Raw genomic sequence first — 57,671 nt, 5'->3', positions numbered from 1 at the left:
CTGCAGTGCGAAGCACATCACTGTCGAGCGCCGGACAGTCGGTGCCGATCAGCAGCACCGGCAGGCCGGTGTCGAGCCCGCGCGACGCCGCACGTGCCATTCTGGCCCCAAGATCGCCGTCGCCCTGCCCGGACCATTGCAACTCGGGTGGCAGGTTCAGTTCGCGCCAGGCCGGGTCTGCGGCCGAGGGGGCCGCACACAGTTCCACCGGTCCGAGTCCGGCGCGCAGCGCGTTGCTGACGGTGTGCACCAGCATGCGCTGCGCAAGCCGCGATGCCCCGTCGGCGCCGAGCGCGGGAATGAGCCGGGTCTTGGCGTAGCCTGCGACGGGCGCCTTGGCAAAGATGATGATGCGGGTCGGTTTCATCGTCTTCATGTCACCTTCAGCCGTGACGCCAGGCCTGGTAACGTCCCACCCACCCGAGCGCCGCCCGGGCAAGCAACGGGAATACCCCAAGCAGGGCGAACGAGGCCAGCAGGCCGGGCGAGACAATGCCGCCAAGACCGTCGATGCGGGCAAGCTGGGTGCCGGCGTTCACATACACCAGCGTGCCCGCGAGCATGCCGAGCTGGCTCACCCAGTAGAAGGTGGCGGCGCGGATCGGTGTCAGCCCCATCAGCAGGTTGATCAGGAAGAACGGGAACACCGGCACCAGACGCAAGGTGAACAGGTAGAAGGCGCCATCCTTGCGCACCCCCTCGTTGAGCGCCTTGAGGCGGTCGCCGAAGCGTGCCTGCACGGTCTCGCGCAACACGTAGCGCGAGGCAAGAAACGCCAGCGTGGCGCCGATGGTCGATGCAAAGGACACCAGCACCATGCCCCACAGCAATCCGAAGAGCGCCCCGCCGGCCAGCGTCATGATGACCGCACCAGGCAGCGACAGCGCGGTGACCACGATGTAGATGCCCAGATACGCCAGCCCGAGCAGGATCGGCGACGCGTCGCGCAGCGCGGTCAGGCGGTCCATGCCGGCCTTGAGCCCGTCCAGCGTGAGCAGCTGCTGCAGGTCGAAAACGAAGAACAGCACGACCAGCAGTGCCGCGGCGAGGACGAGAGCGATCTTCTTCATTGTCATCAGGCCTGAAGTGCGCCGCCACAACTGCTGCCCTGGCCGGCGGTGCAGCCATAGCAGTGGTCCGCCACCCGTACCGGATCGCCGGCGGGGTTGGTCTTGAGCAGGTCGCGCAGATGCGGACGCGCGGGCATCGAGGCGCCGGGCAGGGCGAGCCCCAGTTGCTGATTGAAATCGCAGTCGTACAGATAGCCCTGCCAGTCGACACTGACCAGGCTGCGGCACATCACGCCGGCAAGGTTGTCCTCCTTGTAGTTCGTCTTCAGCAGCTTCATGTAGGTGTTGAACTGCCCCTTCGAGATCAGCATCGAGCCGAAGCGCTGAATCGGCATGTTGGCCAGCGCATAGAGTTCATTGAAGACGATGCCGAAATGGTTGAACAGCTCGCGCTTGTAGTCGGCCTGCAGCCTGACCTGGTCGGGGGGCAGCGACGGGCCCTGGGGGTTGTAGACAAGGTTCAGCACCAGCCCGGTGCCGGGTTTGCCGTAACCCAGCGCATTGAGCGTTTGCAGGGCGGCGATGCTCTTGTCGAAGGTACCCTTGCCGCGCTGCTTGTCGACATTCTCCAGCGAATAACAGGGCAGGGAGGCAACCACCTCCACCTGCTGCTCGGCGAGGAACTGGCCGAGATCTTCGTGGCCGGGTTCAAACAGGATGGTCAGGTTGCAGCGATCGATCACCTTCACGCCCTGTGCCCGCGCCGAACGGACCACTTCGCGGAAGGCCGGATGCAGTTCGGGTGCGCCGCCGGTGAGGTCGATGGTCTCGATGCGGCGTGCCTCGATGACCTGGGTGACGAGCGCGAGATTTGCGGCGTCCATCATCTCGGTACGGTTGGGGCCGGCATTGACATGGCAGTGCAGACAGGTCTGGTTGCAGCGATAGCCCAGATTGACCTGCAGCGTGGTCAGCCGGTCGCGGCGCAGAGCGGGGAAGGCGGTGGCCTGGAGCAGGGGCAGGGTGGCGTGCATGGATGTCCTTGTGTCGTGAATTGCGGCGACCGTTCGCGTGATCGCCCTGTGCACGCTTGGTCGAATGTGGCGGGTGAGACCTTACATCGGCGCAACAGTTTCAGCGCGCTCCGTGCGCATCCGATTGCACGCCGGCCGGTTTGTCAGGGCGCCCGGAGCGTGACGCCAAGCGGAGCGTTTGCGGAATTCCCGAGAAGACGCCTGTAAGAAAGCTGCCGTTGGTCGCGACGAAGGCTGCAACACGTCGGACGATCTGTTTCGTGTGTTCCTGCTTCACTCATGACCCGCATTTTCTCCAAAGGAGATTCACCATGTCGCAATCCACCACCGCCCGCTACGCCACCGCCGCCGCCATGGCGCTTGCCCTGAGTGCCGCCCTCTCGATTGCCGCCACCCCGGCTGCGGCGCAATCGATGGACAAGGAGAAGTGCTTTGGCGTCTCCCTCAAGGGCAAGAATGATTGTGCGGCCGGGCCGGGCACAACCTGCGCCGGCACCTCCAGGATCGACTACCAGGGCAACGCCTGGTCGCTGGTCCCCAAGGGCACCTGCGACAAGACCGCCTCGCCGACCTCGCCGACAGGTTTCGGTCAGCTCGAAGCCTTCAAGGAAAAGAAGGCCTGATCGGGCCGGATTGAATCGGAGGCGCACATGACATTCACGCTCAACCCTGCCCTGCAGTCCGCAGCTTGCGCCTCCGCATCCAGCCTGCCCGCGCGGGCAGGGCTGGGGCTCAAGCCGGCTCATTTCGAACACGTGCTGAGGACGCAACCGGACGTCGGCTTCTTCGAAGTTCATGCCGAGAACTTCATGGTGCCCGGTGGCCCGCTGCATCATTACCTGGGACGCATCCGCGAGCACTATCCGCTGTCGCTGCACGGTGTGGGGCTCTCGATCGGTGCCGGGTCGGCGCTCGATGCCGGCCATCTCGACGCACTGGCCGGGCTGATCACACGCTACCAACCGCAGTCCTTCTCCGAACACCTGGCGTGGTCCAGCCACGGCGACGCCTTCCTCAACGATCTGCTGCCCCTGCCGTACACCGCTGCCACGCTCGACCGCGTGTGCGCGCATGTCGATCAGGTGCAGGCACGCCTCGGCTTGCGCATGCTGCTCGAAAACCCGGCAACCTATGTCGAGTTCGAAGCCTCGAGCATGAGCGAGACCGAATTCATCTCCGAAGTGGTTCGCCGTACCGGTTGCGGTCTCCTGCTCGACGTAAACAACATCCACGTGTCCTGCATCAACCATGGACGTGATTCACGGACCTACCTGCGTGCCCTGCCGCTCGATCAGGTGGGCGAGATTCACCTTGCGGGTTTCGCAACGCAGATGGACGGTGCCGGCGACCCCCTGCTCATAGACAGTCATGGTGCGCCGGTGGCCGAGGCCGTCTGGGCGCTTTACGCCGATGCGCTTGCGCTGACCGGCGCGGTTGCCACGCTGCTCGAGCGCGACAACGATCTGCCGGCATTCGAAGTCCTGCTTGCCGAGGCAGCGCGCGCCGGGCGGATGCTTGCAAGCCTGCCGCAGCCGGCGGCGACCCGTGTCGCTGAAGGGGCGCAGGCATGAGCGCCGCGATCAGTTCGGTACAGACCGATTCGATGCAGGCCGATTTCGCCTGCGCGCTGCTCGATCCGGCGCAGGACTTGCCGGGCGGGCTGTGCACCTGGAACGGCTCCGATCCGGCGCGGCGGTTCGCCGTCTATCGCAACAATGTCGTGGTGTCGCTGGTCGATGCGCTGGCCGAAACCTTTCCGGTATGCAGCGCACTGGTGGGCGAGGTCTTCTTCCGCGCAATGGCACGGGCCTTCGTTGCCGAGCGGCCACCGCAGTCACGCGTGCTGGCCTTTTACGGTCGTGATTTTCCGGCCTTTGTCGAAGACTTTCCGCCAGCCGCATCCGTGCCCTATCTCGCCGATGTGGCCCGGCTCGAGATGTTGCGCCTCGAAGCCTGCCATGCGGCCGATGTCGAAGCGCTGCCTGCAGAAGCGATTGCCGGGGTGCTCGCTGCCCCCGAACAGTTACCCGTGCTGCGGATTCATGCGCACCCCTCGGTTGCCGTACTGAATTCGCGCTATGCGGTGCATTCCCTGTGGGCGGCACATCAGGGCGAGGGCGAGCTTGAAGCAGTGGACCCGATGCTGGCGCAGGCGGTCATGGTGCTGCGTGTCGGGCTCGATGTGCACAGTATTGCGCTGACGACTGGCGTTGGCGTCTTCATCGAACACTTCGTACAGGGGGCCGAACTGGCTGTCGCGCAACAGGCGGCAGCGGCGTGCGACCCCGATTTCGATCTCGTCGCTGCGCTGGGCACCTTGCTGCACTGGCAGATCATCACTGCACTCCGCACAGGAGATGACGACCATGAACACACATACTGACTCCGTAACGCACCTGCCCGCCGCCGGTGAACCGGCCCTGCTGCAACTCGTCCGGCGCAGTATCGGACTGATGGGGCGGATTCCGCCCTCGCTGATTGCCTTTGTCGGGCGCTTCTCGATCGCCGCGGTGTTCTGGAAATCCGGCCAGACCAAGGTCGAAGGCATGGCCATCGACCTGATCAACGGCGACTTCAGTCTTGGTGTGCCGACGCTGTCCGATACCGCGCTCTACCTGTTCCAGGAGGAGTACCGTCTGCCGCTGATTCCGCCCGAGCTGGCCGCGCCGATGGCCGCCTTCGCCGAGCACCTGTTCCCGATCCTGATCCTGTTCGGGCTGATGACGAGGTTCTCGGCGCTCGCGCTGCTGATCATGACGCTGACCATCCAGATCTTCGTCTATCCCGACGCCTATCCGACCCATGGCGTGTGGGCCGCCGTATTGCTGTACCTGATCGCGAAAGGTCCGGGCAGGATCTCCATCGATCACTGGATCGCACGCCGCTACCGTGCAGACTGAGCGCCCGCTGCGCCGGCCGGGCGTACCCGGCCTTACGCGGCCAGCACGATTTCCGGCAACGCAGAGAGATCCCCGATCATGCCGTCGGGCATCGATGGCAGGCACTCGGGGGGCTGCCTGAAACGGTTGCACCACATCACCCGATAACCGAAAGCCTTCGCCGAAAACGCATCCCAGCTGTTGGACGAGATGAAGCAGCTGCGCTCCGCTGCAACGCCGAGATGCTTTTCGGGCAAGGCGTAGACGCTCGGATGCGGCTTGAAAACGCCGACTTCCTCGACCGATATGACCGCATCGAAGAATGCGCTCAGGCCGGCGTGTTCGACGGCTGCCGACAACATCGCGGGTGAGCCGTTGGACAGGATGGCGAGGCGCATGCCGCTGGTCTTGAGCCGTTGCAGGGTTTCGCTCACTTCCGGGTAGGCCGGAATGCTCATGTAGCAGGCCATGAGCTGGACCTTGAGGTCGGCGCGATCCAGGTTGAAGCTCGACAACGCAAAGTTGAGTGCTTCCCCGGTGACCTGCCAGAAATCCGCGTGGTGACCGGCGAGACTGCGCAGCCAGGTGTACTGGAGCTGCTTTGCACGCCACAGATCGAGCACGTCCTTTGCCTTGTCGCCCAGTGCGGTTTCAGCGCCACGGGCGACGCTGGAGACGTCGAACAGGGTTCCATAAGCATCGAAGATGCAGGCTTCGACGCCATCCAGTCTGATTGTTCTCATGGTCTCTCTTCTCCGTGCCTGGGGTTGGCAAGTGCTGTTCTGGCGATGCTCAGGGGCTTGCGGCCATCATTTCCTCGACGGGTGCGCGTGCGGCAGCGCTTTGAATCACGCGTGAGATGAGGTCGGTGTCGGCCTCGGGTTCAAGCGCGGCAGGATTGCCCTTGCGCCCGGTCGGCACCGCGTGGGGACGACCGTCGTCGCCTTTCTCGAGGTGGTACTCACCACCGCAGGAGCGGCAGTACACGTCTTCTCCCGCTTGTGCTTCGCGCCTCACCACGAGGGTGGGACCGCACATCATGCAGTTCTGCAGCGGAATGCCCTCGTCGCTGTGTCCGGCGATGTGGTCGAGCAGGCCGCCTTCGCCGAGGGTGATGAACTGCTCGCCCAGTTCGCGATCGAACTGGGTGCCGAGGCGGCCGCGGATGATGTCGAGCGCCTGCGCAATCGGCATGCCCTTGCGATACGGGCGGCTGCTGGTCATGGCATCGAACGCGTCGCACACGCCTACGAGACGGCCGTCGAGCGGGATCGCATCGCCCGCCAGACCATGCGGATAGCCACGGCCGTCCGGTGTCTCGTGGTGATGCAGCACCGCGGGGCGCACCAGGGCTGCCAGCGGATGGCCTGCGAGCATGCGCGCGCCGACATCGGGATGGGTCTTGATGATGGCGTATTCGTCGTCCGTGAGCTTGTCCGCCTTGCGCAGGATGGCGTCCGGAATGCCGATCTTTCCCAGGTCGTGCAGGAAGCCGCCAATCTCGATGCGGGCCAGCGCGCCACCGCTGATGCCCGCTGCTTCAGCCAGCAGGGCCGAGTAGCGCGATACGCGCCAGAGATGGCCGCCGGTGTAGGGGTCACGTGCCTCGACAACCCAGGCCATGACCAGCAGGCTGGCCAGAATCTGCGCCGACTTGTCGTCCGCAGCCTTGCGTCGAGGATTGAAATAGTCGAACAGACTCATGCGCGCTACTCCCTGATGTGCTTCCCCAGCCACTGTAACATCGGCGGAGAGGCCCGCGCTGTGGTCCGCATGCGTGCGGGTTTGCGTACCCTGGTGGCGTTGAAGCCGGCGTCGCGGAGCTGTTTCGCGAGCGCCGCCAGTGCCTGCGATGCGTCGGGTGGAATTCCGCCCACGGCCATGAAGGCCTTGCGACTGACAAACAGCGGTGCTGCGGCCTCGCGTTCGGCGTGCCGGCCGGTGATGGCATCCGGCAGGCTGGCCAGCAGGCGTCGCCACGGTGTGCCGCTCAGGCGCAGGTCGATGCGGCCCCACTCGCAGCCGTCGTCTTGCATGGCCTGGTCGATCAGCTGGTCGGCGAAGGCGGGCAGCACGATGCCGGCTCCGGCCAGCAGCAGGACTTCGGCGCTGGCGAATGCGGCGGCGACGTTGAACTGCCGGGCAGGCGGCCCCGGCACCGTGATTGCCCGCCCGGCGTGACGGCGGGCGACCGCCAGGGTGTCGTCGGTGCTGCCGCCGTCGACTGCAATCACCTCCACCCCGCAGCGGCGCAAGGGCGCGAGCAGGCGCAGCTGCGCATAGGCTCGCATCGCCTCGTTCAGCACCGGGACGATGATCGACAGCCGTGGTACGGCGCTGTCGTTTGCGCTTGGCGGGGCAGGCGTATCCGGCATGCTGGTGTGGCGCCTCAGGCCGCGCCTTCGTAGCCGCGCGCCGGGCGACGGCTGAAGGCCAGCGGCAGCAGGAAGCCGGTCATGCACAAGCCCAGACCATAGAGGTTGGTACCCAGCAGCAGCGCGTACTTGCCGTCGCCAATCGCCCAGCCCGGCGGGATTGCGCCGACCGCCAGCAAGGTGCCCAGGATCATGCCGGTCCAGAAGCTGAGGTGGAAGGACAGCGGCGAATAGCCCACCCAGCGCGAAAACAGGAACACCGGCGCCAGACCGATGACCATGGTGCCGCTGATCGTGGTGGCTTTCAGGATGTCTGTGCCGGCGATCATCGGCAGGTTGCCGATCAGCGCAAACACCACCATCGCAATCGCGCCCGCCAGCACCGGTCGCAGCAGCTTCGAGCGTCCGGCCAGCAGCGGCAGGTCATGCGCGACCGAGCGTGCGAGCGAGGTGAAGGTCGAGTCCAGCGTCGATGCCGCCGAGGAGATCATCACCACCGCCATGGCAAAGAAGCCCGCCACGCCGAGTACCCGCGCCACATCGGCCGGCACGTTGCCGCTCACGGGCATGCCTTCGAGGCGCGCATGCACGCCCACCAGGCTGAAGGCCACGATGGCGAGAAAGCCGAGCACGCCGGCCACGATGAAGGCGCGCAGCATGGTCTTCTCGCGGGTGACAAAGGCGCGGTCGGTCAGCACCGGGTCATGGAAGGGGTAGGACAGCACCTGCAGCACCGCCACCAGCAGCAGGTCGACGCCCGACCCGAGCGCAAACTCGCCTTCGGTGAGCAGGGCCACTGGCCCGTGGGTCGGCACGACCCACAGCAGGGTCAGGCCGAGAAAGAGCACGAACACCACCGCCTGGATGACGTCGGTGAAGATCGAGCTGCGCAACCCGCCCTTCAGACTGTAGAACAGCACCGACGCAGTGAACAGCAGCGCTGCCGCAATGAAGGCGCCCGAGCCCGCGTCGCCGTAATAGCCGCCGACCACTGCGGTATTGCTCCACACTTCGTTGAACAGCCGCACCAGAATGGCCGCCGAAAACGCCAGCCCCGCGCCGCGGCCGTATTTCGCGATCAGGAAGGACACCATGCCGGTCGCCCCTTCGCGGGTGCGCAGACGATAGATGATCCAGCCGGCCACCGGGATCGACAGCCAGTAAGCGGCATAGGCCAGCCCGCCGACAATGCCGTAGGCCGCGCCCAGGTTGGCTGCATTGGTGACCGATTTGGCAAAAACCCAGCTGATGAACACGCTCATCATCAGCGCCCATTCCGAAGCCGGCCTGCCGGCATCGTCCGCACCGTGAAAGAAGCCGGCCTCGTCCCGTGCGCGCGGCGAGATCCAGTACATCACCAGCCCGAAGACGACCAGGAAGGACCAGAAGAAGACACCCTGAAGCTCGGTCATGGTGCTCATGCGTCGCCCCTCTGCGAGGTGGCAGTCGCGTTGGCGCGATGTGGCGGATTGTCGGCAAGCAGGGCGCAGGTGCGCTTGCGCGGCGGGGTCGAGTCGGGATGCTGCATGAGGGGCTCCACAAACGGATCGTTTGCGTTTGGTCGCGCGAGCCGGGCAAATCCTTACGGGGTGCCCAATGGACAAAATCAAAGGCCATCTAAGAGGCAATCAAAGGGGTCAGACAAAATCAAAGGGGTCAGAGTCGTTTGAAATTTTCAAACGACTCTGACCCCTTTGATTTTTCATTCGTTGCCGGCGGATCAGCCGGCGCGCCTGCGTGCTCGTTCGTGGCTCGCAGCGCTGTAACTGGACACGCAGTAGGGCACCAGATAGTTCAGGAATACATGAAACCAGGAGACGGCTTCCCCTGAGATGAGGGGGGTGCCCTGGTTGATCAGGTTCAGGATGGTGCCCACAACGAGGGCGACGCGCAGCGCGTTGCGCACGATCGCGGGTGAGAGGGCGAGGCGGAGGACTTCGGACATGTTGGGTCTATGGTTCAGGCGGTATGGGGGAATGCTCAGGTCTTGCGCTCGGCGCTGGCCGGCGTGGCAGCGCTGATGGCGCGGCCGGGCAGGGCGAAGCGATTCATGAAGCGGCGGTCGATGCGATCCTTCCAGCGCCACACCCAGGCGCCTTCGGCCGACCAGCGGCCCCAGGATGCGATCGCATGCCGAGGTCCGGTGGCAAGCAGATACAGGGAGCGACGGCGCGGCTGGTAGGTTTGCACTTCGCCGCCTTCGATCGTTGCCAGCAGGTTGCGGGCGAGGACCGGACCCGCGTGCACCGCGTGCACACCCGAGCGCGCCATGCGCACATCCGTGCGTGCGCACGTATCTCCAGCGGCAAAGACGTCGGCATGGGACAGGCTGCGGTGGTGGGCATCCACAAGGATGTAGCCGCGCGCGTCAAGCTTGAGGCCGCAGTGCACCAGCCAACCCAGCGGCCGCGCGCCGGTCGTGGCAATCACTTTGTCTGCCGGTAGTTGCGTGCCATCGGCAAGCACCAGTCCGGCTTCGCTGGCGCGGGCACGCGCGCGATGGATCCCGATGCCTGCCTCGTCGAGACTTTGCTGTGCGCGCTTGACGACGCCCGCCGCATGGCCGGGAAGCAGCCCCGTCTCCGAGATGACCAGGTCGATCCGTGCCGTGCCACCAGCCTCACGCAATCGGTGGCTTGCCGCGAGCGCGATCTCCACCCCCGCTGCGCCGCCACCGATCACGCTCATGCGGAAGCCCGGCGTCTTAAGTGCGGTGGCCATGAGCAGCGGCCACTGCACGAAGAAATCATCCAGCGGCTTCACCGGGAGCAGGCGCTCGCCCAGCGCGGCGAGATCCGAGGTGTCGGTTTCGCTGCCGACGTCGAGCGAGAGCAGGCTGTAGTCCATCGTGCTGCCATCGTCGAGGTGCAGGCGGTGCTGATCTGCGTCCATGCCGGTGACGCGTCCGACGACCAGACGCACACCGGCAGCCTCGGCCAGCGGGCGCAGGTCGATGCGGCACTCATCCAGCGTGTAGTGCCCGGCAATCCAGCCCGGCAGCATGCCGGAATAGTTCTGGAAGGGAGCGGGTGTGATCAGCGTGGTCGCAAGGCCGGCAGGTTTGCGTTGAGCAAGCATCTCCAGCACAGACAGATGTGCATGTCCGCCGCCGGCAAGAACGAGGTGTTTTGCAGCCTGGGTCATGAAGTTTTCAGGGGTCGAGTCATTGGGCTTGGTCGCCGCCGGGCGCGAATTCATTACACCAGACTATGAACCCGCTTTTCAGGTTGCGTTCAGCGATGCTGCAGCGCCTGCTCGATGAAGTTGCGTGGCACGCGGGGCTTGGGCACCTTGTCGTCAAACCACTGGCGTACCCCGGTATCCAGCCCGATGCCGTGCATGTAGTTGTACAGCGCCTTGTTCAGCGCCTTGCCCAGCGCATCGTGGTCCACGCCGGTGGGGTCGATGAAGCCGATGTCATTCTTGGCAAAGTTGCCTGGCGGCAGCGGCTCGAGGCGCACGCCGTATTCCGCCGGGTTCATGCCCACCGGCGAATGCACGGTACAGGCGAAGCGGTGGAAAAAGCCGGACTGGATGCAGCCCGCCTCGAACAGCTGGCGCACGTATTCGAGCGCATCCACCGTGTCGTGCACCGTCTGCGTCGGAAAGCCGTACATCAGGTAGGCATGCACCAGCACACCAGCCTCGGCGAAAGCATGGGTGACGCGCGCCACCTGATCGACCGACACGCCTTTTTTCATCAGCGTGAGCAGGCGGTCGGAGGCCACTTCCAGCCCGCCTGAAATCGCGATGCAGCCGCTGTCGGCCAGCAGCTGGCACAGCTCGGGGGTGAAGGACTTCTCGAAGCGGATATTGCCCCACCACGAGATCGACACGCCACGCCGCAACAGCTCTTCGGCGAGCGCACGCAAGGCCTTGGGCGGCGCGGCTTCGTCGACGAAGTGAAAGCCGGTCTGGCCGGTCTCGGCGATGATGGCTTCGATGCGGTCAACCAGGGTGGCGGCCGACGCACCGTCGTAGCGCGAGATGTAATCCAGGCTGACGTCGCAGAAGCTGCACTTCTTCCAGTAGCAGCCGTGAGCCACGGTGAGCTTGTTCCAGCGTCCGTCCGACCACAGCCTGTGCATCGGGTTGAGCATGTCGAGCAGCGACAGGTAACGGTTGAGCGGCAGTCCGTCCCAGGTCGGCGTGCCGACTTCGGCAAAGGGTACGTCGGGCTCGACCAGGTTGATGTAGCGCACGGCGCCGCTGTCGGCATCGCGCACGAAGGTGCGTACCAGGCGCTGCTGCGAACGCTTGCCGCGCAGGTGGTCGAGCAGCGCCAGCAGCGGGCGTTCGCCGTCGTCCAGGGTGACGTAGTCGAAATAGTCGAACACGCGTGGCTCGCCCAGCTCGCGCAGTTCGGTATTCACATAGCCGCCGCCGAGCACGGTGACGATGGCCGGGTTGTGCGCCTTGACCGACTGCGCGATGCGGAAGGCCGCATACACCGCGCCGGGGAAGGGCACAGACACCAGCACCACCTGCGGCGCGTGGCGCGACAGGGCGTCGAGCGTGAGTGCGTGCAGGGTGTCGTCGACCAGGTTCGGTCTTGCGGCCAGTGCCCGCGCCAGCGGCTCGAAGGTGGGCTGGCTCAGGGCCAGCGACTCGGCGTAGCGGACGAACTCGAAGCGCGGATCGACCGCCTCGCGCAGCACGTCGGCCAGATCGTTGAGATAGAGCGTGGCCAGGTGACGGGCGCGGTCGTGCACGCCGAGTGCGCCGAAAGCCCAGCCCAGCGGGTCGCCGCCGTCCGGGTCGACATAGGCGTCGAGCGTGTCGAAGCGCGGCCCTTCGGGCAGAAACGCACCGCTGCCGATGCGGTGGGCAAGCGTCGAGTCGCGCCCCTGCAGGAAGGCGAGCGTGGGTTCTATGGTTTTCTGGTAGCGCTCGAAGTGCTCAAGGAAGCATTCGACGCTCTCGCTGCGACGCCGCACCGGCAGTGCTTCGGCATGGGCTCGGATCGCGCTCAGCCCATCGCGCGAGAACAGCTTCAGCACCAGTGCCAGGGCAAGGTCTTCCTGTACCGCATCGACGCCGCGCGAGCGCAGAAAGCCGGTGAGGTAGGCGGTGGACGGGTAGGGCGTGTTCAACTGCGTCATTGGCGGAATGACGGAGAGCACGCGCAGCGGGGTATCGGACATCGGGAACGGACTTCTGATCAGGATCAGTTGCTGTTCTACCACGAACCGGACTATTTGGTGCCGAACCGCGCGTGCGCCCAACCCCGTGGGTGGATTGGTGGGAGAATGAAAGAGGCTTTCTCATTACCCTGTGTGTACAAGGTCTCCGGATGGCGCAAGGCGCCCAGCCGGGACCACTGGATATCGTTTCAATGCCTATCAATTACTCGAGGCGTCTAACCGGTCGCAGCCGGTCTGCGAAGAGCAATCGCCATCTCGGCGTCACGCTTGCCTTTGTGGCGGGCGCCACCAACGCGGGTGCATTTCTCGCCGTACAGCAGTACACCTCGCACATGACCGGGATCGTTTCGTCGATGGCCGACAACGTCGCCCTGGGGCGCTTCGATCTGGTGCTGGCCGGCCTGGGCGGCCTGCTGTCCTTCATTGCCGGCGCGGCGTGTACCGCCATCATGATCAATTTCTCGCGTCGGCAGCGACTGCACAGCGTATACGCCATGCCACTGTTGCTGGAGGCGATGCTGCTGCTGTGTTTTGGTCTTCTGGGTGCGCGCCTGTCGGCGATCGAGGGCTTCTTCGTACCGATGACCATCATGCTGCTGTGCTTCATCATGGGGCTGCAGAATGCGGTCGTGACCAAGATGTCCAACTCCGTGATCCGGACTACGCACATTACCGGCATGGTGACCGATATCGGGATCGAACTCGGCAAGCTTGCGTACTGGAACAGCCACAAGCACGATGCGGTTCAGGCGGTCAGGGCTGACCGCGATCGCCTCGTACTGCTGTCGCTGCTGACGCTGTCCTTTTTCGCCGGCGGGCTCTTCGGGGCCTTCGGATTCAAGCATCTTGGGTATTCCCTCACGGTGCCGCTTGCTCTGGCACTGGTATTGCTGGCGAGCATCCCGGCGCTGGACGATCTGCGTGTTTTCGCGCGGCGTTTGCTGCGCCCCTGATGTCGTGTAACGAGCTTTTCCCTTGAGTGCCGGAAGGAACAGTAAGGAGGAACAATGAGCTACTCATATGAATCCATCGATGCACTGTTCGAGTGGGCGCCAGAGGGGGCGCTGGCGCTCGTGAAGCAGGAGATCAGTCAGCTTGTCAGGCGTGACAAGGCAGTGCTCGCAGATGCGTTCTACGACTACATGATGCAGGACCCCAATGCCTCGCCCTTTTTGTCGGTGAAGGCCGTCGAGGCCCGCCTCAAGCCGGGACTGCAGAAATGGCTTGAAAGGCTGCTGTGTCATGACTCGGAGGCCGAACTTCAGGCCGTACTTGCGATGCAGCGCCATGTCGGTGAGGTGCATGCCCGTGCCGAGATTCCGCTGCAGCTGGTTGCTCGAGGCATGCGTTTGCTCAAGCGCGAGATCTGTTCGCGCATCGTGGCCGGCAGGCTCGGTCGCAGCGAAACCCTTCTCGCCATCATGCGGGTCACTCATCTGATCGATGTTGCGTTCGAGGAGATGAGCGCCGCCTTCGAGCATTCGCACGAGCACGAAGTCCGCACTGACGAGGCCTACAGGATGTCGGCTGGCAGCGGCGATCTGCTGCTTGAGCGGGAGAGGCAGACGAGTGCATTGCTCGACTGGGAAAGCCGTCTGTTTCGCGCGATGGCAATGGGTCTGTCACTCGAAGGGGGCACGTCCCTGACCAGTTCGGCGTTCGGACTGTGGCTCAATCACAAGGCCGCCCTGATTTTCGACAATACGCGGGAGCTGCCCCTGATCGCGGAGTGTGTTGCCCGCGTAGACAACGCAATTTTTCCCGAAGCCGTTTTTGCCCGAAAGAAGGCGCCGGTCCCCGATGATGTTCGTGCGCTGATCAAGGCTGTCACGAGCGAAGTCGAGCAGATCCGGTTTCTGCTCGCCTCGATGTTTGAGCGCCTGACCGATCTTGAGGTTGGCCGTGATGTGCTGACGCAGTTGTTCAACCGTCGCTTCCTGCCCACGATCATGAAGCGCGAGATTGAACTCAGCCGACGCAAGGGCACGGCGTTCTGCGTGCTTTTGCTCGACATCGATCTGTTCAAGCAGGTGAATGACCGGTTCGGGCACGAGTCCGGCGACAGGGTGCTGCAGAACGTGGCGGGCGTGCTGGTTGGGCAGGTTCGGGCCAGTGATTTCGTCTTTCGTTATGGTGGCGAGGAGTTTCTGATCCTGCTGGCCGAGGTGGATCACATCAAGGCGTGTTCCGTAGCAGAGAAGATACGACGCCGCATCGAGGCGAGCGTGACGCCGCTGACCGACGACCAGAGCGTCAGCGTTACGGCCAGCATTGGTGTTGCGGCACATGACGGTCACCCCGACTTCCAGCACCTGGTTGATCGCGCCGACAAGGCGCTCTATCAGGCCAAAGCCGCGGGCCGCAATTGCACGGTGCTTGCCGAGTCTTGAAGGCCGATTGCACGCGGCGCCGCGGAGCTCGCGGAGGGGAGGCCGGGAAGAAGGTTTTCTCTGCGCGCTCCGCGGCGCCGCGTGATCCAAAAAACGAGCAGTCGGTCTTGAGCATTGTCGTGGAGCATGCGATATACGGAAGGCTTTTCTGTTTTCGATGATGTCAAATGCATTAATCGGTGGAGGCTGCGTTTGCAAGCTGATCCTGGGTGTGATCGGGGTTTTGCGCTTGAAACGCAGAACTATTCAGTTTTTTAGATGTATGCGAGGATAAATTTTCCGTTCAATTGGGTTTGTTGGAAATTTTGTTCTAGGTCCTTCTGTTTTTTGGCGAAAAGCAGAAATTTCATTCCTTTCCTGAACCGGTACGCTTTGGACTCGCCCACAAGGCGTCCAGGTGGTCTGCGTTTTCGGCCTTCCCCCAACCACGGGGTGGTGTCGATCCTGGCAGGCCGATGAACGAACCGTTCAGGAAATACATATGTCCGGAATCATTGCCCGCTCTGGCTCGGGCTACGCTGCCGGCCCGCAGCTTGCCGCGCTCCCGCTGATACTCATCGCCCCAGCCCTGTTCGCTGCCAACATGGTTGTCGCCCGCTGGGCGGAAAGCGTTGGTATTCCCCCCGTCTTTCTCGCCTTTGGTCGCTGGGTGCTGGCCCTCGCGATCCTGATGCCGTTCATCGCGCCCCGGCTGTGGCGGTCGCGTCAGGTGCTGATTGCCAACGCCCCCCGCGTGCTGCTGCTCGGCGCCCTCGGCATGGGCGTTGCGGTCGGCCCGCAATATATCGGCGCGGTGCACACCAGTGCCACCAACGTGGCGCTCATCATCTCCGCCTGTCCGGCGCTGGTCGCCCTGATCGAGGCCATCGTGTGGCGTGTGCCGGTGGGTACGCAGCGCGCCGTGGGCATGTCGCTGGCGATCTGGGGTGTGCTCCTCGTCCTCTCGCGTGGCGACATCGAGGCGCTCGGCAGCCTCTCCTTCGGTCGCGGCGATCTGTGGGTGGTGCTGGCTGCGTGCGGTTGGGCGGGTTACACCGTGCTGGCCCGCCGTCGCCCCCTCCCGGAACTGCCTGCCGAGGTGCGCCTTGGCGCACTGATGATCGGCGGTATCGTCGCCCTCGCGCCGTTTGCCGCGTTTGAAACGCTTGCTTTGCAGTCCCCCGATTTTGGTCGCTGGGAGCTCTATTTCGCGCTTGTCTTCCTCGCCCTTGTGCCCGGATTGGGTGCCTACCTGTGCTACGACCGCCTGGTTGCGATGAGTGGCCCCGCGGGCGCAAGCATTTCACTCTACCTGGTGCCGATGTACGCCGTGCTTGCCGCCTGGCCGCTGCTGGGTGAAGTGCCGCAGGCCTTCCACATCGGCGGCTTCGCCCTCATCCTGGGTGGGGTGGTGCTGTCGGGGATGCGTCAGCGTATCGGCCGGACCGGCGCAATGAGTCGCTGAAAAGGATCGCTTCAGGCGCGAGATACGCAATAATCCGGGGCTCAGAAGAATTACTCCGGAGACTTGAGTGAAGACCGTCAGCATTTTTGGCACAAATCTGGAATTTGTCCGCCTGCCTTCGGCGCATCCGCGCGACGACGTGCCCGCCATGGTGTTTCTGCACGAAGGCCTCGGCTCCGTGTCGATGTGGCGCGATTTCCCGCAAAAGGTGGCCGACGCGACCGGTTGCGAGGCGATCGTCTACTCGCGCGTCGGTTACGGCCGCTCCGATCCGGCGACGCGGCAGCGCGAAGTGACTTACCTTCACGAAGAGGGGCTGGCCATGCTGCCCGCATTCGTCGACGCACTTGGACTTGAGCAGCCCTTCCTGTTCGGCCATTCGGATGGCGGCTCCATCGCGCTGCTGTGCGCGGGCGGCACCGATGTATCCCCGTCCGGCGTCATCGTGGTGGCGCCGCACGTCTTCGTCGAAGACGTCACCATTGAAGGCATTCGCCAGGCGCGGACCATCTGGGACACCACCGACCTGCCTGCCAAGCTCGCCAAATATCATAACGATGCTGACACGGTATTCCGTAGCTGGCAGGACATCTGGCTGAATCCGGATTTCCGCGACTGGAATATCGAGGACATCCTGCCTGCCATCACCGCGCCCGTCCTCGCGATCCAGGGTGAAGACGACGAGTACGCCACCATGGAGCAGATCGACCGCATTGCGGCAGGCGCGAACGACGTGGACCTGGTCAAGCTGGCCGACTGCCGCCATTCACCGCACAAGGACCAACCGCAAGCCGTCATCGAAGCCGTCGCCGCCTTCGTCGAGCGCGTCCTCGATTGAACAAATCAAAGGGGTCAGAGTCGTTTGAAAATTTCAAACGACTCTGACCCCTTTGGTTTTCCTTTGGTTTTTCTTCTCCTTCCAAAGAGCTATTTTCAAGTGAGCAATAATCTCGTATTGTTGCATCAAAGGAATTTTATGTTCTTATAGATAATTCCTAAGGAATGATGCCGATGCTCGTCAATGTAGGATCACGCCGCGGCCCCAATCGCCCGCCACTCCCTGAATCCGCCCGCGCTGCGGCGCAGGCTGCGCTTGCGGGCGAGACGCCGCAGAGCGAACGGTTGATCGAGTATCTGCACCGTCTGCAGGATGCGCACGGGGCGCTGTTCGCAGACCACCTCGCGGCACTGGCCGAGGCGATGAAGCTGGCGCGCGCCGAGGTGTACGAGGTCGCGACCTTCTATCATCACTTCGACGTTGTGGCCGAGGGCGATTCAGCGCCGGCTGCGCTCACCGTGCGGGTGTGCGATTCGCTGACCTGTGCGATGCACGGCGGCGAAGAACTGGCTGTGAAGCTTGAAGGCCGGGTTGGCGCCGATGTGCGGATACAGCGCGTACCCTGCGTCGGGCGTTGCGACTGCGCGCCGGTGGCGGTCGTGGGGCAGAACCCCGTTCATCAGGCGAGTGCGGACAAGGTGATGGCCGTGGTGGACGCCGATGATCGCGTCGAGCACGCGCCTGACATCATCGATTTCGACGCCTACCGCGCAGCGGGTGGCTACCACCTCTATGAAACGATGCGTAGCGGCGAGCACGACGTCGCCGAAGTCCTCGGCGTACTCGACACCGCCATCCTGCGGGGGCTGGGCGGCGCGGGATTTCCGGCTGCGCGCAAATGGCGCACGGTGATGGCGCAGCCGGCACCGCGCAACATGGCGGTCAATATCGACGAGGGCGAGCCCGGCACCTTCAAGGATCGCCACTACCTCGGGCGCGATCCGCACCGTTTCATCGAAGGCATGCTGATAGCAGCCCGCGTGGTCGGCATCGCCGCGATCTGGATCTACATCCGCGACGAATACCCCGCCTTGCGCAAAATGCTCATCACCGAACTCGACAAGGTGCGCGCAGCCTGGCCTGACCTGCCGCCGATCGAGGTGCGCCGGGGCGCGGGCGCCTACATCTGCGGCGAAGAGTCGGCGATGATCGAATCCATCGAAGGCAAGCGCGGCATGCCGCGGCTGCGCCCGCCCTATGTGGCCGAAGTGGGTCTCTTCGGACGTCCCACGCTGGTGCACAACCCGGAAACCCTGTGGTGGGTGCGCGACATCGTCGACACCAGCCTGGTGCAGGGCTACGACTGGCTGGAAAAGCGCGGTCGCAACGGCCGTCAGGGCCTGCGCAGCTTCTCGGTCAGCGGTCGGGTGGCCAAGCCCGGCGTGATCGTGACTGATGCCGGCATCACCTTGCGCCAGCTCATCGACGAGCACTGCGGTGGCATGGCGCCGGGGCACGAACTCTACGGCTATTTCCCCGGCGGCGCCTCGGGCGGCATGCTGCCGGCGAGCCTGGCCGATGTGCCGCTCGACTTCGACACCCTCGCGCCCTACGGCTGCTTCATCGGCTCGGCTGCCATCGTCGTGTTCTCGCAGCATGACAAGGCGCGTGCGCTGGCCGAGAACGCCATGCACTTCTTCGCCCACGAATCCTGCGGCCAATGCACGCCGTGCCGCGTTGGCACCGCCAAGGCCGCCGGCCTGATGGCCGCGAAGACGTGGGATGCGCCGCTCCTCGACGAACTCGGCAGCGCGATGATGGACGCCTCGATCTGTGGCCTCGGCCAGGCCGCGCCCAACCCGGTGCGCTCGGTGCTGCGCTATTTCCCGCATGAGGTGGGTGCCACGCCAGCCGATGCGCGCGCAGGGGAGGGCGCAGCATGACGACCTTCACCACTGGGACCCTCGCCACCGACACCATCGCCTTCGAGCTCGACGGCCAGACCGTCGAGGCAGCGCCCGGCGAAACCATCCTGCTCGCCGCCCGCCGTGCCGGCGTCGATATCCCGCACCTGTGCTACACCGACGGACTGCGTGCCGACGGCAACTGCCGCGCCTGCGTGGTCGAGATCGACGGCGAGCGCGTGCTCGCCCCGTCGTGCTGCCGCGCACCCAAACCCGGCATGAAGGTCAAGGCCGAGAGCGAGCGCGCCCGCGCCTCGCAACGCATGGTGCTCGAACTGCTGCGTGCCGATGTCGCACCCGAAACCGAGAAAGCCGACTCCGAACTTGCCCACTGGTGCGACCAACTCGGCGTCACCGCCAGCCGCTTTGCCCCGCGCGAACAACCCGCGACCGACACCAGCCACCCCGGCATCGCCGTCAATCTGGCCGCCTGCATCCAGTGCAACCGCTGCGTACGTGCCTGCCGCGAAGAGCAGGTCAACGACGTCATCGGCTACGCCCACCGGGGCGACGCCTCGAAGATCGTGTTCGACCTCGATGTCGCCATGGGCAGCTCCACCTGCGTCGGCTGCGGTGAATGCGTGCAGGCCTGTCCGACCGGGGCGCTGCTACCGGCCACGGTCAGCGCTAGCACAGCGCAGACCGCAGCCGCACCGCAATCGCCGCGCTTCGTCCCCACGCGCAAGGTCGATTCGCTGTGCCCGTTCTGCGGTGTCGGCTGCCAGCTCACCTACCATGTGGCGGGCGAGGGCGCCGCGCAGAAGATCGTCTTTGCCGAAGGTCGCGACGGCCCCGCCAACGCCGGCCGGCTGTGCGTGAAGGGCCGCTACGGTTTCACCTACAGCCGCAACCGCGAGCGCCTCACCGTACCGCTGATCCGCAAGCCCGGCATCCCCAAGGGCGTGAATCTCGACCCCGCCAACCCGCTCGCCGCCTTCCGCGAAGCCAGTTGGGAAGAAGCGCTCGACTTCGCCGCCGTAGGGCTCGCCCGCATCAAGCGCGCGCACGGCCCGCACGCGCTGGCCGGCTTCGGCTCGGCCAAGGGCAGCAACGAAGAGGCCTACCTGTTCCAGAAGCTGGTGCGTACCGGCTTTGGCACCCACAACGTCGACCACTGCACCCGGCTGTGTCACGCCTCATCGGTGGCGGCGCTGCTCGAAGGCATCGGTTCGGGGGCGGTGTCCAACCCGGTGCGCGACGTCGAGTTTGCCGATCTCATGATCGTCATCGGCGCCAACCCGGCAGCCAATCACCCGGTGGCGGCAAGCTTCATCAAGAACGCCGCAGAGCGCGGATCGAAGCTGGTGATGATGGACCCGCGCCAGACCCCGCTCGCCCGCCACGCCTGGCGCACGCTGCAGTTCCGCCCCGATGCCGATGTGGCGCTGCTGCTGTCGATGGCCTGCGTGATCATCGAGGAAGACCTCACCGATCCGGCCTTCATCGCCGCCCGCACCGAAGGCTTTGATGCCTTCCGCGAAGCCGCACTGCAATACCCACCCGAGCGCATGGCACCGATCACCGGCATCGAGGCCGACACCGTGCGCGAAGTGGCTCGCGCCTACGCACGCGGCCCCAACAGCATCATCTTCTGGGGCATGGGCGTGTCGCAGCACACCCACGGCACGGATAACGTACGTGCCCTGATTGCGCTGGCGCTGATGACTGGCCAGATCGGCCGCCCCGGCACCGGCCTGCATCCGCTTCGTGGGCAGAACAACGTGCAGGGTGCGTCCGACGCCGGCCTCATCCCGATGATGTTCCCCGACTACCAACGCGTGTCCGAGCCCGAAGTGCGCGCCCGCTTCGAATCCCTGTGGGGTGCGAAGCTGGCAGAAGAACCCGGTCTCACCGTGGTCGAGATCATGGACGCCGCCAGCGCCAGGCGCATCCGTGGCATGTATATCGAGGGCGAGAACCCGGCGATGTCCGACCCGGATCTGGAACACGCCCGTGCCGCACTGGCCGGGCTCGAACACCTCGTGGTGCAGGACATCTTTCTCACCGAAACCGCGATGCTCGCCGACGTCGTGCTGCCCGCATCCAGCCTGTACGAAAAATCCGGCAGCTTCACCAACACCGACCGCCTGGTGCAGATGTCGCAACCGGTGCTGCCACTGCCCGGCGAGGCACGGCAGGACTGGTGGATCATCCAGCAGATCGCCCAGCGCATGGGGCTGGCCTGGGATTACGCCGGCCCGGCCGAGATCTTCGCCGAACTCACCCGCGCCATGCCCAGCTACGCCGGCATCACCTGGGCGGCGCTCGAAGGCGAGGGCGCGGTCGTTGCACCGAAGGTGGCCGTGGAGGCGCCCTCACAGCCCGTGCTGTTCCAGACCGACTTCCCCACCCGCAACGGCCTCGGCCGCTTCGTCCCGGTCACGCCGCTGCCCGCAGCCGAACTGCCGGATGCCGATTACCCGATGGTGCTCATCACCGGCCGCGTGCTCGAACACTGGCACACCGGCAGCATGACCCGCCGCGCCGACGTGCTCGACGCGCTCGACCCCGTGCCCTGGTGCGGCATGCACCCGGACGACATGGCGAAAATCAGTGTCGCGCACGGAGAACACGTCATCCTCGAAACCCGCCGAGGCCAGATCGAACTCGAAGTCCGAGCCGACGAAGGCGTGCAGCGCGGCTCGGTGTTCATGGCCTTCTGCTACGTCGAAGCCGCCGCCAACCTGCTCACCCAGCCCGCCCTCGACCCCTTCGGCAAGATCCCCGAATTCAAGTACTGCGCCCTGCGGGTACGTTTCAAAGGGGTCAGAGTCGTTTGATCCGTTTCTGAAAGCTCGGCGATCGTCGGTCACCCCCGCGCCCCACGGGTGTGACCCGACGATTGAGTCGCGAGACAACCGTCTGGGCAAATTCGACACCGCCAAGCACCCATGCGCTGTTGGTCGCCCGGCGAATCTCGTCCGCCGACGCGTCTTCAATCTGCCCATCGAACATGGCCCGATAGGCTCGTTGGCGCGCGGCTGAAACGTTGGCCAGTGACAGATACTGGGCGTGGTGCGTGACCAACTTGTCCAAGGCGCCAAATGCATTGCACCTGAAGCTGGACCACCGATACTCGCCCGGCCGCTTCACCAGCCCGGCACGCACCGGATTGAGTTCGATATAGCGCATGCACGCAAAGAGATACTGCTCGGTGTCGATCAGGGTCGCCCTGTAGCGTCCTTCCCACAAAGTGCCGGTGCGCGCGTTTCGGAGGTTGAAGTACTGCACGTAGCGGCGACCAAGGGACTGCATCATCTTGCCGATCCCATCCCCGGTGCTCGGGGTGGCGAGCAAGTGCACGTGATTGGTCATCAGTACATAGGCGTGAATCTGGCAATCATGCTGGTCCGCGGCGAGCGAGAGCATCTCGATGAACTGGTGATAATTCTCATCGACAATAAAGATGGCCTGTCGATTGTTACCTCGCTGGATGACATGCTGTGGCATCCCGGGGATTGAGAGTCTTGGTTTTCTCGGCATTGTGCAAGGTCTCATTTGGCATATACGGAGAATGCTATCCGGATGTTGGAGAAAAACCAAAGGGGTCAAGAACCAAAGGGGTCAGAGTCGTTTGAAAGTTTCAAACGACTCTGACCCCTTTGGTTCTTGCGTTGCGTGAGGCGGTCGCAAAGAACGATTGGTTATATACAACTGAGCTGAACGTGCTTCTGTTGCGCGTTCGTCTTTCGTAAGATCCATTCATCAAAAACGCGCCACGAAACGCAGGCTGTTTTAGCCTTGCGTCATGGCGCGTTTTCCGTCTGATTTTCATGGATCGATATCGTCATGCTCAAAACCCTTGTTGTTTCTCTCGCCCTTGCCACCGGCAGCGTGCTTGTTGTTGCCCCTGCCGCAGCCAACCCGGTTGCGCCCGCTGCAAACGTCGCTGCGCCGAGCGTGGCTGCGGCGCCTTCGCCGCTGCTGACGCCCGCCGAGCTCAAGGCCCTGGTTGCCCAGCCCGGTGTGCGTGTGCTCGACATCCGTGCTGACAAGGACTACGCCAGCGGTCACATCCCTGGTGCGGTGAACACGCCTTACGGCAAGTACCGTGGCCCGAAGGAAAACCCTGGGCAGTTGCCCACCGAAGCAGCACTCAGCACCCTGCTGCAGAGCGCTGGCGTGAGTGCCGACACCCATGTCGTGGTCGTTCACGGCGGCACCGATCACACCGATTTCGGCGCAGCAGCGCGTGTGTACTGGACGCTGAAAGTCGGCGGCCTGACTCGCCTGTCCATTCTCGACGGTGGCACCAAGGCCTGGAAGGCCGCCGGCGGTGCGCTTGAAACCGCTGCAGCGGCCGTGAGCCCCAGCCAGTTCAGCTATCGCTACGATCAGGATCAGATCGTGACGCGCGAAGAGCTGGCTGCGGCGATCAAGTCGGGCTCCGCACCGCTGCTGGTCGACGCCCGTCCGCAGAAGTTCTTTGGTGGCGAAGCGCGCGCCGATGCGTCCGCTCGCTACGGCACGCTGCCGGGCGCGTCGTCCTTCGACAATGCGCAGTTCTTCCCCAAGGACGGCACCACGCTGAAGTCGGGCAGCGAGCTCAAGGCGCTGGTTCAGCGTTCCGGTGCGGCCGATGCGCCTGCCGTGTCCTTCTGCAACACCGGGCACTGGGCTGCGACCAACTGGTTCGTGATGTCCGAGATCGCCGGCAACAAGCAGGTGAAGCTCTATCCGGAATCGATCGTCGAATGGAGCAAGGCTGAACTGCCGATGGACAACCAGCCCTCGCGCATCTCCGCGCTGGTGCAGGACGTGAAGCGCAGCTTCAGCAACTGATACGGACAGAGCAATGCGCTGGTTTACTCGTTTTGTACTGGTCCTGATCGGGCTCAGCGGTGTGCTGGCGGTGACGCTCGCCACCGGCATCCGTCAGGGTCTGCTCACCCTGCTTGGCATCGGCTTTGGCGCGGTGCTGCAGGGTGCGCGCTTCGGTTTCACTACCGGCTGGCGTGATTTCATCGAGCACCGCAACCCTCAGGGGCTGTGGGCGCAGATGTTGCTGCTGGTGCTGGCGGCCGCGCTGACGCTGCCGCTGATCGCGGGCAGCGGGGGTGAGCTGGTGGGAGCCGTTGCACCGCTCACCATCAGCCTGGTGCTGGGCGCCTTCCTGTTCGGCGCAGCCATGCAGCTGGCTGACGGCTGCGGGTCTGGCACGCTGTACAAGGCTGGCGCCGGTGCGCCGCTGTCCTTTGCCGTGCTCCCCACCTTCGCCATCGGCAGCTTTGTCGGTGCGTCTCATCAGCCGGGCTGGATTGAGCTTGGTGGGCTGCCGGCCATCGACCTGCTGCAATACGGCTGGCCGACTGCGCTCGCGGTCACGGTGATCGGCTGCGGCATGGTTGCGGCGCTGGCCGGGCGGGCTGCCCGTCGTCCCGCGCACGGTAATCCGGCGGCTGAAGTGCAGCAGCTTGCGCGCTCTGCGGTAGCGAGCTTCGTCGCCGCGCCGGCGCCATCGTCCGCAAATGCCGTGGGTGGCTGGGCGCGTCGGTGGTGGATCGGTGCGGTGTTGCTTGCCGCGCTCTACCTCATCCACATGGTGGTGGCCGGTCAACCCTGGGGCATCGTCTACGGCATCGGCATCTGGGGCGCAAAGCTGTTCTCCGTGTTTGGCTGGAGCCCGGTTGGCGATCCCTTCTGGGGTGTCGCACCGCATGCGGCGCGACTGGCCGAGCCGGTGCTGGCCGACGTGACCTCGGTCACCAACCTTGGCCTGATCTTCGGTGCGCTGGCCGCATCGCGCTGGAATGGCCCTGCCAGCTTCAGCATGCCCTCGGGCAAGCGCCTGCTAGCCGCCTGCATCGCCGGTCTGGTGATGGGCTACAGCTCGCGCATGGCCTTCGGCTGCAACGTTGGCGCCTATCTCGGCGGCATCGCCTCGGCCAGCGTGCATGGCTGGGTGTGGTTTGCGCTGGCTTTCGCAGGCTCGATTCTGGGCGTGCGCATCCGCAAGCGCGTCGCGGGCTGAGGAGACGGACATGGACAGCAGAAAACTCTTTCGTGCCGGCACCGCGGTGTTCTGGCTCGCCGTGCTCGCACTTGTGGCGCTGGATACGATGAGCGCTGGCGGCATACGCGTCGAACCGCCACCGATTGCGCTCGGTAGCGGGCAGGCCGCATCGGGCGGGCACTGCTCGGGACGTTAAGCAAAACAGCCCGGCTGAAAATCAAAGGGGTCAGAGTCGTTTGAAACTTTCAAACGACTCTGACCCCTTTGATACTTTGATACACAAACAGCGCTGGCTGTTACTTAGAAGGCAACCTGATAGGATGCGGCGAGCCAGGTGCTCAGGGCTTCGCCCTTGGTCGTCCCGTTCAGCATCAACGAGGCCTTGCCTGCGCCAAGCTTGCCTTCGATACCGACACCGGCACGGATCCAGTCTTGATCGAAGTCCTGTCCGGACTCATCGAAACTGAAAAGTCCGATCAGCTCACCAGAGGTGCGGGAGCCGTTTTTCTCCATGCGGTGCGCAGCTTCGAGCTGGCCGAGCAGCTTTACTGCACCGGAGGCGACCGGCACTGCGGCGTTTACGCCAATACGCAGTTCAGTATTGCGCTCGGTGCGGCTGTCGAAACGTGCGGGGAAGCCACCGCCGGTCTCGGTGTAGCCATCAAGGTGTGCTTCGCCATAGCTGAGATCTGCATAAGGCGAAAACCGCGCATTGCCTGCGGAGAAGGCATTTTCCCAGTCAAGACGGGCGCGGACGGCCCAGGTTGTTACGTCGGGGCTACCCTTGGACGACTCAAGGCTCGTACCGTTAACAACGTAACCTCGGCGCAGGTCTGCGTTCCCCCAGTGACCATAAGCACCAATGGTTGCCCACAAACCACCGTCGTCGTTGGCGCCGAGCGGAATCAAGCCGAACACGCTGAGGTACGAGCCCTCCACGTTCGCCTTGCCATTCAGGTCCAGTTCTTGCGCGGACCAAGTGTGGCCAACGGCCATGTTCAGTTGGGCAACACCGAAATTCATGCCTCCACCAATTTCGGTCAGTCCCAAGTCGCCGCTGCGGTTGCCGTGATCGTCACGCCCCCAGTCCCCTGCGACCCAGAACGCCTTCTGGCCATTTGCTACCCGGCGCGCCAAGGGACGGCTGTTGGCGCCGTTGATGACGGTGCTGATTGAGTTCATCGCCATGCTGCTACCGGCCGCAACGCTGCCCAGGCTCTGCGCAACATCTTCTCGCGTGATGAGGCCCGTACCGGCCGACGAGACTCTTGCAATGTAAGTCCGACCATTGCTCAGCACGCCCACCACAACTGAACCGTCAGCGTTGGTCGCGTCCGCGGATTCCGTCATGTCTTCGGCAATGACGGCGCCGTGACTGCGAAGCCAGTCTTCGACACTCTGCATGCCGGTGACTTCAGTCCAGCGGAATCCGCGGTCATCTGAGCCGCTCAAGGACCAACCGACGATCACCTTGCCGTCGCCACTGATGTCATAGGCTTCCGAGTCAGTGCCGCCAGCAAGGGTGCCAAGCAAGGTCATCCCGGATGCCTGTGTCCAGCGGAACGCGATCGACGAGAGCATCTCCCCTGCGAGGCCGACGATAACCGATCCGTCATCGCTGACCGCCAAGGCGATGGAGCGGGTGCTATTGCCCAGGCTTTCCATGCCGGTTGCTGAGGTCCAGCGGAAGGCCTGCCTTATGTTGCTGCTGCCTGACTCCCACGCTGACCCGACGACGACGCTACCGTTTGCACTTACATCGTTTGCCTCGGAGTAGTCGTATCCGCTCAGTGTGCCGAGGCTGATCGTTCCGTCCGCAGCGGTCCAACGGTATGCAATTTTATCGCTAAAGTTCAGTTTGGTTGACGAACCGACCACTACGCTGCCGTCAGCGCTGACGGCATTTGCCCACGAGTGTAGCTGACCGGACACGAAGGGAATGTCATAAAATAATCCGGACTCCGCATTCCAGCGTACTGCCCTATAGGTCTCATTTGATCTCAGTGTGCCGGCAACGTAGTTGCCGTTGGCGCTCACGTCCTTTGGCGTGAAACTGGCATTGCCCGGAATCCCCGCGAAGGTGGACAACCCGTCGGTGGTCGTCCAAAGAAATCCCTGTTCTGACACGGTGCCGACGATGACATTCCCGTCAGCGCTGATCGCCTCGGCGAAGTATCCGGTGCCTTCCGCGAGCGTATCAAATGATGCAGTTGTGACAGATTGTTGGGCTGCCGCAGGCCCGGCGGTGAATGCGATGCTGATTGCTGATGCGATTAGCGTTCTACGCATGAAAACACGTTTAAACGTGTTTGTGCGGGGATTGATGGTATGCGGCATGGATTATGGATGTATATAAAATGACATGGGAAACAAAATGTATCGTTTTAGTTACCCGCATGGGGTAAATAAAACATTCAAAGCTATAAAAGTGTTGTTTGTATCCAAAAATATGAACAGAAAGCATCGAAATTGCATGAAGTTTCTTAAGTTCGAGCGCATGGCTGAACAGTTCAGCGCGGTGGGGCGGGTGTGATGGGGGTTGGCTGGTACACCTTGCGGGGTATGTCGAGCAGAGAGAAAGCCTGACGTGAGTGTCGGCGTTGTCGAGCTCAGTCACGGAAACTGCAAGCGGCATTGAGGGCTTGGTGCAGTTTTCATCGCAGCCACTTTGACCTTCAGGTGTGATCTTCGGCAATGGACCGCTGCGGCGGTGTTCTGGCTTGCCGTGCTCGCGCTTGTGGCGCTGGATACGATGGGTGCTGGCGGCGCATGGGTGGAGTCTCTATCCATTGCGCCAGGCAGGGGGGTAAGCCGTGTCGAGCGGGCAGTGCCCGGGGCGCTGAAGAAAAAGCGGGTACGGCGGACGTCGTATCCGCATTTTTTTGTTACTTAAAGCGGCTGATGCATTTTTTTAATCTGTTTTTGATGATTCATTAAAGCCTTGTTTGTGTGACAAGAGGGTCCTTGACATTTCTTAAAAATGCGCTGAAAAGACATTCTACGGAATTGTCAATACCGAAAATTCGTAGTTCGATTACGTGATTAAAGTATTGTTTTGCATGCCTTTGTCTCAATTTGAGATGAGCGTTTCCGGTTCGACACAATCACGTTGATGCGCGCAATATCGGGGTGCTATAAGTAAACGCAGACATCGGCAGAAAAGACCACAAAAGAACCTTGAGCGCCGGTGCTGGATGGAGACAGAGGAGGGTTTTACTCGTTGTCCGATACGGGAATGCCGTATTTGCGACAGCGGGCGTTCTTGATGTGCACACCTGACTGTCTTCCCGCAGAACGTAGCTGATCTGGGGCAGAGGCCTATGGCTCGACGCAAAGGGTTGTTGCTGGATCGTGCTGGTTTGGTAAGCGCGGCCCTTGATGGTTTGCAGTTGTCGGGATGGTCGTTTGAAGTTGCGCCAACCCTGGCGTGTGCCCGCGAGTTATTGACGGGCGGCGAATTTTCAGTCGGTCTGGTTGCATTCGACGCGGCGGACTCCTGGCCTTTGCGCGAGCTTGAGGGGCTGTTGTCACGCTACGACGTCGAGTGGATTGCGGTTCTCGATCGCAGCCTGCTCGACAGCGAGGTGCTTGCCCCGCTGCTCCGGCGCAATTTCTACGATTTCCACTCGCTTCCACTCGAGCACGATCGCCTGCGGATGACGCTCGGCCATGCCCACGGCAAGGCCAGCCTGTTTGAAAAGGTCGCGCCGCAGCAGGATGACGAAGGTCGCTTCGGCATGACCGGGCGCAGCGCCAAGATGCTCAAGCTCTACCGGCAGATCGACAAGATCGTCGCTGTCGATGCGCCAGTGCTGATCGGAGGGGAGTCCGGTACCGGAAAGGAGCTGGTTGCGTCGGCCATTCATCGGCATTCGGCGCGCGCCTCCAAACCCTTCGTCGCGATGAATTGCGGCGGGATTCCTGCGTCCCTGATTCACTCCGAACTGTTCGGCTACGAGCGCGGGGCCTTCACCGGCGCGCATCAGCGCAAGATCGGCACCATCGAGGCCGCCAACGGAGGCGTGCTCTTCCTCGACGAGATCGGCGACCTCCCGCTCGACCTGCAGGCCAGCCTGCTGCGCTTCCTGCAGGAAAAAACCATCGTGCGCGTCGGCGGCACCGAACGCCTGAAGATGAACGTGCGCGTGATTGCCGCGACCCATGTCGATCTCGACCGGGCGGTGGCCGAAGGCCGTTTCCGCGAGGACCTGTTCTATCGCCTCAACGTCCTGCACCTGGTGGTACCGGCGTTGCGCGAGCGCAAGGACGACATCGAACTGCTTGCCCAGGTCATCTATGACCGCAACCAGGACTTGCGCAGCCACCAGGTCAGGGGCTTCAGCGCCGAAGCCATTCATGCGATGGCTGCCTACGACTGGCCGGGCAACGTGAGAGAGCTCATCAATCGCGTGCAGCACGCCATGATCATGAGCGAGAACCGCTTCATCAATGCCGCAGATCTCGGACTCACTGCAGCCGAGGCGCCGGTGCCGACGCTGGACGAGGTGCGGAACACGGTCGAGCGCGAAATGATCGAGTCCAGTCTCAAGCGCTACCAGAACAATGTGTCCGCGACCGCCCGGCAACTAGGGGTTTCGCGCGTCACGCTCTACCGGATGATCGATCGACTGAAAATTATCGTGTAGCCGATGGCGGTGACGGGCACCGCGACTTTGCTGGGAGGAGACCATGAAGAATAAGCCGACACGGATTGCACTGGCCCTGGGGCAGGGCTTCGCAGGCATCATGCTGTTAGCACTGCCGGGACTGGGCGCGGCGGCGGATACGGAGGCAGGGGGCGCCGACATGCTGCGGATGAAGCAGCAGATCACCGAGCAGAACGCGCAGATCGACACCCTCAAGGCCAATCTTGCCCGCCAGGAAGCCGCGCTGTCCGAGTTGCGCCGATCGCTCGGTTTTGAAGACGTTCGCGGGCGTGGGCCGGACACCGTGCCTGCTGCCGATGCCAACGTGCCGGTGACCATGGCCCAGCGCGGTGGGCAGCAGCCCGTGGGGCAGGCGCCTGACCCGGCGCGCGACACGCGGTCGCGCGAAATCGCGCCGATCTTCGAGACTCCAGGCGTACTCACAGCGCCCGGCAAGTGGGTGCTTGAGCCTTCGCTGCAGTATGCCTACTCGTCCAGCAACCGCATCGCGCTGGTTGGCTACACGGTGATTCCTGCCATCCTCATCGGCCTGATCGACGTGCGCGAGGTCAAGCGCAACACCTTCACCGCCGCGCTCACCGTCCGGCGCGGGATCACCAATCGCTTCGAGCTCGAGGCCAAGGTGCCCTGGGTCTATCGCTCCGACACCAGCATCAGCCGCGAGATCGCGTCCGGCACCGCGGTCGACAGCGTGTTCGACGCCGATGGCAGCGGCGTCGGCGACGTCGAGCTGACTGGCCGCTACCAGCTCAACGATGGCGGTGGCGACAGCCCGTACTACATCGCCTCGCTGCGCTTCAAGACGCGCACCGGCAAGGACCCCTTCGAGGTCAAGACCAACTACACGCTGCCGGGCGGGCGCGGCACCGGCCTGCAAAGCGAGCTGCCCACCGGCTCGGGCTTCTACACCATCACACCGGGGCTGACGGTGCTGATTCCCTCTGACCCCGCAGTGTTCTTCGGCGGCATCAGCTATCAGCACAGCTTCAAGCGCAGCAACGTGAAGGCAAACACCGACGGCGGCGACATCCTGATTGGGGAGGTCGCGCCGGGCGGGGTGATCGGCTTCAACTTCGGCATGGGGCTCGCTCTCAACGACCGTTCGTCCTTCAGCATCGGCTACGACCATCAGTCGGTCGGCAAGGTCAAGATCAATGGCAGCACCGCGCCGGGCTCGGTCCGTGTGCAGCTCGGCACCCTGCTGCTGGGCTACTCTCACCGCCTGAACTCGGGCAATACCGTCAACCTTTCGCTTGGCGTCGGGGTCACCAACGACACCCCCGATCTGCAGCTCACGCTGCGCATGCCGATCACGCTCTAGGCATCACCCGCCACAAGAATAAGGACAGGCACTGCCTGTCCTTTTTTGATGGCCCTGTGCTGAACGCCCTCAGCGCAACAGCGACTGCACCATCACATCCCGCATCGAAGTGTTCATGTGCGCGCTGCGCAGCATCTCCACGCTATTGACCGACGCATTGATCGTGGTCACGGCGCGGATATTCTGATTGTCGAGCGAGTTCTGGATCACCGTCGCCAGCGCGTTGTTGTTCAGACCGCTGGAGATGAAGGCGTTGTTCGGGCCGTTCTGGATCACTGCCAGGGTGCTGCCTTCGGGCAGCCCGCGGCCGTTCATGTTGCCCAGATCGGCAAGATTGACGCTGGTCACACTGCTCAGCACGCCATTCACGTACACCGCGCGCTCGATGCCGAAGGACACCCTTAGCCCCGATGGCGTCTCGAAGCCGCCCCGCAGCGCGTCGAGTTCGGATTCGGCTACGGCGGGAGCCTCGGCAAGCCGTATCGCCCTGCGCAGCATCAGCGTCGAGGGCAGGGGCCGGTAGATCTCGCGTTCGGCCTTGTCCGCCTTAGCCAGCGGCGGGATCGCGACCGGCAGCTCGCCGGCGGTCTGGTCCATTACGGCCGATGCAACGGCGACAGGGGCCGGCGCCTGGGCACGAGCGGGAGCGGGAGCTGCGGCGGATGCAAGGCTTGCCGGTGCGGCCGTGACAGCCGCGCCGATGTTGCCGTCGTTGCCGTTAAGCTCACCCCGGGCGCTCAGCTTTCCGGTGTCGGGTGCTGTCGTGGCCAGCGTGCCCGGTGTATCGCCGTAGCGGTCGAGCACCTCACGCGGTGTGAGGATGCTCGCTTCAACGACCTCTGCCATCGCCCGGATGGGGCGGATGGTCGCCTCCACGACAGGCGCAGCGCGCGCAACGGCGCGGCCCTGGGTGCAGGTGGGGGTATCGTCCAGCGGCCAGTCGGCCAGCGCCAGCAATTCTGCGGGCGGAACTTCGTGCCTGCTGCAGTTTGCCGGATGAAAGCCCTGTCGCGTGGCAACGCTCGTCACGTCCATGATGCTGGTGACGCCGTCGCCGGCCATTACCGAAGAAAGCTCTTCTTCCTCGCCCAGCGCCTGTGCAAGGCTTGCGCACAAGGCAGTGAGCGTGGCGACCGTCGTGATCAGGGCCGAGGTGCGTCCGTTCATTGAATTCTTCATGGCGCGGTGTCCTCAGTAATCCCAGGGGCCGCGACGAAGCAACTGCACGTCTGCCATATTGCGGTCCAGACCGCGTGCAATCGGCGCGTTTGGCAGGACGCGCCAGTCGGATTCGTCGTTGAAGCGGGCCATGCCGACACGGTTACGCGCAACCAGCAGGATGCTGTTGACCCATATTTTCTCGAATGCCTGGCGCTTCATCACGCGCGTGCCGAGCGCCGGGTCGCCCAGAAGCACCTTGCCGTCGCGCACGCCCTTGATGACAACGAAGTGTGCGTAGCCGTTCTCCTGTATCAGTGCGATGGCGGGCACGGAGGCCGACGCCAGTTGATCGAGCGACGCTTCCACGCCCTCGGCGCGATAGCCGAGATGGTCGAGGTAGCGCTTCATGTCAAGCATCGAAAACCCCTCACGCCGGATCTTCTCCTGGTTGCCGTGTTCGTACATGACCTCGAACACTTTGGATTCGCCAACCGTTTGATCGTAGTGGTGGGTGAGGAGGGTGGCGACCGCCGCCGAGCCGCAACTGAAGTCGTACTGCTGGCGCAGGGTCGACAGAAAACGTGCTTCCTTCAGGCTGACGGTGGGCACCGTCAGCTGCCCGCCCATCGGAGCGTGAAATCTCAGCTGGTCGGAGAAGGCCGTCGTGGCGGCAAGTGATTGCACTATCGCCACGACGATCAAAAGGCCTGAACGGAGCACGATGCGTTTCATCGTCATGCTCCTTTACTTCACCTCGACATTGAGGATGACTGCATTCTGGATCAGCACGCCGTTACCGCTGTTCTGAATGAACATCGGCATGCCGGATGCGCCTGCAAGCGCACCGTCCGAAACAATGTTGTGGCCGGTGATGACGTTGTGCGATTCCACCTCGCTGACGTTGCCAACGGCGCGAATCTCGCTCAGATGCAGATCCGAGCCGCCCCGCTGGTTGTCCAGCACGCTCTCGTCAAGGGGGGCGCTTCCAAGATCGATCGAATCGTTGCGCGCCTCGTCGGTGACGGTCGGAACGAATACCTCCGCGTGCACCGAGGCAGGCGAGCTGCATGTCACAGCCAGTGCAATGCCCAGGGCGATCATGGACAGATGGGGTCTCATGGTCAGCCTCCTATACCGCAATCGTGCATGGATGCCGGGTGCTGGACGAGCCACCCGGCATCGTTTTCAGGCTTACCTGAGGGTCAGGTTGGCCTGGACGTTGGCACTCTGCTGCACCAGCGAACCAATCCCGGTGTTCTGGGAATTGAGGATGATGCCAGCACCATTGGTGAAGCTGCCGCTGATGGCGTTGGACATGTTGAAGTGTCCCGCATCCACCGTCACAGCACCGCCAGCACCGCCAGCGCCGCCGTTACCGCCCTGGCCAGCACCACCGGTTGCCGCACCTGCGGTCACCGTGCCGCCAGCACCGCCAGCACCACCGCTACCGCCCTGGCCGGAGCCGCCAGCACCGCCAGCACCACCGGTTGCTGCACCGCCATTCGCGCTGCCACTGGTGGCTGCACCGCCGTCACCGCCAGCACCGCCGGTGTTGGAGGCCATTCCGCCTGCGCCACCGTTGGCCGAACTGTTACCCGAGGTCGCCGTGGCGCTCGAGCTTGCAGCACCGCCGGTCGAGGTGTTGGTGCCGGCCGTCGCGGTTGCTGCGCCAGCCGTGGCCGTTGCGCCGCCGGACGTGGCTGCGCCACCGGTCGCCGTACCTGCACCAGCCGTGGCCGTTGCGGTTTGCGTGGTGGTACCGCCGCTCGCGGTCGACGCGCCGGACGTACCGCCGGTCGAGGTCGCTGCGCCGGTCGTGCCGCCAGCACCGCTGGTCGAGGTGGCACGGTTGGCTACGTCAGCCGGGTCGTTGCCCTCGCCACGTGTCCGCGCAGTGCCATCGGCAGCCTTGGCCCAGGAGCTTCCTGCATCAGCAGAGCCCGAATCGGCGCCGCTGCCGCCGGCCTTGCTGCTGGCCATTGCGCCGCCTGCATAGCCCTTGTCGGATGCCATGCCGTTGCCGCCGCTACCCGATGCGCTGCCCGAAGAGGCGCTGTCGGTCGAGTAGGCCTTGCCACCGGATGCCATCGCGCCACCGACCTTGCCCATGGCGTTGCCACCCGTCGCGGAGTCGTTTGCGCGTGCGTTGCCGGTCGTTGCCGAGGCTTCGCCGCCGTCGCCGCCCGTGGCGTTCTTCGCCAGGCCGCCGTTGCCACCGCTGCCGCCTTTCACGTAGCCGGTGTCGGCGTTGCCCGCCGTTGCACTGCCGCCAGAGGCGCCATCACCGCCATTGCCACCGTAGGCCTTGCCGCCATCGGCACCGTTGGCACCCTTGGCATTGCCGCCGGTCGCGCTGCCACCGTCGCCGCCGTATGCCTTGCCGCCGTCGCCGCCATTGACGCTACCCATGTTCATTGCGTGGTTGCCCAAGCCATGAACCTGGATCTTGGTGACCATGCCGTCGAGCCTGGTCATCGCGATTGCCTTCGTCGTATTGAACGAGTCGGTCATCGCCGAAGAGGCTGTCGCGCCATTGACCGCGGCCGCATTGCCGTAGTCCTTGGCCATCGCCATGCCATTGGTGCTGTTGTTGGCGTTATCGCTGTTGTCGGAGTTATTGCTGTTGTCCGAGTTGTTGCTGTTATCGGAGTTGTTACTGCTGTCCGTGAACGTGCTGCTGTCCCATTTCGCCGTTGCATACTCGTTCGCTTGTGGGCCGGTGCCGCCTTGTGTCGACGTTGCCGTAGCCGTCTGCGAATTTGAGTCTGTTGCTTCAGCGACCGTGTTGGTCGGATTGGCCATGGCCTGCGTGGCAAATCCGAACGCCAGTGCGATTGCACCTGAGAGCAGACTGAGTTTCATGATTTCCTCCTCTGAACCGTTTGAGGGCGGGGCAAGAGGTCCCACCTCGGGTTCATCAACAGCAGCTCTCGTGCCATGCTCGTCAAGTGGCTGAGGTATATGGAGTTTTCATGAAAACGCCGATGAGCGGCGTGGTGTGGAGAGGTGCGATCTGTACAGGTCTGTTACAGACTCAGGGGGCGCGGGGCCGTGATTTGCATTCCCACGGCATTCAAACGCGGCCTGAGGCCCGTACGAGCGGCGAACGCGGCTTTGAAACCGGATGTGTATCAGAGGTGATACGGTTCCGCGGCGGGAGCGGAGCGCGGCTGCGGCGCAGGCCCCCGCGCAGGGCGGGATGCGGGCGAAGTGTAAGGCACACGGCGGCACGGGCACGGGAAGGGTGCCCCTGCCGTATGTCAGGGTGTCGGGAAGCGCTGGTTCAGACCCGTGCCAGCGGCCAGAAGATCGGAATCAGCACCGTTGCACTGATCCACACGATGAGGTTGAGCGGCACCCCGAGCCGGGCGAAGTCGGTGAAGCGATAGTTGCCGGCGTTATACACGAGGGTGTTGGTCTGGTAGCCGATGGGGGTGGCAAAGCTCGCGCTGGCTGCAAACATCACGCCCACCACGAAGGGCCGCGGATCGACGCCGATATGCTCCGCGATGCCGATCACGATTGGTGTAAACAGCACCGCCACCGCGTTGTTGCTGATGAACTCGGTCGCGATCGAGGTGATCAGGATCACCAGCGACAGCATCATCCACGGCGGCAGGTCGCCGCCGATATTGACCAGGCCGCCGGCGAGCAGCTTGTCCAGCCCGGAATCGCGCATGGCAATGCTCATCGCCAGCATGCCGAAGATCAGCACAAGAATCGGCCATTCGATCGACTTGTAGGCCTCGTCCGCGCGCAGACAGCCGGTGGCCACCACGATCACCGCACCGATGATGGCCAGGCCTTCGATCGGCATCACGTTGAAGGCGGCAAGCGCCATCACGCCGACGATGGTGGCGAGCGCGATCGGCGCCTTGCGGTGGTTGTTGACCGGCGCCTTGCCGTCGGTAATCGCGAACAGGTCGCCGTTCTCGCAGAAGCGCTTGATCTGGGCCGGCGTGCCTTCCACCAGCAGCACGTCGCCGAACTGCAGCTGGAAGTCGTCGCCAATGTCGGCAATCGAGGCGTTCTTGCGATGCACGGCGATCAGGTGAATGCCGTAGCGTGCGGCCAGGTCGAGGTCGCGAATCGGGCGCAGCACATAGCGCGAGGTCTGGCCCACGATCGCCTCCACCATCACCACCCCGCGCCGGCGCAGGGTCTCGAGGTCGTGCGGGTCGGCGCCCTGTGCCTGCAGGCCGATCAGGTCGGTGCTGCTGCGCAGGTCCATCATCGCGCTGCTGCGGCTGTGAACCACGACGCGGTCGCCCACCATCAGCGTGGTGTCGGGCGAGGGCGACGAGATCTCTTCGTCGCCGCGAAACAGGTTTAGCACCTTGATCACGCCGTTCGACAGGCGCGCATCCTTGAGCGTACGTCCGGCCAGGCGCGAGCCTTCGGGTACGAAGAGTTCGGTCATGAACAGGCGGTCGCCGCTGCCGGTAAACTGCTGCGTCAGGGTTTCGCGAACCGGCAGCAGGCGCGGGGCGAACCACAGCATGAAGGCACAGCCGAGCAGCGCCAGCATGATTGCCGCCGGGCTGATCTCGAACATGCGGAAGGGCGCCAGCCCGTGGCTGCGCGCCACACCGTCGACCAGGATGTTGGTCGAGGTGCCCACCATGGTGATCATGCCGCCCAGAATCGTTGCGTACGAGAGCGGAATCAGCAGGCGGGATGGCGCCACACCGTAACGGCTGCCCATTGCGATCACCGCCGGAATCATCACCATCACCACCGGCGTGTTGTTGATGAAGGGCGACACGAACAGCCCCACTGCGATCATCGCCAGCAGCAGACGGCGCTCGCTGTTTCCCGCCATCGAGCCGATCCACTCACCCATGCGGTCCACGCAGCCGGTCTTGCTCAGCGCACCGCTGATGATGAACAGGCAGGCAATCGTGATCGGGGCGCTGTTGCTGAACACGCCGAGTACCTGCTTGGGGTCGAGCAGCCCGATCGCCATCAGCAAGGCCACCGCGCCCATCACCGCCACGTCGGGCTTGAGCCACTCGCGCGCGAAGCAGGCAAACAGGGCGATCAGCACGAGGCCGACAATCAGGGCGTGGTAAGTCTCGGGGACCTGCATGGTGCGGTTCTTCTGCGCGACGGATTTCTGATCGCGCTAAATTACCGCACTGCGGAAAGACTTCAAAAGAATAAAAAGTTTAGTTTATATGCCTGCAGGGGCTATCGATCTCGGCGTGGCGTCGGTCGGCCCGCCTAGCCTTCGAGCAGCACCCGGGCCATGCGGTTGTGCATTTCGGTCAGGCGCTGAGTATCGACGGTCAGCAATTCGCCGTCGCGCACGACCTGGCGGCCGTTGATGATGCTGTGCCGGACGCCGGCAGGCGCGGCGAAAAGCAGGGCGGCAAGCGGGTCGTGCAGGGCGCCGGCGTGGGCGATGCCGCCGACGTCGAAGATCGCGAGGTCGGCACACATGCCGGGGGCGAGGTGGCCGATGTCTCGGCGTCCGAGGGCTGCAGCACCGCCGCGGGTGGCAACCTCCAGCGCCTGGCGCGCGCTCAGTGCGGCGGGGTCGCCGCTGCCGTCGCCGGTGTCGCGCACCCTGGCCAGCAGCATCGCCATGCGTGCTTCCAGCAGCAGATGGCCAGCGTCGTTCGAGGCCGAGCCATCCACCCCCAGGCCCACGGGCACGCCGGCGTCGATCATCTTGCGGATGGGAGCGATGCCGGAGCCCAGGCGCATGTTGGACGAGGGGCAGTGCGCCACCCCGGTGCGGGTGCGGGCGAAGAGGTCGATGCCGTGGTCGTCCAGGCACACACAGTGCGCATGCCACACGCCTTCGCCGGTCCAGCCCAGGTCTTCGGCGTACTGTGCGGGGGTGCGGCCGAATCGCTCGCGGCTGTAGGCCACGTCGCCCACGGTCTCGGCCAAGTGGGTGTGCAGGCCAACACCGTAGTGGCGGGCCATGACCGCGGATTCGCGCATCAGATCCTGCGACACCGAAAACGGCGAACATGGCGCCAGCGCGATCTTGAGCATGGCCCCGTCTGCGGGGTCGTGCCACGCTTCGATCAGACGCTGGGAGTCCTTCAGGATGGCGGATTCGTGCTCCACCACGCGGTCGGGCGGCAGGCCGCCCTTGGATTCACCCACACTCATCGAACCCCGGCACGCATGAAAGCGCATGCCGATCTCCGCAGCGGCCTCGATCGAGTCGTCCAGCGTGCAACCGTTCGGATAGATGTAGAGGTGGTCCGACGCGGTCGTGCACCCGGACATGATCAGCTCGGTCATCGCCGTCTGCGTCGATACCCGGATCATCGCCGGGGTGAGCCTCGCCCAGATCGGGTACAGGCGCTTGAGCCAGCCGAATAGTTCGCAATCCTGCGCACCGGGCACTGCACGGGTCAGGGTCTGGTACATGTGATGGTGCGTGTTCACCAGGCCCGGCGTCACCACGCAACCGCTGGCGTCGATGATCTCGTCCGCGGTGTCGGGCGCGTCCGCGGCTTCGCCCAGCGCCTCGATCCGGTTGCCACGAATCAGCACCCAGCCATTCCCGATCTCGCGACGCTGATCGTCCATGGTGGCAAGGAGGAGGGCGTTTCGAATCAGCAGGCTACGGCTCATGGCAGGGCTCCATATCGGTTTGCAATCAAAGGGGTCAGAGTCGTTTGAAATTTCAAACGACTCTGACCCCTTTGATTGTTTGATTGCTTTTTTACCGCGTTGGGCGCTGCGTCGCAACAATTGGTGCGGGCTTCGCGGCGGCTGCGCATAAGGATTATCGTGGATGGCGTATACGATGCTGGCGTTACACACTGCGGCCTTTCACGTACCGAGGTTTTCATTTTGCTCCAGACGTCTTTCCGTGCCGGTCTGATCTTTGCGCTGTTCATGGCAGGGGCGCAGGCGCAGACCGTTGCGGTCGATATCGGCCACACGCTCGCGGCGAGCGGGGCGACCAGTGCGCGGGGGCGCAGCGAGTTCGAGTTCAATCGCGATCTGGCCTGGCAGCTGGTGAGCGCGCTGCGCGAGCGCGGGCTGACGGTGCGGGTCATCAATGCAGACGGCGAGATCCCCAGCCTGCGTGCCCGGCCTGCGCAGGCTGCGGCCGAAGGTGCCGAGCTGTTCATCTCCATCCATCACGATTCGGTGTCCGCGCACGAGCTGCGGCCGTGGACGTGGAACGATCTGGCGCTCGACTTCAACGACGAATTCGCCGGTCACTCGCTGTTCGTCTCGCGCGAGAATCCCGACCTGCCGCGCAGCCTGCTGTGCGCGCGCGTGGCAGGGGCGCGGCTGCAGCGGCTGGGTTTCGTCCCCACGCACAAGAACGCGCGTCGTCGCCCCTACGCCGATGCCACGCATGCGGTGCATTACTACGATGGTCTCGCCGTCCTGCGCCACGCCACCATGCCCGCGCTGCTGTTCGAGGCGGGCGTGATCAAGCATCGGGATGAAGAACTGCTGTTGCGCGACCCCGTGCGACAGGCGCGCATGGCCGACGGCATTGCCACTGCCATCGCCGCCTGCCTGCGCAACGGCGACCCCGCCAGGTAGCGCCAGGCCTCGCTGCCCGGCGGGCGCCTGCTACGTGCGTTTGCTGTGGTAGTAACTCATCTTGCGCCGTGGTGACAGATAGGCGAGTGCGGCGCGATCGAGCTCGCGCGGGTTGAGCACCACGTCGATCTCCACATCCGCATGTTCGATCAGGTCCACCACCAGCGCGTCCTCGCGCGGTGTCGAGGGGTCGAACACCATCACTGAGGGGCGCAGCAGGTCGGCGTGGTTCACAGCCACCACCAGCGCAATGTTTCCGTTCGACAGCTGCACCAGCGACCCCGGCGGATACACCCCGAGCAGGCGGATGAAAGCCTGCAGCATGGCCTTGTCCCAGGCTTCGCTCTCGTTGCGGAACATGTGGGTCAGCGCCTCGGCTGGCGTCATGGCCGCATCGAGGCTCAGCGGATTGCACAGGTTGTCGTAATGGTTGGTGATGCCCACCAGTCGCGCCAGCAGCGGCACGTGCTGCCCGCTCAGCCCCTTGGGGTAGCCTTTGCCGTCCATCCGTTCGTGGTGATGCTCGATCACGTCGCAGGCCGCAGCGGCGAGGCCGCCGAGTTCGCGCGCAATCTCGCGTCCATAAGTGGTGTGCAGGCGGAAAAAGTCTTCTTCGTGGCGGTTGCGCTTGTCATTGCGCAGCACGGTTTCGGGCACCTTCAGCTTGCCGATGTCGTGAAACAGCGCCGCCTCGCCGAGCACCCGCAGAATTTCCGGCGGCAGCTTGAGCTCGCGCCCCAGCAGGATGGACAGCACCATCACGTTGAGCACATGGAAATACGCAGTTTCGTCGGCCAGCTTCTCGTTCATCAGGTGGATCACGATCTCGCCCGCCTCGGCGAGCCCATCCACCGTATCGCCCACCAGCTTGCGCGCGGTGCTCACCGCCTTGTCGCCGGCCGGGAAGACGTCCCGCATCACCGACTTCACCCCCGCCGCAGCCGCCGCATAGCGCCGCTCGCACTGCGCAATCTCCGCCCGCCGAGCCGCCAGTCGCTGCGCCTGCACCTCCTTCTCACTCACGCGCGGCGCAGCCGGGTCTTCCGCCTCTCCCGAGCCATCCTCCACGGGAGACAGAACCTCCCCAGCCCCCGCGCCTTCCTCCGAGTTCTCCGCGCCCTCCGCGTGAGAAATGCCTTCCCCCGCCGCCCCCGCGCCTGCGTCCGCCGCCCCGGACGGCACACCGCCCTCAAGATCCAGTGGCCGCGCCGTGCTTCGCGCCGGGTAATACGTAATGGTGGTCAGCCCCAGTGCCTGCAGTTCGCGCACCTGCGTCGCGGAGGTGATCCGGAACTGGTTGAACATGAAGTCGTGCGCCATCCAGCCCAGGTCGAGGCGGACAAACAGACCCGGACACAGGCGTGCGGGGTCGATGGCGACGCCCTGCTCATCACCTGCCGAACTCATCAGTTTGTTGAACACGCTTGCTGCTCCTTGGTCCCGGGCGATGCCATATATCTGGATTTTAGCCTGCGCTGCCGATATCCTCGCCTGATGTCCATCAAGCGGAAACACGAATAATGGCCGCATCCGCGCCACCGCGGTTTTTCTCGCCACCCTTGCCATCGCGCTGGTCTGCGTCCGGCCCCGATGGTTCAGGGGCATGCTGGCAACTTGCGCTCGAGTGCGGCGGCGATGGTGTGTGGGACTGGAACATCGAGGACGGCAAGGTGTTCTATGGCCCCCGTTTCAACGCCCTGCTTGGTTATGACGATGGCGGTTTTGGCGATGATAGCGAAGCTTTCGTCAACCATGTTCATCCGGATGACATCGGCCGCCTGCGTCAGCATCTGAGCGCGCATTTCGCCAACGAAGCTGCGCCATTCTGCTGCGACCTGCGCATGCGCGACCCCGACTACGAATACCGCTGGATGCAGGTTCGCGGACAACTCGTCGAGCGCAGTGCAGACGGCCAGCCGGCCCGCATCTTGGGCACGGTGCGCGACATCAGCCAGTGGCGCCAGGACGAAGCGGTCCTGAAGGCACAGCTCGCCGAAACCGTTCACCTCAACCAGCAGCTCGAAGGCGCCCAGGTTCAGCTCGTACAGTCGGAAAAGCTCGCCGCCATCGGCCAACTCGCCGCAGGCGTAGCGCATGAACTGAAAACGCCCATCGGCTTCGTCAGTACCAACTTTGGCACCCTCGAACGCAACGTCGGCGACATGCTCGGGCTGATCGCGGCCTACCATGCCGCGGCCGCGTCGGACGACCCGGCGCAGGCGCTGGCGGCGGCCGAGGCGCAGTATGTCGCGGCCGACATCGATTACCTGCGCGAAGACCTCCCGGCGCTGTTCGCCGAGAGCCGCGACGGGCTCGACCGCGTGCAGCGCATCGTTCGCGACCTCAAGGATTTCTCGCGTGTGGGCGAGCAGGAGTGGCAGTTTGCTGATCTTCATCGCGGGCTCGACTCCACCATCAACATCCTGCGCTACGAGATCAAGCACAAGGCCGAGGTCATCCGTGAATACGGCGAGCTGCCCGAAGTCTGGTGCGTGCCCTCGATGATCAACCAGGTGTTCCTCAACCTGCTCGCCAACGCGGCGCAGGCCATCGAGCACCAGGGCACGATCACCGTCGTGACGGCGGTCGAGGGCGACAAGGTGCTCATCCGCATCACCGACACCGGCAGCGGCATTCCGCCTGACATCCTCAATCGCATCTTTGCCCCCTTCTTCACCACCAAGGGCGCAGGCAAGGGCACCGGACTCGGGCTGTCGCTGGCGCAGGACATCATCCGTCAGCACCACGGCAGGCTCTTTGCCACCAGCGTGCCGGGGCAGGGCAGCACCTTCACCATCGAGCTGCCACTATCGGAACTGCAGCCGTCGGCCCCGCAACCTGAATCTGCACCCGACACCCTCAAGCCCGCCGACACCGGGAACAACACATGACCACGACGCCCGCCCCCGCAGTCGATACGCCTCAGCCGCCCACCCTGCTGCTGGTGGACGACGAGGCCAACATCCTGTCCAGCCTGCGCCGGCTGTTCCGGCCCCAGGGCTACCGGGTGCTCACCGCGGAGAGCGGCGACGAAGCGCTCCAGCTGCTTGCCGCCGAACCGATCGATCTCATCCTGTCGGACATGCGCATGCCGGGCATGACCGGTGCGCAGTTGCTGGCCACTGCCTGCGAACGCTGGCCCGATACCGTGCGCATCCTGCTCACCGGCTACGCAGACATGAGCTCGACGATCGAAGCCATCAACCGCGGCCAGATCTACCGTTACGTATCCAAGCCGTGGGAAGACGACGACCTCAAGCTGCTGGTGCGCGATGCGCTTGAGCGCAAGTATCTCAAGCTCGAAAACGAGCGCATGACGCAGACCATCGCCGAGCAGAACGAGCAGCTGCGGCACTTCAACGCCGAGCTTGAGGCGCGGGTCCAGGCCCGCACCAAGGAGCTGAGCGAAGCGCTCGCCGCCACCGACAAGGCGCACCGGGACCTGCGTCAGTCCTACACCAGCACGGTGCGGGTGTTCTGCGAGCTGATCGAGTCCCGCAGTCCGATTCTCAAGGGGCACGGGCGGCGCGTTGCCGATCTCGCGCGCAACATCGCACGCAAGCTGGGCGTGAGCGATGCCGAGCAGCAAACCCTGGTGCTCGCGTCCATGCTGCACGACATGGGCAAGATCGGCCTGCCCGACGAGCTCCTCGCCAAGTCCTACAGCACGCTGCATGCTGAAGAGCGCAGCGTGGTCATGACGCATCCGGCCCGCGCTGAAACCCTGCTGATGGGCATCTCGCCGCTGCGCGAAGCCGCTGCCATCGTTCGCGCCCATCATGAACACTTCGACGGCACCGGCTACCCCGATGGCAGTGCCGGCCTGGCGATTCCGCGCCTCGCACGCATCCTCGCGGTGGCAAACGCCTTCGATTCACTGCAGCTCGGCACCATGGTCGGGCGCACACTCAGCCCCAAGGACGCTCTCGATTTCATCGTCGCCAACCGCGGCAAGCGCTACGACCCTTCCGTGGTCGATGCCTTCGTCAGCGTCGGCGTGTCCCTGAAGACCGAACGCGCGAACAGCGAGCAGCGGCTGCGCCCCGCAATGCTCAAGGCCGGCATGGTGCTGGCCAGAGACCTGATCCACGCAGACGGCTACCTGCTGCTGAGCAAGGGATTCGTCGTCGATGACGCAATCATCGAGCAATTGCTGCGCCTCGAGCGCACGGAGGGGCGAGCCGTCATCGTCTCTGTTGCCTAGTCACCTATCAATCGGGAAAGACATGAGCACCGAACACGCCGCATCCGGCGGCCCCTTCATCTGGGCCGACTATTTCGAAACAGGTCTCGGTGTAGTCGACGAGCAGCACTTCAAGCTGGTCGGCCTGGTCAATCAGCTCGGCGCACGCCTTGCGACCGGACGCAGCCTGTCAGCAGCCGAGCTCGATCATGTCATGGGCGGCCTCGGCCGCTATGCGCTGCTGCATTTCCGCACCGAAGAAGAGATGATGAAGCAGCGCGGCATCGACCGCCGCCACTTCGAGAAGCATTGCGCCACGCATGCCGACTTCGTCGCGCAGATCGACTCCCTGGCCGCTGCAGCGGCATCCGGCCAGGGCAGCGTCCTGACAGAGCTGCTGCGCTACGTTTCGAGCTGGCTCGCGCTTCATATTCTCGGCATCGACATGTCGATGTCACGCCAGCTGCACGCCATGGAAAAAGGCGCCAGCGCTGCGGACGCCTATGATCAGGATGCAACCACCGCCGATCCCGCCAACCGGGCGCTGGTCAGCGCCGTGCACACCCTCTACACCACGGTGGCCGAACGCAATGCCGAGCTGATCAAGGCCAAGGCCGAACTCGAACAGCGCGTCGCCGAGCGCACCGCCGACCTGCAGGACGCGGTGCGCCACCTCGAAGCGGCCAAGGAAGAAATCGTCCAGTCCGAAAAAATGGCCGCTCTCGGCCAGTTCGCCGCGGGGATGGCGCACGAACTCAACACCCCGCTGGGCTATATCGGCGGCAACCTGAATGCGCTCGGCGGCTACTGCGAGCAGCTCGTGAAGCTCAGCGAGGTCGCCGACAGACTCGTTGCCGAGGGCGCGTCCGCTGCAGAATGGAATACCGCCTGCGAGCGCGCCGACCGTGATTTCGTGCGTGAAGACGCGCCGCAACTGCTGACGGAATCCCGCGCCGGCCTGGAGCGCATCCACCGCATCGTCGAAGCCCTGCGCTGCAGCGCGGGTGGCGCCGAAGAAGAACCGAAGCCCACCGAACTGCACCGCATCGTCGACGAGGTGCTGCTCACCTACAAGGCAAACGCCCCGGCCGAGATCGAGTTCGATGTGTCGTGCGAGGCCAATGCGGTCGCCATGGTTTCACCGCGCGGCCTCGCCGTCGCAGTCGACGAGATGCTCGACAACGCGGTCAAGGCGGTGGCCGGAAAGGGTGGGGTGGTTCGCTGCAGCACCGGCTGCTCGGGCGGCATGGCCTGGCTGGAGATTGCAGACTCGGGGCCGGGCATCAACAGCGCCATCGCCCAGCATGTCTTCGAGCCGTTCTTCACCACGCGCGCCGTTGGCAGTGGTGCCGGGCTCGGGCTGTATCTGGCCTATCAGACGGCACGCCAGCACCACGGCTACATCGAGCTGCGCAACACGGGCCCGGGGGCGGTGTTCCGCCTGGTGCTGCCGGCGCTGGGGGCGGAGGGCGCGATGGCCTGAGTCTCGCCCTGCGCCTCTCACTGAGCTGCCACCAGGCCGGCCCGCTCAGTAGGCGTTGCGGTCCTTGATGACCAGCAGCGCGGTCTTGATGATGATCCACAGGTCCATGCTCAGCGACCAGTTGCGCAGGTATTCGAGGTCGTACTCGATGCGCTTTTCCATCTTGTCCACCGTTTCGGTTTCGCCGCGGTAGCCATTGACCTGCGCCCAGCCGGTAATGCCCGGCTTCACCTTGTGCCGCACCATGTAGCCCTTCACCAGCTTGCGGTAGGTCTCGTTGTGCGCCACCGCGTGCGGACGCGGACCGACAATGCTCATCCGGCCCTGGAGCACATTCACGAACTGCGGCAACTCGTCCAGCGAGGTACGGCGGATGAAGGCGCCAAACGGGGTAATGCGCTGGTCGTTCTTGGTGGCCTGCTTCACCACCGCACCGTTGTCGGTGGCCGTCATCGAGCGGAACTTGTAGACAAGAATCTCCTTGCCATCGAGCCCGTAGCGGCGCTGCTTGAAGATCACCGGACCGGGGGAGGACATCTTCACCCCGATGGAGAGCCCCAGCAGGATCGGCGACAGCATCAGCAGGATGAGCGCCGACAGCACGATGTCCATCAGCCGCTTCGCCACGCCGTTCAGTCCGGTGAAAGGCGTGTCGCACACCGCCACCACCGGCACCCCGGCAATCTGGTCCACGCGGCCCTGAATCAGGTCGGTAATGAAGATGTCCGGCACAAAATAGATCGAAGCCGTGGTGTCCTTGAGGTCGTCCAGCAGGCTCAGGATGCGCGGCTGCGCCGCCATCGGCAGCGCCAGGTAGATCGCGCCCACCTGGTTGAGCTTCACGAAATCGGCCAGTTCCGCCAGCTTGCCCAGCACCGGCACACCCTGTGAAGCGCGCAGGCGCTCGTCGCTGCGGTCGTCGAAAAAGGCCAGCACCTTGGTGTTCAGATAGGGCGTGCTGCTGAATTGCTGCACCAGCTTCAAGCCGATTTCATTGACACCAACCACCACCGCTTTCTGCTGCTGACTGTGCAGTGCAAAAACCTGCGGCACCAGATACCGTACAAACAGATGCGCAGCGCCCACCGTGACCGGTGTGGCGACAGCCCATGCCAGAAGCATTTGCTGCGGAAAGCTGAACAGGTAGCCGCTGGCATACCCGAAGCCACCCAGTATGACGGCGAACAGCAGCCAGTCCATCACCACCCGGCGCAGCACGCGACGCACCCGCTCGTGCAATCTCAGGTCGCCGGGAAAGCTCAGTGCAAACGACAGCACTACCAGGATCACAAATGGCGGCGTCATGGCCTGCCCGTAGAACCAGGCGCACGCCATCAGCACGGCTACAACCAGCACGGGGTCGAGCAGCGCTGCTACCACCCCGAACAGGCTGATGCCGGGGCGTAGAAAGTTGTTCTGCTGGTTGATGGCACCAAACATGGTCGTATATATGAGTTGGCTAATGGAATCTTGCGTTGCCGCAACGGGGCGAATATAGCACTGGGGTAAAGACAACGCCCGTTAAAAATATGTTGCGTGGGAGATCGCGTTGCTTTGCCTGTGAACTATAGATCGAATTTATGTAATAAAACAGTTAAAAAACAGGTATATAACGTGTGTCGATGTTGGTGCATCAAAAATGCGTTGGTGCGTGTCATGCATCTTCTTGGTGCAATGTATGTCGGTGCAATTTACAATGTCGCAAATCTGCGTGCGCGCGCATCTATCACTTTAGTCTGGATTGCTGCGGTGCAACGTACGGTTATTGCTGAGTTTTCATTTCTGAAATGTCTGTTGCATCAAGTCTTGGTGCGTTTTTTGCTCTGGTGGAGTCAATCTCAACCAGGTCATGGGTAGTCTCATGAAAGTCTTCAAACTTCTCGCCCCATTCCTGCTCGCTGGTGCCGCAACTGCGGCTGCGGCCAACTCGATGGGTGCCGCACCATCGTCAGGCACTGCAACTCAGATTGCGTTGGCTCCGGTGGCCATGATGGTCGTACCCACAACACACAGTAACGAGCTGAGGTCGGGCGACTCGCAGGCGATGCAAAGCGAACACGCCCCGAGCGATGAGGGCGACTTCAACCTTGCGCTCGCTGGGGCGCTGATGGTCGGCATGGTGGTCCTCAAGCGGTTTTCGCGCTGAGTGATCGCCCGTAAGGTCCCTGAATGCTGCGTTTGCGCATGCGTTTCAGGTTGTCGTAGAAGGTCTGCGACATTCGTCGGCCGTGCAACTTTTTTGCAACTTAGGTTGCAATGCAGCAATGTCGTGGCAATATTCGGACGTCACACTTTTACGTCGGGTTCAGATCGCGTGTAAGTGATTGATTTGCTTTCTGCTCCGGTGTGCGTAAACGGCCCCGAAGTTCGCTGCATTTGCAGGTTGGTCGGGGCTGTGGGGCGCATCCGCGTAGCTCACGCGGGTTTGTACTGCACGGTCTGTCAGTTCAGCCAGATAACCTAGATAGGCGGTTCCATGGGTTTACAGATTTCACTTTTGCGGCCAGGTGTTGTGCTTGGCCTGATCGCAACGCTCGCCTTGTCGTCATGTGCGATGGTGCCGGGTAGTACCGCCTCCGCCATGCGTGAGCAGTCGTCGGTGCAGTTGCCGGTCAAACAGAATGACGAGCTCGTCCCGGCCAATGTGGCGGTCAAGGCCATCAGCGCCGAACTCATCATCGAGCAGCAGAAAGCCAGCCAGTTGATCGTGCCGGCGGCCACGCCGACACCCGGCAAGCTCACCGCAGCCCCGGTTGACCCCAACACGCAATACCTCGACTACAAGCTCGGGCCCGGAGACATCATCAACGTCACCGTGTGGGACCACCCGGAGCTGACCATCCCGGCCGGCTCCTACCGTTCGGCCGAAGCCTCGGGCACCCTGGTGGCCGAAAACGGCACCATCTTCTATCCCTACGCCGGCATCATTCAGGTCAGAGGCCTGACGGTGCGTGAGGTGCGCGACATCCTCATCAAGAAGCTCGCCACCTATATTGAAAAGGTGCAGCTTGATGTGCGCGTGGTGACTTTCCGCAGCAAGCGCATCTATGTAGTGGGCGAGGTCGCCAAGGCCGGCCTGCTCGAGATCAACGACATCCCGATGACCATGCTGGAGGCGGTCAACCGCGCAGGTGGCTTCACCGCCGAGGCAGATCACGCCAACGTGCTGCTCACCCGTGCAGGTCAAACCTACCGCGTCGATCTGCAGGCCTTGTACGAGAGTGGCGTTACCAGCCAGAACGTGCGCCTCGAGCCGGGCGATATCGTCAACGTACCCGACCGCCAGCAGAACAAGATCTTCGTGCTCGGCGAAGTCAGCAAACCTGGCTCCTACGTCATGAACAAGCGCCGCTCCACGCTGGCCGAGGCGCTGGGCGACGCAGGTTACGTCAATCAGCTCACGTCCAATCCGGGCTGGATCTTCGTCATGCGCGGTGGCACCGATTCGCCCCAGCTCTTCCATCTGGACGCGCGTTCGCCCGACGCCCTGTTGCTCGCAGACCGCTTCCCGCTGCAACCGCGGGACATCGTGTATGTCGACGTGGCCGACGTCGCACGCTGGAACCGCGTCATCACCAACATCCTGCCGACGGCGACCATGCTCAATACCATCAGCCAGACGCAATACCCGCTGTTTGGTGGCGGTCAGCCCTACTGACCTGAGCCAGGATGGGGCCTCAACGGCCCCATCCGTTTGGCCGGTGGTCGGAATACGTAGAAGTATCAATAAGAAGATGATTTTTGCGGACAGCGCATGAGCACAGACAAGTTGATTCAACCGGATCAAATCAATCAGCCAAATCATCAGATCCCGACGCGCGATGTTGGCCTGCCTGACGACGACGATTTCAGCATCGGAGAAGTTGTTGCCACAGTCATGAGCTACAAGTGGTTCATTCTGGCGTTTACGTCGTTTGCGCTTGTGGTCGGCGTTCTTGCACTGTTCGCGATTACGCCCATCTACCGCGCCAATTCGGTGCTGCAGGTTGAGGAGACTTCAAAAGGGCTTCCTGCGCTGAAAGAGCTGCAGGGCATGTTCGAAGACACCACCTCGGTGAGTACCGAGATGGAGATCATCACATCGCGCATGGTGTTGGGTCGGGTTGTGGATCGCATGCAACTGACCATCAAGGCTGAGCCCGTTTACCTGCCGCTGTTTGGCAAGGGCTATGCCCGACGCCAGGACGCCTTCGGGCCTGTCGCGCCCGTGTTGGGGCTGAGCAGTTACGCATGGGGTGGCGAGCAGATCAAGGTTGAATCGTTTGAAGTGCCCGACGAATGGCTTGGTTTTCAACAGACTCTGATCGTTGGTGAAAACGGGCAGTATCAGCTCCTCGATGGCGACGACAACCCGGTGTTTGAAGGCAAGGTTGGCGAAACTGCCACCGCACAGGGTTTTAGCCTTTTCCTCTCGAATCTGCAGGCAAATCCCGGCACCCGCTTCGCGCTCACCAAGTTCTCCCGTGAAGAGGCTATCGAGAACATCCTCGAAAACCTGTCGGTGACTGAGCGCGGTAAAAAATCAGGTGTGTTGGAGGTCTCGCTGCTTGGTCCGGATCGCGCGCTGGCGTCCGTCACGCTCGACGAGATCATGACCAGCTACGTGAGGCAAAACGTTGAGCGCCGTTCCGCCGAGGCTGAAAACACACTGAAGTTTCTTGAAGCGCAACTGCCCGAACTCAAACGCCAGCTTGATACGGCTGAAGCGAGCTACAACAACTACCGGCAAACGCGTGGCTCTGTCGATCTGACGCTCGAAACCCAAAGCGTGCTGCAATCCATCGTCGAGGTGGATAACGACATCGTGAAACTCCAGCAGCAGCGCGAAGAACTGCGTCAGAACTACACCGCACAGCACCCGCGCGTCATGACGATCGACGCCCAGCTCGAAAGGCTGCGTTCGCGTCGGGGCGTGTTTGATCGCGATGTTTCACGGCTGCCCGACACGCAACAGACCGCCTTGCAACTGAAGCGAGATGTCGAGGTATCGACCGCCCTCTATACCCAACTGCTCAACACTGCTCAGCAACTCCGAGTATCGAAGGCGGGCACCGTTGGTGATGTTCGTGTTATCGACACGGCAATTACTTCGCGGTTGCCGGTAAAGCCAAAACCAAAGGTTGTTCTTGCACTGGCACTCGTGCTCGGTGTTGCTGGCGCCCTGGGCCTGATCTGGTTGCGCAAGATGATGCGCGTTGTCGTAGAGGACCCGGAGAAAATCGAAAAGGGCCTTGGCCTGCCGGTGTACGCAACGGTTCCCCATAGTGCTGCGGAAGTGGCCCTGGCACGCAGGGTCAAGGCGCAGAAACAGCCTGTCAGCGCCTTGCTCGCGCTTGAGACCCCCGAGGACGACGCCATCGAGAGCCTGCGCAGCCTGCGTACAACGTTGCACTTCGCTTTGATGGACGCCAACGCGAAGTCAATCCTGATCTCAGGCGCCAGTCCCGCCGTAGGCAAGAGCTTCATCGCCCGCAATCTCGGCACGGTTCTCGCTCAATCGGGCAAAACCGTTGCCCTGGTGGATGGCGATCTGCGCAAAGGCCACTTGCACCGTGAATTCGGCTTTGGGCGTGAGGGAGGCGTAAGCGAGTACGTCAGTGGAAGTGCAAATCTGGCTCAGATCGTCCGTACGACCGCAGTGCCGGGCCTTAGCCTGATTACCACCGGGCAGCGCCCGCCAAATCCTTCCGAGCTGTTGATGCATGGCCGCTTCGAAGATCTGCTGGAACGTCTTAATGAAGCCTTCGACGTGGTGATTGTCGATGCACCGCCGATTCTTGCCGTGTCTGACGCGGCGATCATCGGCCGCCTGACCGGTGCCACGCTGATCGTAGCCCGCGCGGGCGTTCATCCCATCGGGGAGCTTGAACAAACCGTGAAGCGCTTTTCCCAGGCTGGCGTTGGTGTGAAAGGTTTCGTGTTCAATGATTTCGATACCAACCGCCAGCGCTATCGCTACGGATACAGCGGGTACGTGTATCGGTACAACTACAAATAGCACGCTTTGCTGTGTCCTGAATGCTGTTGATTGCCAACCTGATGGCGACGATCGGTTCCACCTTGTTCCGGTGCTGCCGGGTTGGTGCTTTGAATCCGTTCCGGCAATGATGCCTGGATGATCGCTTGCCGATCGTGCATCACTGCCGACTGGAGAAACTCCATGATTGAGGTTGATGCATGATTCTGGTAACTGGTGGTGCGGGTTTCATTGGCGCGAATTTCGTTCTCGACTGGTTGCGACAGAGCGACGAACCTGTCGTCAATCTCGACGCGCTGACATACGCCGGCAATCTCGAGAATCTCGCCTCGCTTGCCGGGGACGATCGTCATACATTCGTGAAGGGCGACATCTGTGATCGGGAGTTGGTGGACAGCCTGCTCGCAACGTATCAGCCTCGCGCAATCGTTCACTTTGCCGCCGAGAGCCACGTCGACCGCTCGATTCATGCGCCTGGTGAGTTCATGCGAACCAACGTCACAGGCACCTTCACACTGCTCGAAAGCGCCCGAGCGCACTGGATGGCGCTTGCGGACGATGCAAAGGGTGCTTTCCGTTTCCATCACGTCAGCACCGACGAAGTCTACGGGTCCCTTGGTCCCGGTGATCCCGCCTTTACCGAAACAAAAACCTACGAACCGAACAGCCCGTACTCTGCAAGTAAAGCCGCATCAGACCACCTTGTGCGTGCATGGCATCACACCTATGGCTTGCCGGTCACCACCAGCAACTGTTCAAACAATTACGGGCCGTACCACTTTCCCGAAAAACTCATCCCGCTGATGATTGCAAACGCCCTCGCGGGCAAGCAGCTGCCAGTGTATGGCGATGGTATGCAGGTCCGTGACTGGCTATATGTCACCGATCACTGCAGTGCAATTCGCGCTGTCCTTGAATCGGGCAAGCCCGGTGAGGTGTACAACGTCGGCGGCTGGAACGAAAAACCCAATATCGAGATTGTCAAAACGCTGTGCGCGCTACTTGATGAGCTCAAGCCCGATGCGGCCGGCAGCTATTCCCGACTCATCACCTATGTAACCGACCGCCCAGGCCATGATCGTCGCTACGCAATCGACGCTCGCAAGATCGAGCGCGACCTCGGATGGCGACCGGCCGAAACATTTGATACCGGCATCCGTAAAACGGTTGAATGGTATCTGGCAAATCAGGCATGGGTTGCCAACGTCCAAAGCGGCGCGTATCGCGACTGGGTTGAAAAGAACTACGCGGAGCGCTGAACAGATGAAAATTCTTCTATTCGGCATGAACGGCCAGGTCGGCTGGGAACTGCAGCGCAGCCTCGCACCGCTGGGCGAGTTGGTCGCCGTGGGGCATCAGGGTGCAAACGGCCTTTGCGGTGATTTCTCCACGCCAGAAGCATTGGCGAAGACCGTTCGCGACGTTGCGCCCAACCTGATCATCAATGCCGCCGCACATACCGCTGTCGACAAAGCGGAGGGCGAGCCAGCACTGGCCCGCGCCATAAACACCGATGCGCCAGCCGTGTTGGCCCGCGAAGCAAAGCAGCTTGGTGCCTTGCTCGTACATTACTCAACAGACTATGTCTTCGACGGCAGCGGTAACACCCCACGCAGCGAGGATGCAGAAACTGCTCCGCTATCGGTTTATGGACAGACCAAGCTCGACGGCGAGCAGGCAATTCGGTCAAGTGGCTGTCGGCATCTGATTTTTCGCACAAGTTGGGTGTACGCCGCACGTGGCGGAAATTTTGCAAAAACCATGCTGAAACTGGCGAGCGAACGCGACAGGCTCACCATCATCAACGACCAGCATGGCGCCCCGACGGGCGCAGACCTGCTTGCCGACGTAACTGCACATGCCGCCCGCATGACGCTTGTTAATCCAGCACTCTGCGGCACCTACCACCTCGTCGCGGCTGGTACGACCACCTGGTTTGGCTACGCACGTCATGTTATCGAGGTCGCGCGCGCAAAAGGCTTGCCAATAAAGGTGAGTGCTGACGCGATCGAGCCCGTTGCCACCGCAGCTTTCCCGACCGCTGCAACTCGTCCGCTCAATTCCCGCCTCGACACCGCCAAGCTGCAGGCCGCTTTCGGGCTGAAACTGCCCGACTGGCAACCGGGTGTCGACCGCATGCTCAACGAGATTCTTTCAAACTGAAAACAGGGCCGACCAATGCAACGCAAAGGCATCATTCTGGCAGGGGGCTCCGGAACCCGTCTTCATCCGGCAACGCTGGCCGTGTCGAAGCAACTCATCCCCGTGTACGACAAACCGATGATCTATTACCCGCTCAGCACGCTGATGCTGGCCGGCATACGGGACATCCTGATCATCTCCACGCCGCAAGACACCCCCCGGTTTGAACTACTGCTCGGCGATGGCAGCCAGTGGGGTATCAACCTGCAGTACGCGGTGCAGCCCAGCCCGGATGGCCTTGCTCAAGCCTTCATTATCGGAGAGCAGTTTGTCGGGACTGGACCCAGCGCACTCGTGCTTGGCGACAACCTCTTCTACGGGCACGACTTCGGTGGCGATCTGCGTGGTGCCAGTAAACAACAAAGCGGTGCAACTGTGTTTGCCTATCCGGTGCATGACCCCGAGCGCTATGGCGTGGTGGAGTTCGACGCCAACGGCCGGGCGATCAGCCTTGAAGAAAAGCCCGTCGTGCCGAAGAGCCGTTATGCAGTAACCGGCCTCTATTTCTACGACAACCGCGTCGTCGATATCGCCAAAAACCTGAAGCCCGGCGCGCGCGGTGAGCTGGAGATTACCGACGTCAATCGGCAGTACCTCGAATGGGGCGAACTGGATGTGCAGGTGATGGGCCGCGGCCACGCATGGCTTGATACCGGCACACACGAAAGCCTGCTTGAAGCGGGCCTGTTCATTCAAACCATCGAAAAGCGCCAAGGCCTGAAAGTGGCCTGCCCGGAAGAGATCTCCTGGCGCGCAAACTGGATCGATACCGAGCAGCTCCAAAAGCTGGCGACTCCGCTCTCCAAAAATGGGTACGGTAAATATCTGCAAAGTATTATCGAAGAAAAGGTTTTCTGATGAACGTCATTCAAACTGATATTCCTGATCTGTTAATTCTGGAGCCCAAGCTCTTCGGCGACTCGCGTGGCTTTTTTATGGAGAGCTTTAACGCGAAAGCTTTTCACGAAGTAACAGGGCTTAATGTTTCCTTTGTACAAGACAATCACTCACGCTCCGGCAAGGGTGTTCTTCGAGGAATGCACTATCAGATAGAACAAGCGCAGGGTAAGCTCGTTCGCGTTGTGCGTGGATCTGTTTTCGACGTAGCTGTAGATATGCGTAAATCATCACCCACTTTCGGCACGTGGGTAGGTGTCGAACTAAGCGAAGAAAATAACCGCCAATTCTGGGTCCCGCCCGGTTTTGCGCATGGATTCCTTGTTACATCTGAGAGTGCAGATTTTTTGTACAAGACGACCGACTACTATGCGCCACAGTTCGAGAGAAGCTTGGCTTGGGATGATCCTGCCGTCGGAATTCAATGGCCGTTGAGCGGTGAACCGCTGTTGTCGCCAAAAGATCTTGCAGGCAAGTCTTTGGCCACAGCAGACACGTTCAGCTGATTCTATATGTATGCCTATAACTCACGGGCGATGAACAAGCCTAAAGGAAATTGGAGAGAAAAATGAAGGTTTTGATTACAGGTGGTGCGGGATTCATCGGAAGCTCCTTGGCTAGAGAGCTTGTGCAGTCGGGTGCAACTGTGACCGTAGTTGATTGCCTCTCCCCTCAAATTCACGGAGATAATCCCGAAACATCGCAATTGTTTCTAAGTCTCCCCCCGAGCGTGAAAGTGATTCGTAGTGATGTGCGGTCGCGCGAAATCATGAGTGAAGCACTTAAGGGGCAGGACGTTGTCGTCCACCTTGCGGCAGAAACCGGTACTGGCCAATCAATGTATGAAATTGATCGCTACGTTGATGTCAATATCCGGGGTACGTCAATACTTCTTGATATTCTCGAAAAGGAGCGGCCTGGTGTAAAGCGAGTTGTCGTCGCATCGTCACGAGCGATTTATGGTGAAGGGCGGTATCAAGGGAAATCCGGAACTGTTTACCCCGTAGCCAGAACAGCTGCAGATATGGAAAAGGGTATTTTTGACTGCCGGTGCCCGGATACTGGTGAAATTGTTACGTCGATCTCTACCGATGAAACGTCAAAAATTCATCCGACCTCCATTTATGGAATCACGAAGCAGGTACAGGAGCAGTTAGTACTTACCGCTTGTGAGTCGATGGGTATAGGGGCCGTTTCGCTGCGCTATCAGAACGTGTACGGCCCCGGCCAGTCTCTCAAGAACCCCTACACGGGCATCCTCTCCATTTTCTCTACCTTGCTCTTGCAAGGAAGGGATGTGAACATCTTTGAAGATGGCGAGGAAAGTCGAGACTTTGTGTACATCGATGACGTTGTAAGTGCCACCGTCAAAGCCATTAATTCGGATGTTACTGGAGAATGCTACAACGTTGGATCAGGCGTTCGCACAACAGTAATGACCGTTGCTAAAACACTAAAAGAGCTTTATGGCGCTCCAGGCGACATCAAAGTGTCCGGGAACTATCGTGTGGGTGACATTCGCCATAACACTGCTGATTTAAGCAAGGTTTCGAAGGATCTTGCCTTCCATCCGAGTGTCACGTTCGTAGAAGGTGTGACCAAATTCGCCGAGTGGGTAAAAAGCCAGCATCTTGAGGTTTCGACGTACGACAAGTCGATTCAGGAAATGCGCGATCGTGGGATGTTCAAATAATGCCTACGGTTAATAACGGTATTGATAAGAAAGAATTTAAAGTCGGTATTGTTACGGTCTTGTATAAGTCAAACGACGTAATTAAAGGTTTTATAGACAGTATTAACAACCAAACTTTCAAAAACTTTCATGTCCTATATGTCGAAAACGATGTGAACGATTTCGGTTGTGAATCCTATATTAAGAATAATGCAACGCATCAATATACATTTATTCGAAACAAGGATAACTATGGTGTTGCGAAGGGAAACAATCAAGGGATCGATTTATTTCTTGAAGATGAGTCTTACACTCACATACTTTTTCTTAATAACGATATCGAGATTGATCAAAAGTTCCTACAAGACCATATCCAACTATTCTCCGAAAATAGTTTTGTGGATGCTTTGGCTCCGAAAATGGTCTACCACAACACAAATGGAAAGATATGGTATGCCGGTGGAAAAATCTCATATCTGAAAGGTAACTGTCGCCACTTTGGCCACAATAAAAAAGACAGGTTGACGGGGAAAGTGTTGTTTAAGGTTGATTATGCCCCAACATGTTCCCTGATGATTAAATCACTAGTCTTAAGAGAAACTCAGGTAAGGATGTGGGAAGAGTTATTTGTTTATTACGATGACACGATATTTTGCAGTGAATTGTGCAAAAAAAACGTTCGTATGTATTACACCCCGACGATAACTCTTAGTCACAAAATTAGCTCGTCTACTGGTGGAAATTCATCAGACTTCTCTAGGTACTACTTAACTCGAAATTGGCTGTACTGGGGAATAAAAGCAAAAAATCCGGTAGTAATTGCTACTGGGATGGTGAAATATCTATATTATTTAATCTTTTCAAGAAAAATCGAGCTTAAAGCCATGAGAGATGCCTTTATCTTAGAGCCAAAGAAAATGGAGTGAATTAATTTACATATAGTTATGCTTATGCCGACGTTAGACACAAAAATTCTCAATCGTATCCAAGTCATTCCAGAAAATCAAAATTGGAATGATCTTAGAATATTTGATCCGAGGACTGGGCCCATTGTACTTTCTTTTTTAAATGCACATGCTTTCAATATAGCGTGGACTAACAGCGAATTTTTCACGGATCTTCATGCTTCAGATTACATTCTCAGAGACGGAATTGGAATAAAACTATTTATGTTGTTGTTCGGCTATTCGCCAGGCCAGAACATGAACGGAACAGACTTGATCCCATTTATTCTTAAAAAAGAAGTTTGCACAGTTGGGTTGTACGGGACGTCCGCACCCGAACTTGAAGCCGCCTCAAAAAGAATAAATGATTTCGGCTGTACTGTAGTGACTGCCTTAGACGGATTTAGGGATAAAAACGATTATCTATCTGATGCTTTGCTTTTCAGGCCGGCGATAATTGTGCTTGCAATGGGAATGCCCAAGCAAGAGCATGTAAGCGCTTTATTGAAATCTCGAATAGATTGGCCGTGCTTAATAATTAATGGTGGGGCCATTCTTGATTTTCTTGCAGGTCGGGTTAAGCGGGCTCCGCTAATTGTAAGAAGATTTGGTTGTGAATGGATATATAGATTGCTACTTGAGCCTCAGAGGTTGTGGAAGCGT

The 57,671-nt window shown here is 62.0% G+C and carries 48 protein-coding genes and 1 pseudogene (2 of these 49 only partly in view); 29 read left to right on the top strand and 20 right to left on the bottom strand.

Annotated features, from left to right (window positions below):
- The 3 genes in view from CEW87_RS21580 to arsS are tightly spaced (at most 7 nt apart) and all read right to left on the bottom strand, a layout consistent with a single transcriptional unit that may run on beyond the window.
- Window positions 1–376: the 5' portion of a TIGR04282 family arsenosugar biosynthesis glycosyltransferase gene (locus tag CEW87_RS21580; RefSeq protein ID WP_234421612.1), read on the bottom strand. 272 nt of this gene lie to the left of the window's left edge; only the first 376 of its 648 coding nucleotides appear in the window; it begins with the start codon at window positions 374–376; its stop codon lies beyond the left edge, outside the window.
- Between the two features lie 7 nt (window positions 377–383).
- On the bottom strand, window positions 384–1,070 hold the full coding sequence (locus tag CEW87_RS21575; RefSeq protein WP_108977469.1) for a TVP38/TMEM64 family protein: 687 nt from the start codon (window positions 1,068–1,070) through the stop codon (window positions 384–386).
- Window positions 1,071–1,075: 5 nt separating this feature from the next.
- A complete protein-coding gene (arsS, locus tag CEW87_RS21570; RefSeq protein WP_108976602.1) occupies window positions 1,076–2,044 on the bottom strand; it encodes an arsenosugar biosynthesis radical SAM (seleno)protein ArsS in 969 nt (322 codons plus the stop codon).
- Window positions 2,045–2,355: 311 nt separating this feature from the next.
- Between arsS and CEW87_RS21565 the strand changes: the two genes are divergently transcribed.
- Genes CEW87_RS21565 through CEW87_RS21550 form a run of 4 tightly spaced genes read left to right on the top strand, consistent with a single transcriptional unit; the run spans window position 2,356 to window position 4,944 of the window.
- Entirely contained in the window at window positions 2,356–2,667 is a 312-nt protein-coding gene (locus tag CEW87_RS21565; protein WP_108976600.1) for a DUF2282 domain-containing protein, read from the top strand.
- A gap of 27 nt (window positions 2,668–2,694) precedes the next feature.
- Complete coding sequence (locus CEW87_RS21560; RefSeq protein ID WP_108976598.1) at window positions 2,695–3,615, top strand: DUF692 domain-containing protein; 921 nt, start codon at window positions 2,695–2,697, stop codon at window positions 3,613–3,615.
- Complete coding sequence (locus tag CEW87_RS21555; protein ID WP_199917089.1) at window positions 3,612–4,427, top strand: DNA-binding domain-containing protein; 816 nt, start codon at window positions 3,612–3,614, stop codon at window positions 4,425–4,427. The genes CEW87_RS21560 and CEW87_RS21555 overlap by 4 nt, the downstream gene beginning before the upstream one ends.
- Window positions 4,411–4,944 (top strand): DoxX family protein, encoded by a 534-nt coding sequence (locus CEW87_RS21550; RefSeq protein WP_108976596.1) that lies wholly within the window; start codon window positions 4,411–4,413, stop codon window positions 4,942–4,944. The genes CEW87_RS21555 and CEW87_RS21550 overlap by 17 nt, the downstream gene beginning before the upstream one ends.
- A gap of 32 nt (window positions 4,945–4,976) precedes the next feature.
- Here the strand turns inward: CEW87_RS21550 and CEW87_RS21545 are convergent, their stop codons facing one another.
- From CEW87_RS21545 to CEW87_RS21515, 7 genes are all read right to left on the bottom strand, one after another.
- Window positions 4,977–5,666, bottom strand: a complete 690-nt coding sequence (locus tag CEW87_RS21545) for a haloacid dehalogenase type II (protein ID WP_199917088.1) — start codon at window positions 5,664–5,666, stop codon at window positions 4,977–4,979.
- Window positions 5,667–5,715: 49 nt separating this feature from the next.
- Entirely contained in the window at window positions 5,716–6,627 is a 912-nt protein-coding gene (locus CEW87_RS21540) for an HD-GYP domain-containing protein (RefSeq protein ID WP_108976594.1), read from the bottom strand.
- Between the two features lie 5 nt (window positions 6,628–6,632).
- Window positions 6,633–7,298 (bottom strand): glycosyltransferase, encoded by a 666-nt coding sequence (locus tag CEW87_RS21535; RefSeq protein WP_108976592.1) that lies wholly within the window; start codon window positions 7,296–7,298, stop codon window positions 6,633–6,635.
- A gap of 14 nt (window positions 7,299–7,312) precedes the next feature.
- Window positions 7,313–8,719, bottom strand: a complete 1,407-nt coding sequence (locus CEW87_RS21530; protein ID WP_199917087.1) for a sodium:solute symporter family transporter — start codon at window positions 8,717–8,719, stop codon at window positions 7,313–7,315.
- A 299-nt stretch (window positions 8,720–9,018) separates the two neighbouring features.
- On the bottom strand, window positions 9,019–9,243 hold the full coding sequence (gene nrtS, locus CEW87_RS21525) for a nitrate/nitrite transporter NrtS (protein ID WP_108976326.1): 225 nt from the start codon (window positions 9,241–9,243) through the stop codon (window positions 9,019–9,021).
- 35 nt (window positions 9,244–9,278) lie between these two features.
- Window positions 9,279–10,442, bottom strand: coding sequence for an FAD-dependent oxidoreductase (locus CEW87_RS21520; protein ID WP_108977464.1), 1,164 nt, complete (start codon window positions 10,440–10,442; stop codon window positions 9,279–9,281).
- An 89-nt stretch (window positions 10,443–10,531) separates the two neighbouring features.
- Window positions 10,532–12,442, bottom strand: a complete 1,911-nt coding sequence (locus tag CEW87_RS21515) for a B12-binding domain-containing radical SAM protein (RefSeq protein ID WP_108976324.1) — start codon at window positions 12,440–12,442, stop codon at window positions 10,532–10,534.
- A 191-nt stretch (window positions 12,443–12,633) separates the two neighbouring features.
- Between CEW87_RS21515 and CEW87_RS21510 the strand changes: the two are divergent.
- The 6 genes and pseudogenes from CEW87_RS21510 to fdhF form a co-directional block, all read left to right on the top strand.
- Window positions 12,634–13,368: pseudogene (locus tag CEW87_RS21510) on the top strand (YoaK family protein); the annotation flags it as partial.
- A gap of 81 nt (window positions 13,369–13,449) precedes the next feature.
- Window positions 13,450–14,832, top strand: coding sequence for a sensor domain-containing diguanylate cyclase (locus CEW87_RS21505; RefSeq protein WP_108976320.1), 1,383 nt, complete (start codon window positions 13,450–13,452; stop codon window positions 14,830–14,832).
- Window positions 14,833–15,313: 481 nt separating this feature from the next.
- Entirely contained in the window at window positions 15,314–16,276 is a 963-nt protein-coding gene (locus CEW87_RS21500; protein ID WP_108976318.1) for a DMT family transporter, read from the top strand.
- Between the two features lie 67 nt (window positions 16,277–16,343).
- Entirely contained in the window at window positions 16,344–17,114 is a 771-nt protein-coding gene (locus CEW87_RS21495) for an alpha/beta fold hydrolase (RefSeq protein WP_108976316.1), read from the top strand.
- A gap of 173 nt (window positions 17,115–17,287) precedes the next feature.
- A complete protein-coding gene (locus tag CEW87_RS21490; RefSeq protein ID WP_234421611.1) occupies window positions 17,288–18,997 on the top strand; it encodes an NAD(P)H-dependent oxidoreductase subunit E in 1,710 nt (569 codons plus the stop codon).
- Complete coding sequence (fdhF, locus tag CEW87_RS21485; RefSeq protein WP_108976312.1) at window positions 18,994–21,798, top strand: formate dehydrogenase subunit alpha; 2,805 nt, start codon at window positions 18,994–18,996, stop codon at window positions 21,796–21,798. The genes CEW87_RS21490 and fdhF overlap by 4 nt, the downstream gene beginning before the upstream one ends.
- Here the strand turns inward: fdhF and CEW87_RS21480 are convergent.
- Window positions 21,785–22,501 (bottom strand): REP-associated tyrosine transposase, encoded by a 717-nt coding sequence (locus tag CEW87_RS21480; RefSeq protein WP_108976310.1) that lies wholly within the window; start codon window positions 22,499–22,501, stop codon window positions 21,785–21,787. The genes fdhF and CEW87_RS21480 overlap by 14 nt on opposite strands.
- A 306-nt stretch (window positions 22,502–22,807) precedes the next feature.
- Here CEW87_RS21480 and CEW87_RS21475 point away from each other — a divergent pair, with 306 nt between their 5' ends.
- Genes CEW87_RS21475 through CEW87_RS22640 form a run of 3 tightly spaced genes read left to right on the top strand, consistent with a single transcriptional unit; the run spans window position 22,808 to window position 25,167 of the window.
- Complete coding sequence (locus CEW87_RS21475; protein WP_108976308.1) at window positions 22,808–23,800, top strand: sulfurtransferase; 993 nt, start codon at window positions 22,808–22,810, stop codon at window positions 23,798–23,800.
- A gap of 13 nt (window positions 23,801–23,813) precedes the next feature.
- The gene (locus CEW87_RS21470) at window positions 23,814–24,989 is read left to right on the top strand and encodes a YeeE/YedE family protein (protein WP_108976306.1); all 1,176 of its coding nucleotides are present in this window, start codon (window positions 23,814–23,816) and stop codon (window positions 24,987–24,989) included.
- 10 nt (window positions 24,990–24,999) lie between these two features.
- Window positions 25,000–25,167: a hypothetical protein gene (locus CEW87_RS22640; protein ID WP_199917086.1), complete on the top strand. Its 168-nt coding sequence runs from the start codon at window positions 25,000–25,002 to the stop codon at window positions 25,165–25,167.
- Window positions 25,168–25,271: 104 nt separating this feature from the next.
- Here CEW87_RS22640 and CEW87_RS21465 read toward each other — a convergent pair whose 3' ends face one another.
- Complete coding sequence (locus tag CEW87_RS21465) at window positions 25,272–27,308, bottom strand: autotransporter domain-containing protein (RefSeq protein WP_108976304.1); 2,037 nt, start codon at window positions 27,306–27,308, stop codon at window positions 25,272–25,274.
- A 983-nt stretch (window positions 27,309–28,291) separates the two neighbouring features.
- Here CEW87_RS21465 and CEW87_RS21460 point away from each other — a divergent pair.
- Window positions 28,292–29,617, top strand: coding sequence for a sigma-54 dependent transcriptional regulator (locus CEW87_RS21460; protein WP_108976302.1), 1,326 nt, complete (start codon window positions 28,292–28,294; stop codon window positions 29,615–29,617).
- A 43-nt stretch (window positions 29,618–29,660) separates the two neighbouring features.
- Window positions 29,661–30,959, top strand: coding sequence for an acetate kinase (locus CEW87_RS21455; RefSeq protein WP_108976300.1), 1,299 nt, complete (start codon window positions 29,661–29,663; stop codon window positions 30,957–30,959).
- A 69-nt stretch (window positions 30,960–31,028) separates the two neighbouring features.
- On the opposite strand, the gene CEW87_RS21450 is transcribed toward CEW87_RS21455, so the two are convergent.
- The 6 genes from CEW87_RS21450 to CEW87_RS21425 all read right to left on the bottom strand — a co-directional run bounded on the left by CEW87_RS21450 (window position 31,029) and on the right by CEW87_RS21425 (window position 38,717).
- Complete coding sequence (locus CEW87_RS21450) at window positions 31,029–32,138, bottom strand: hypothetical protein (RefSeq protein ID WP_159098235.1); 1,110 nt, start codon at window positions 32,136–32,138, stop codon at window positions 31,029–31,031.
- A 12-nt stretch (window positions 32,139–32,150) separates the two neighbouring features.
- Complete coding sequence (locus CEW87_RS21445) at window positions 32,151–32,852, bottom strand: C39 family peptidase (protein ID WP_108976296.1); 702 nt, start codon at window positions 32,850–32,852, stop codon at window positions 32,151–32,153.
- A gap of 12 nt (window positions 32,853–32,864) precedes the next feature.
- A complete protein-coding gene (locus tag CEW87_RS21440) occupies window positions 32,865–33,239 on the bottom strand; it encodes a hypothetical protein (RefSeq protein ID WP_234421610.1) in 375 nt (124 codons plus the stop codon).
- Between the two features lie 72 nt (window positions 33,240–33,311).
- Entirely contained in the window at window positions 33,312–34,982 is a 1,671-nt protein-coding gene (locus CEW87_RS21435) for a hypothetical protein (protein WP_108976292.1), read from the bottom strand.
- A 421-nt stretch (window positions 34,983–35,403) separates the two neighbouring features.
- Complete coding sequence (locus CEW87_RS21430; protein WP_108976290.1) at window positions 35,404–37,209, bottom strand: SLC13 family permease; 1,806 nt, start codon at window positions 37,207–37,209, stop codon at window positions 35,404–35,406.
- Between the two features lie 134 nt (window positions 37,210–37,343).
- The gene (locus tag CEW87_RS21425) at window positions 37,344–38,717 is read right to left on the bottom strand and encodes an 8-oxoguanine deaminase (protein ID WP_108976288.1); all 1,374 of its coding nucleotides are present in this window, start codon (window positions 38,715–38,717) and stop codon (window positions 37,344–37,346) included.
- A gap of 267 nt (window positions 38,718–38,984) precedes the next feature.
- Between CEW87_RS21425 and CEW87_RS21420 the strand changes: the two genes are divergently transcribed.
- Window positions 38,985–39,650: an N-acetylmuramoyl-L-alanine amidase family protein gene (locus CEW87_RS21420; protein WP_108977462.1), complete on the top strand. Its 666-nt coding sequence runs from the start codon at window positions 38,985–38,987 to the stop codon at window positions 39,648–39,650.
- 30 nt (window positions 39,651–39,680) lie between these two features.
- On the opposite strand, the gene CEW87_RS21415 is transcribed toward CEW87_RS21420, so the two are convergent.
- Entirely contained in the window at window positions 39,681–41,072 is a 1,392-nt protein-coding gene (locus tag CEW87_RS21415; protein ID WP_159098234.1) for an HD-GYP domain-containing protein, read from the bottom strand.
- Window positions 41,073–41,170: 98 nt separating this feature from the next.
- Between CEW87_RS21415 and CEW87_RS22530 the strand changes: the two genes are divergently transcribed.
- Genes CEW87_RS22530 through CEW87_RS21395 form a run of 3 tightly spaced genes read left to right on the top strand, consistent with a single transcriptional unit; the run spans window position 41,171 to window position 45,316 of the window.
- Window positions 41,171–42,541 (top strand): sensor histidine kinase, encoded by a 1,371-nt coding sequence (locus tag CEW87_RS22530; RefSeq protein WP_159098233.1) that lies wholly within the window; start codon window positions 41,171–41,173, stop codon window positions 42,539–42,541.
- Window positions 42,538–43,854, top strand: a complete 1,317-nt coding sequence (locus CEW87_RS21400; protein WP_108976284.1) for an HD domain-containing phosphohydrolase — start codon at window positions 42,538–42,540, stop codon at window positions 43,852–43,854. The genes CEW87_RS22530 and CEW87_RS21400 overlap by 4 nt, the downstream gene beginning before the upstream one ends.
- A 22-nt stretch (window positions 43,855–43,876) precedes the next feature.
- Entirely contained in the window at window positions 43,877–45,316 is a 1,440-nt protein-coding gene (locus CEW87_RS21395) for a hemerythrin domain-containing protein (protein WP_159098232.1), read from the top strand.
- A gap of 45 nt (window positions 45,317–45,361) precedes the next feature.
- Here the strand turns inward: CEW87_RS21395 and CEW87_RS21390 are convergent, their stop codons facing one another.
- Window positions 45,362–46,756 carry an undecaprenyl-phosphate glucose phosphotransferase gene (locus CEW87_RS21390; protein ID WP_199917085.1) on the bottom strand — a complete coding sequence of 465 codons (1,395 nt, stop codon included), beginning with the start codon at window positions 46,754–46,756 and terminating at the stop codon, window positions 45,362–45,364.
- Between the two features lie 421 nt (window positions 46,757–47,177).
- Here CEW87_RS21390 and CEW87_RS21385 point away from each other — a divergent pair, with 421 nt between their 5' ends.
- The 10 genes from CEW87_RS21385 to CEW87_RS21340 all read left to right on the top strand — a co-directional run.
- A complete protein-coding gene (locus tag CEW87_RS21385; RefSeq protein WP_159098231.1) occupies window positions 47,178–47,462 on the top strand; it encodes a hypothetical protein in 285 nt (94 codons plus the stop codon).
- 330 nt (window positions 47,463–47,792) lie between these two features.
- Window positions 47,793–48,974, top strand: coding sequence for a polysaccharide export protein (locus tag CEW87_RS21380; RefSeq protein ID WP_108976278.1), 1,182 nt, complete (start codon window positions 47,793–47,795; stop codon window positions 48,972–48,974).
- Between the two features lie 96 nt (window positions 48,975–49,070).
- The gene (locus tag CEW87_RS21375) at window positions 49,071–51,314 is read left to right on the top strand and encodes a polysaccharide biosynthesis tyrosine autokinase (protein ID WP_234421609.1); all 2,244 of its coding nucleotides are present in this window, start codon (window positions 49,071–49,073) and stop codon (window positions 51,312–51,314) included.
- 179 nt (window positions 51,315–51,493) lie between these two features.
- Window positions 51,494–52,552 (top strand): dTDP-glucose 4,6-dehydratase, encoded by a 1,059-nt coding sequence (rfbB, locus tag CEW87_RS21370; protein WP_108976276.1) that lies wholly within the window; start codon window positions 51,494–51,496, stop codon window positions 52,550–52,552.
- 4 nt (window positions 52,553–52,556) lie between these two features.
- The gene (gene rfbD, locus CEW87_RS21365; protein ID WP_108976274.1) at window positions 52,557–53,456 is read left to right on the top strand and encodes a dTDP-4-dehydrorhamnose reductase; all 900 of its coding nucleotides are present in this window, start codon (window positions 52,557–52,559) and stop codon (window positions 53,454–53,456) included.
- Between the two features lie 15 nt (window positions 53,457–53,471).
- Entirely contained in the window at window positions 53,472–54,353 is an 882-nt protein-coding gene (gene rfbA / locus CEW87_RS21360; protein WP_108976272.1) for a glucose-1-phosphate thymidylyltransferase RfbA, read from the top strand.
- Window positions 54,353–54,898 carry a dTDP-4-dehydrorhamnose 3,5-epimerase gene (rfbC, locus tag CEW87_RS21355; RefSeq protein ID WP_108976270.1) on the top strand — a complete coding sequence of 182 codons (546 nt, stop codon included), beginning with the start codon at window positions 54,353–54,355 and terminating at the stop codon, window positions 54,896–54,898. The genes rfbA and rfbC overlap by 1 nt, the downstream gene beginning before the upstream one ends.
- A gap of 62 nt (window positions 54,899–54,960) precedes the next feature.
- Window positions 54,961–56,085, top strand: a complete 1,125-nt coding sequence (locus CEW87_RS21350) for an NAD-dependent epimerase/dehydratase family protein (protein ID WP_108976268.1) — start codon at window positions 54,961–54,963, stop codon at window positions 56,083–56,085.
- Entirely contained in the window at window positions 56,085–56,990 is a 906-nt protein-coding gene (locus tag CEW87_RS21345) for a glycosyltransferase family 2 protein (RefSeq protein WP_108976266.1), read from the top strand. The genes CEW87_RS21350 and CEW87_RS21345 overlap by 1 nt, the downstream gene beginning before the upstream one ends.
- A gap of 18 nt (window positions 56,991–57,008) precedes the next feature.
- Window positions 57,009–57,671, top strand: the 5' portion of a protein-coding gene (locus CEW87_RS21340; protein WP_108976264.1) for a WecB/TagA/CpsF family glycosyltransferase. It continues 63 nt past the right edge of the window; the window shows 663 of its 726 coding nt (coding positions 1–663); the start codon lies at window positions 57,009–57,011; the stop codon falls past the right edge of the window.

Source organism: Parazoarcus communis (assembly GCF_003111665.1).
In the GTDB taxonomy this organism is placed as follows: domain Bacteria; phylum Pseudomonadota; class Gammaproteobacteria; order Burkholderiales; family Rhodocyclaceae; genus Parazoarcus; species Parazoarcus communis_B.
This window is presented reverse-complemented; position numbering and strand designations above follow the sequence as displayed.

What these genes read in the sequence shown, in the direction of transcription:
- rfbC (WP_108976270.1), top strand. Translation starts at nt 54,353, where the DNA reads ATGAACGTCATTCAAACTGATATTCCTGATCTGTTAATTCTGGAGCCC.
- CEW87_RS21560 (WP_108976598.1), top strand. Translation starts at nt 2,695, where the DNA reads ATGACATTCACGCTCAACCCTGCCCTGCAGTCCGCAGCTTGCGCCTCC.
- CEW87_RS21520 (WP_108977464.1), bottom strand. Translation starts at nt 10,442, where the DNA reads ATGACCCAGGCTGCAAAACACCTCGTTCTTGCCGGCGGCGGACATGCA.
- nrtS (WP_108976326.1), bottom strand. Translation starts at nt 9,243, where the DNA reads ATGTCCGAAGTCCTCCGCCTCGCCCTCTCACCCGCGATCGTGCGCAAC.
- CEW87_RS21460 (WP_108976302.1), top strand. Translation starts at nt 28,292, where the DNA reads ATGGCTCGACGCAAAGGGTTGTTGCTGGATCGTGCTGGTTTGGTAAGC.
- CEW87_RS21500 (WP_108976318.1), top strand. Translation starts at nt 15,314, where the DNA reads ATGTCCGGAATCATTGCCCGCTCTGGCTCGGGCTACGCTGCCGGCCCG.
- CEW87_RS21435 (WP_108976292.1), bottom strand. Translation starts at nt 34,982, where the DNA reads ATGAAACTCAGTCTGCTCTCAGGTGCAATCGCACTGGCGTTCGGATTT.
- CEW87_RS21395 (WP_159098232.1), top strand. Translation starts at nt 43,877, where the DNA reads ATGAGCACCGAACACGCCGCATCCGGCGGCCCCTTCATCTGGGCCGAC.
- CEW87_RS21555 (WP_199917089.1), top strand. Translation starts at nt 3,612, where the DNA reads ATGAGCGCCGCGATCAGTTCGGTACAGACCGATTCGATGCAGGCCGAT.
- CEW87_RS21465 (WP_108976304.1), bottom strand. Translation starts at nt 27,308, where the DNA reads ATGCCGCATACCATCAATCCCCGCACAAACACGTTTAAACGTGTTTTC.
- CEW87_RS21540 (WP_108976594.1), bottom strand. Translation starts at nt 6,627, where the DNA reads ATGAGTCTGTTCGACTATTTCAATCCTCGACGCAAGGCTGCGGACGAC.
- CEW87_RS21490 (WP_234421611.1), top strand. Translation starts at nt 17,288, where the DNA reads ATGCTCGTCAATGTAGGATCACGCCGCGGCCCCAATCGCCCGCCACTC.
- CEW87_RS21470 (WP_108976306.1), top strand. Translation starts at nt 23,814, where the DNA reads ATGCGCTGGTTTACTCGTTTTGTACTGGTCCTGATCGGGCTCAGCGGT.
- CEW87_RS21425 (WP_108976288.1), bottom strand. Translation starts at nt 38,717, where the DNA reads ATGAGCCGTAGCCTGCTGATTCGAAACGCCCTCCTCCTTGCCACCATG.
- CEW87_RS21385 (WP_159098231.1), top strand. Translation starts at nt 47,178, where the DNA reads ATGAAAGTCTTCAAACTTCTCGCCCCATTCCTGCTCGCTGGTGCCGCA.
- CEW87_RS21480 (WP_108976310.1), bottom strand. Translation starts at nt 22,501, where the DNA reads ATGCCGAGAAAACCAAGACTCTCAATCCCCGGGATGCCACAGCATGTC.
- CEW87_RS21505 (WP_108976320.1), top strand. Translation starts at nt 13,450, where the DNA reads ATGAGCTACTCATATGAATCCATCGATGCACTGTTCGAGTGGGCGCCA.
- CEW87_RS21440 (WP_234421610.1), bottom strand. Translation starts at nt 33,239, where the DNA reads ATGAGACCCCATCTGTCCATGATCGCCCTGGGCATTGCACTGGCTGTG.
- CEW87_RS21430 (WP_108976290.1), bottom strand. Translation starts at nt 37,209, where the DNA reads ATGCAGGTCCCCGAGACTTACCACGCCCTGATTGTCGGCCTCGTGCTG.
- CEW87_RS22530 (WP_159098233.1), top strand. Translation starts at nt 41,171, where the DNA reads ATGGCCGCATCCGCGCCACCGCGGTTTTTCTCGCCACCCTTGCCATCG.
- CEW87_RS21350 (WP_108976268.1), top strand. Translation starts at nt 54,961, where the DNA reads ATGAAGGTTTTGATTACAGGTGGTGCGGGATTCATCGGAAGCTCCTTG.
- CEW87_RS21445 (WP_108976296.1), bottom strand. Translation starts at nt 32,852, where the DNA reads ATGAAACGCATCGTGCTCCGTTCAGGCCTTTTGATCGTCGTGGCGATA.
- rfbD (WP_108976274.1), top strand. Translation starts at nt 52,557, where the DNA reads ATGAAAATTCTTCTATTCGGCATGAACGGCCAGGTCGGCTGGGAACTG.
- CEW87_RS22640 (WP_199917086.1), top strand. Translation starts at nt 25,000, where the DNA reads ATGGACAGCAGAAAACTCTTTCGTGCCGGCACCGCGGTGTTCTGGCTC.
- arsS (WP_108976602.1), bottom strand. Translation starts at nt 2,044, where the DNA reads ATGCACGCCACCCTGCCCCTGCTCCAGGCCACCGCCTTCCCCGCTCTG.
- CEW87_RS21550 (WP_108976596.1), top strand. Translation starts at nt 4,411, where the DNA reads ATGAACACACATACTGACTCCGTAACGCACCTGCCCGCCGCCGGTGAA.
- CEW87_RS21530 (WP_199917087.1), bottom strand. Translation starts at nt 8,719, where the DNA reads ATGAGCACCATGACCGAGCTTCAGGGTGTCTTCTTCTGGTCCTTCCTG.
- CEW87_RS21420 (WP_108977462.1), top strand. Translation starts at nt 38,985, where the DNA reads ATGGCAGGGGCGCAGGCGCAGACCGTTGCGGTCGATATCGGCCACACG.
- CEW87_RS21575 (WP_108977469.1), bottom strand. Translation starts at nt 1,070, where the DNA reads ATGAAGAAGATCGCTCTCGTCCTCGCCGCGGCACTGCTGGTCGTGCTG.
- fdhF (WP_108976312.1), top strand. Translation starts at nt 18,994, where the DNA reads ATGACGACCTTCACCACTGGGACCCTCGCCACCGACACCATCGCCTTC.
- rfbA (WP_108976272.1), top strand. Translation starts at nt 53,472, where the DNA reads ATGCAACGCAAAGGCATCATTCTGGCAGGGGGCTCCGGAACCCGTCTT.
- CEW87_RS21380 (WP_108976278.1), top strand. Translation starts at nt 47,793, where the DNA reads ATGGGTTTACAGATTTCACTTTTGCGGCCAGGTGTTGTGCTTGGCCTG.
- rfbB (WP_108976276.1), top strand. Translation starts at nt 51,494, where the DNA reads ATGATTCTGGTAACTGGTGGTGCGGGTTTCATTGGCGCGAATTTCGTT.
- CEW87_RS21565 (WP_108976600.1), top strand. Translation starts at nt 2,356, where the DNA reads ATGTCGCAATCCACCACCGCCCGCTACGCCACCGCCGCCGCCATGGCG.
- CEW87_RS21475 (WP_108976308.1), top strand. Translation starts at nt 22,808, where the DNA reads ATGCTCAAAACCCTTGTTGTTTCTCTCGCCCTTGCCACCGGCAGCGTG.
- CEW87_RS21545 (WP_199917088.1), bottom strand. Translation starts at nt 5,666, where the DNA reads ATGAGAACAATCAGACTGGATGGCGTCGAAGCCTGCATCTTCGATGCT.
- CEW87_RS21535 (WP_108976592.1), bottom strand. Translation starts at nt 7,298, where the DNA reads ATGCCGGATACGCCTGCCCCGCCAAGCGCAAACGACAGCGCCGTACCA.
- CEW87_RS21390 (WP_199917085.1), bottom strand. Translation starts at nt 46,756, where the DNA reads ATGTTTGGTGCCATCAACCAGCAGAACAACTTTCTACGCCCCGGCATC.
- CEW87_RS21400 (WP_108976284.1), top strand. Translation starts at nt 42,538, where the DNA reads ATGACCACGACGCCCGCCCCCGCAGTCGATACGCCTCAGCCGCCCACC.
- CEW87_RS21450 (WP_159098235.1), bottom strand. Translation starts at nt 32,138, where the DNA reads ATGAAGAATTCAATGAACGGACGCACCTCGGCCCTGATCACGACGGTC.
- CEW87_RS21345 (WP_108976266.1), top strand. Translation starts at nt 56,085, where the DNA reads ATGCCTACGGTTAATAACGGTATTGATAAGAAAGAATTTAAAGTCGGT.
- CEW87_RS21515 (WP_108976324.1), bottom strand. Translation starts at nt 12,442, where the DNA reads ATGTCCGATACCCCGCTGCGCGTGCTCTCCGTCATTCCGCCAATGACG.
- CEW87_RS21375 (WP_234421609.1), top strand. Translation starts at nt 49,071, where the DNA reads ATGAGCACAGACAAGTTGATTCAACCGGATCAAATCAATCAGCCAAAT.
- CEW87_RS21455 (WP_108976300.1), top strand. Translation starts at nt 29,661, where the DNA reads ATGAAGAATAAGCCGACACGGATTGCACTGGCCCTGGGGCAGGGCTTC.